The 57671-nt window shown below is 65.0% G+C and carries 46 protein-coding genes and 1 tRNA gene (1 of these 47 running past the window's edge); 25 read left to right on the top strand and 22 right to left on the bottom strand.

All coding sequences use genetic code 11. The annotated features are described in order from the left end of the window. A protein-coding gene (locus QW868_RS17360; RefSeq protein WP_316231031.1) for a TMEM143 family protein crosses the window boundary here: on the bottom strand, positions 1–916 show its 5' portion. 356 nt of this gene lie to the left of the window's left edge; the window shows 916 of its 1272 coding nt (coding positions 1–916); its start codon is at positions 914–916; the stop codon falls past the left edge of the window. Between the two features lie 161 nt (positions 917–1077). Here QW868_RS17360 and QW868_RS17355 point away from each other — a divergent pair, with 161 nt between their 5' ends. Beyond that, on the top strand, positions 1078–1488 hold the full coding sequence (locus tag QW868_RS17355; RefSeq protein ID WP_316231030.1) for a VOC family protein: 411 nt from the start codon (positions 1078–1080) through the stop codon (positions 1486–1488). 15 nt (positions 1489–1503) lie between these two features. On the opposite strand, the gene QW868_RS17350 is transcribed toward QW868_RS17355, so the two are convergent. From QW868_RS17350 to QW868_RS17340, 3 genes are all read right to left on the bottom strand, one after another. Next, positions 1504–3042: a SpoVR family protein gene (locus tag QW868_RS17350; RefSeq protein ID WP_315738648.1), complete on the bottom strand. Its 1539-nt coding sequence runs from the start codon at positions 3040–3042 to the stop codon at positions 1504–1506. After that, the gene (locus QW868_RS17345; protein WP_315782020.1) at positions 3039–4316 is read right to left on the bottom strand and encodes a YeaH/YhbH family protein; all 1278 of its coding nucleotides are present in this window, start codon (positions 4314–4316) and stop codon (positions 3039–3041) included. Before QW868_RS17345 ends, QW868_RS17350 begins: the two co-directional genes overlap by 4 nt. A 224-nt stretch (positions 4317–4540) precedes the next feature. Then, positions 4541–6484: a PrkA family serine protein kinase gene (locus tag QW868_RS17340; protein ID WP_315738651.1), complete on the bottom strand. Its 1944-nt coding sequence runs from the start codon at positions 6482–6484 to the stop codon at positions 4541–4543. Positions 6485–7619: 1135 nt separating this feature from the next. Here QW868_RS17340 and QW868_RS17335 point away from each other — a divergent pair. The 6 genes from QW868_RS17335 to QW868_RS17310 are packed head-to-tail and all read left to right on the top strand — an operon-like array spanning position 7620 to position 15151. Further along, a complete protein-coding gene (locus QW868_RS17335) occupies positions 7620–10466 on the top strand; it encodes a bifunctional transaldolase/phosoglucose isomerase (RefSeq protein ID WP_316231029.1) in 2847 nt (948 codons plus the stop codon). 14 nt (positions 10467–10480) lie between these two features. Then, a complete protein-coding gene (gnd, locus tag QW868_RS17330; protein ID WP_316231028.1) occupies positions 10481–11518 on the top strand; it encodes a phosphogluconate dehydrogenase (NAD(+)-dependent, decarboxylating) in 1038 nt (345 codons plus the stop codon). Beyond that, positions 11515–13038, top strand: a complete 1524-nt coding sequence (gene zwf, locus QW868_RS17325; protein WP_316231027.1) for a glucose-6-phosphate dehydrogenase — start codon at positions 11515–11517, stop codon at positions 13036–13038. Before gnd ends, zwf begins: the two co-directional genes overlap by 4 nt. Before the next feature lie 2 nt (positions 13039–13040). Further along, a complete protein-coding gene (pgl, locus tag QW868_RS17320) occupies positions 13041–13790 on the top strand; it encodes a 6-phosphogluconolactonase (RefSeq protein WP_316231026.1) in 750 nt (249 codons plus the stop codon). Further along, a complete protein-coding gene (locus tag QW868_RS17315) occupies positions 13777–14307 on the top strand; it encodes a gluconokinase (protein ID WP_316231025.1) in 531 nt (176 codons plus the stop codon). The genes pgl and QW868_RS17315 overlap by 14 nt, the downstream gene beginning before the upstream one ends. 19 nt (positions 14308–14326) lie before the next feature. Beyond that, positions 14327–15151, top strand: coding sequence for an HAD family hydrolase (locus QW868_RS17310; protein WP_315738656.1), 825 nt, complete (start codon positions 14327–14329; stop codon positions 15149–15151). Positions 15152–15162: 11 nt separating this feature from the next. Here QW868_RS17310 and QW868_RS17305 read toward each other — a convergent pair whose 3' ends face one another. Then, positions 15163–16974: a glycoside hydrolase family 15 protein gene (locus QW868_RS17305; RefSeq protein ID WP_316231024.1), complete on the bottom strand. Its 1812-nt coding sequence runs from the start codon at positions 16972–16974 to the stop codon at positions 15163–15165. Between the two features lie 40 nt (positions 16975–17014). Beyond that, a complete protein-coding gene (malQ, locus tag QW868_RS17300) occupies positions 17015–18967 on the bottom strand; it encodes a 4-alpha-glucanotransferase (protein WP_316231023.1) in 1953 nt (650 codons plus the stop codon). 352 nt (positions 18968–19319) lie between these two features. Here malQ and treS point away from each other — a divergent pair, with 352 nt between their 5' ends. From treS to treY, 5 genes are read left to right on the top strand one after another with little or no spacing between them, the layout of a single operon-like run. After that, positions 19320–22625: a maltose alpha-D-glucosyltransferase gene (gene treS / locus QW868_RS17295; protein WP_315811640.1), complete on the top strand. Its 3306-nt coding sequence runs from the start codon at positions 19320–19322 to the stop codon at positions 22623–22625. After that, positions 22622–24760, top strand: a complete 2139-nt coding sequence (gene glgB, locus QW868_RS17290) for a 1,4-alpha-glucan branching protein GlgB (protein ID WP_316231022.1) — start codon at positions 22622–22624, stop codon at positions 24758–24760. The genes treS and glgB overlap by 4 nt, the downstream gene beginning before the upstream one ends. A gap of 4 nt (positions 24761–24764) precedes the next feature. Continuing rightward, the gene (gene glgX / locus QW868_RS17285; protein WP_316231021.1) at positions 24765–26840 is read left to right on the top strand and encodes a glycogen debranching protein GlgX; all 2076 of its coding nucleotides are present in this window, start codon (positions 24765–24767) and stop codon (positions 26838–26840) included. Next, a complete protein-coding gene (treZ, locus tag QW868_RS17280; RefSeq protein WP_316231020.1) occupies positions 26837–28603 on the top strand; it encodes a malto-oligosyltrehalose trehalohydrolase in 1767 nt (588 codons plus the stop codon). Before glgX ends, treZ begins: the two co-directional genes overlap by 4 nt. A gap of 1 nt (position 28604) precedes the next feature. After that, positions 28605–31406, top strand: a complete 2802-nt coding sequence (gene treY, locus QW868_RS17275) for a malto-oligosyltrehalose synthase (protein ID WP_316231019.1) — start codon at positions 28605–28607, stop codon at positions 31404–31406. Here treY and QW868_RS17270 read toward each other — a convergent pair whose 3' ends face one another. Continuing rightward, positions 31407–31718 carry a polyhydroxyalkanoic acid system family protein gene (locus QW868_RS17270; protein ID WP_315738666.1) on the bottom strand — a complete coding sequence of 104 codons (312 nt, stop codon included), beginning with the start codon at positions 31716–31718 and terminating at the stop codon, positions 31407–31409. 170 nt (positions 31719–31888) lie between these two features. Here QW868_RS17270 and QW868_RS17265 point away from each other — a divergent pair, with 170 nt between their 5' ends. Continuing rightward, positions 31889–32053 (top strand): DUF3309 family protein, encoded by a 165-nt coding sequence (locus QW868_RS17265; protein WP_006614022.1) that lies wholly within the window; start codon positions 31889–31891, stop codon positions 32051–32053. Between the two features lie 94 nt (positions 32054–32147). Here the strand turns inward: QW868_RS17265 and ligD are convergent, their stop codons facing one another. Next, positions 32148–34826: a DNA ligase D gene (gene ligD, locus QW868_RS17260; RefSeq protein ID WP_316231018.1), complete on the bottom strand. Its 2679-nt coding sequence runs from the start codon at positions 34824–34826 to the stop codon at positions 32148–32150. Positions 34827–35466: 640 nt separating this feature from the next. Between ligD and QW868_RS17255 the strand changes: the two genes are divergently transcribed. Continuing rightward, the gene (locus QW868_RS17255; protein WP_315796644.1) at positions 35467–36348 is read left to right on the top strand and encodes a Ku protein; all 882 of its coding nucleotides are present in this window, start codon (positions 35467–35469) and stop codon (positions 36346–36348) included. 45 nt (positions 36349–36393) lie between these two features. Here QW868_RS17255 and QW868_RS17250 read toward each other — a convergent pair whose 3' ends face one another. After that, a complete protein-coding gene (locus QW868_RS17250) occupies positions 36394–36687 on the bottom strand; it encodes a DUF6496 domain-containing protein (RefSeq protein ID WP_316231017.1) in 294 nt (97 codons plus the stop codon). A gap of 183 nt (positions 36688–36870) precedes the next feature. After that, entirely contained in the window at positions 36871–37050 is a 180-nt protein-coding gene (locus QW868_RS17245) for a hypothetical protein (protein ID WP_315738670.1), read from the bottom strand. On the opposite strand from QW868_RS17245, the gene QW868_RS17240 reads away from it, so the two are divergent. Then, positions 37049–37273: a hypothetical protein gene (locus QW868_RS17240; RefSeq protein WP_316231016.1), complete on the top strand. Its 225-nt coding sequence runs from the start codon at positions 37049–37051 to the stop codon at positions 37271–37273. The genes QW868_RS17245 and QW868_RS17240 overlap by 2 nt on opposite strands. Positions 37274–37485: 212 nt before the next feature. Here QW868_RS17240 and QW868_RS17235 read toward each other — a convergent pair whose 3' ends face one another. The 7 genes from QW868_RS17235 to QW868_RS17205 all read right to left on the bottom strand — a co-directional run bounded on the left by QW868_RS17235 (position 37486) and on the right by QW868_RS17205 (position 45834). Beyond that, positions 37486–38175 (bottom strand): response regulator transcription factor, encoded by a 690-nt coding sequence (locus QW868_RS17235; protein WP_315775903.1) that lies wholly within the window; start codon positions 38173–38175, stop codon positions 37486–37488. Further along, positions 38172–40889, bottom strand: coding sequence for a sensor histidine kinase KdpD (locus QW868_RS17230; protein WP_316231015.1), 2718 nt, complete (start codon positions 40887–40889; stop codon positions 38172–38174). The genes QW868_RS17235 and QW868_RS17230 overlap by 4 nt, the downstream gene beginning before the upstream one ends. A gap of 96 nt (positions 40890–40985) precedes the next feature. Next, the gene (locus QW868_RS17225) at positions 40986–41591 is read right to left on the bottom strand and encodes a K(+)-transporting ATPase subunit C (RefSeq protein ID WP_316177178.1); all 606 of its coding nucleotides are present in this window, start codon (positions 41589–41591) and stop codon (positions 40986–40988) included. 113 nt (positions 41592–41704) lie between these two features. Continuing rightward, a complete protein-coding gene (gene kdpB / locus QW868_RS17220; RefSeq protein WP_316160268.1) occupies positions 41705–43822 on the bottom strand; it encodes a potassium-transporting ATPase subunit KdpB in 2118 nt (705 codons plus the stop codon). A gap of 16 nt (positions 43823–43838) precedes the next feature. After that, complete coding sequence (gene kdpA, locus QW868_RS17215) at positions 43839–45542, bottom strand: potassium-transporting ATPase subunit KdpA (RefSeq protein ID WP_316231014.1); 1704 nt, start codon at positions 45540–45542, stop codon at positions 43839–43841. 33 nt (positions 45543–45575) lie between these two features. Beyond that, positions 45576–45665 (bottom strand): K(+)-transporting ATPase subunit F, encoded by a 90-nt coding sequence (locus tag QW868_RS17210; protein WP_018454042.1) that lies wholly within the window; start codon positions 45663–45665, stop codon positions 45576–45578. A 10-nt stretch (positions 45666–45675) separates the two neighbouring features. Then, positions 45676–45834, bottom strand: a complete 159-nt coding sequence (locus QW868_RS17205; protein ID WP_315771963.1) for a hypothetical protein — start codon at positions 45832–45834, stop codon at positions 45676–45678. A gap of 301 nt (positions 45835–46135) precedes the next feature. Here QW868_RS17205 and QW868_RS17200 point away from each other — a divergent pair, with 301 nt between their 5' ends. The 4 genes from QW868_RS17200 to dapA all read left to right on the top strand — a co-directional run bounded on the left by QW868_RS17200 (position 46136) and on the right by dapA (position 48246). Then, complete coding sequence (locus QW868_RS17200) at positions 46136–46588, top strand: hypothetical protein (RefSeq protein WP_316231013.1); 453 nt, start codon at positions 46136–46138, stop codon at positions 46586–46588. Positions 46589–46606: 18 nt separating this feature from the next. Beyond that, positions 46607–46891 carry a hypothetical protein gene (locus QW868_RS17195; RefSeq protein ID WP_316231012.1) on the top strand — a complete coding sequence of 95 codons (285 nt, stop codon included), beginning with the start codon at positions 46607–46609 and terminating at the stop codon, positions 46889–46891. A gap of 132 nt (positions 46892–47023) precedes the next feature. After that, positions 47024–47299: a hypothetical protein gene (locus QW868_RS17190; RefSeq protein ID WP_316231011.1), complete on the top strand. Its 276-nt coding sequence runs from the start codon at positions 47024–47026 to the stop codon at positions 47297–47299. Further along, positions 47296–48246: a 4-hydroxy-tetrahydrodipicolinate synthase gene (gene dapA / locus QW868_RS17185; protein WP_316231010.1), complete on the top strand. Its 951-nt coding sequence runs from the start codon at positions 47296–47298 to the stop codon at positions 48244–48246. Before QW868_RS17190 ends, dapA begins: the two co-directional genes overlap by 4 nt. Positions 48247–48301: 55 nt before the next feature. On the opposite strand, the gene QW868_RS17180 is transcribed toward dapA, so the two are convergent. The 4 genes from QW868_RS17180 to mobB form a co-directional block, all read right to left on the bottom strand. After that, positions 48302–48541 carry a hypothetical protein gene (locus tag QW868_RS17180; protein ID WP_316231009.1) on the bottom strand — a complete coding sequence of 80 codons (240 nt, stop codon included), beginning with the start codon at positions 48539–48541 and terminating at the stop codon, positions 48302–48304. 221 nt (positions 48542–48762) lie between these two features. Then, entirely contained in the window at positions 48763–50418 is a 1656-nt protein-coding gene (locus QW868_RS17175; RefSeq protein ID WP_315771955.1) for an OFA family MFS transporter, read from the bottom strand. Positions 50419–51150: 732 nt separating this feature from the next. Then, positions 51151–51390: a sulfurtransferase TusA family protein gene (locus QW868_RS17170; RefSeq protein ID WP_315738740.1), complete on the bottom strand. Its 240-nt coding sequence runs from the start codon at positions 51388–51390 to the stop codon at positions 51151–51153. A gap of 120 nt (positions 51391–51510) precedes the next feature. Then, complete coding sequence (gene mobB, locus QW868_RS17165; RefSeq protein WP_315738683.1) at positions 51511–52044, bottom strand: molybdopterin-guanine dinucleotide biosynthesis protein B; 534 nt, start codon at positions 52042–52044, stop codon at positions 51511–51513. Between the two features lie 242 nt (positions 52045–52286). On the opposite strand from mobB, the gene mobA reads away from it, so the two are divergent. The 3 genes from mobA to QW868_RS17150 all read left to right on the top strand — a co-directional run bounded on the left by mobA (position 52287) and on the right by QW868_RS17150 (position 54914). Further along, complete coding sequence (gene mobA / locus QW868_RS17160) at positions 52287–52916, top strand: molybdenum cofactor guanylyltransferase MobA (RefSeq protein ID WP_315813773.1); 630 nt, start codon at positions 52287–52289, stop codon at positions 52914–52916. Between the two features lie 9 nt (positions 52917–52925). Next, complete coding sequence (locus QW868_RS17155; protein ID WP_315775891.1) at positions 52926–53516, top strand: cation transporter; 591 nt, start codon at positions 52926–52928, stop codon at positions 53514–53516. Between the two features lie 186 nt (positions 53517–53702). Continuing rightward, entirely contained in the window at positions 53703–54914 is a 1212-nt protein-coding gene (locus QW868_RS17150; protein ID WP_316231008.1) for an ABC transporter substrate-binding protein, read from the top strand. Positions 54915–54977: 63 nt separating this feature from the next. On the opposite strand, the gene QW868_RS17145 is transcribed toward QW868_RS17150, so the two are convergent. Beyond that, the gene (locus QW868_RS17145; RefSeq protein ID WP_315738687.1) at positions 54978–55943 is read right to left on the bottom strand and encodes a TAXI family TRAP transporter solute-binding subunit; all 966 of its coding nucleotides are present in this window, start codon (positions 55941–55943) and stop codon (positions 54978–54980) included. A 107-nt stretch (positions 55944–56050) separates the two neighbouring features. On the opposite strand from QW868_RS17145, the gene QW868_RS17140 reads away from it, so the two are divergent. The 3 genes from QW868_RS17140 to QW868_RS17130 all read left to right on the top strand — a co-directional run. Next, positions 56051–57016 carry a tripartite tricarboxylate transporter substrate binding protein gene (locus QW868_RS17140; protein WP_315738688.1) on the top strand — a complete coding sequence of 322 codons (966 nt, stop codon included), beginning with the start codon at positions 56051–56053 and terminating at the stop codon, positions 57014–57016. 176 nt (positions 57017–57192) lie between these two features. Further along, a tRNA-Ile gene (locus QW868_RS17135) sits at positions 57193–57268 on the top strand. A gap of 290 nt (positions 57269–57558) precedes the next feature. Next, on the top strand, positions 57559–57671 hold a 113-nt coding region (locus QW868_RS17130; RefSeq protein WP_315758316.1), incomplete at its 3' end, for a transposase.

Raw genomic sequence — 57671 nt, 5'->3', positions numbered from 1 at the left:
TCAGCGACTGGCGGTGGAAGTTGCCCCACTGCCGCAGGATGAAGGCGCCGAGCGCAAACAGGCCCGACAGCGCCGCCAGCGCCTGCTCCGTATCGTTGTCGTGCACGGTGCCGCTGAGGCCGAGATAAAAGCCGGCGACGATGAACAGCACGGTGAGCGTCGAGGCCAGCTTGAGCAGGATCGGTACGCCGCCGACCAGCGCCGGCACGCCCAGCGTCAGTTGCTCGCGCAGGCCCATGACGACGCGGACGTTCGGCAGCAGCGCCTCGAGGTCGAAGCGCGCGATGTGGCGGAAATATTTGAACAGCACCGCGCCGCCGCGGATCTTGTTGCGGCCGCGCCAGGCGGCGGCCTTGCTCTTCTTCTTGACCGGCTCGTCGGGCTTGGTCGCGACCATCAGCACGATGTCGTCATAGACCTCGATCTCATGCTTGCGCCGTCGCAGCCCATACAGCATGGGGACCTCGATCGTCTCCTGATGCTGGCCACGCCGGAACATCCGTACAGCACGATAGTCGGAGATCGGCGCCTTCAGCTTGACCCGCACCAGCGCATGCTCGGCAAAGGCGCGCTCGATCTCGTCATGGCCGATCTCGATGAAATTGGCCTCGCCGAGTACCCGCACGACTTCGTCGGCGAGGCTGCGATAGGCCGCGTCGAGATCCTCCGGCGATCGACGGCGGCCGACCGGCACCTCGGGATCGAAGTCGAAATAGGCGTCGCGGAACCGATCGAGCTCGTCGAAATATTGATGGTGCAGAATCGCGCCGAGCATACGCGCCAGCTGCCGCAGCTCGCTGGCCTGAGCGTCATCGACATGGCCGTTCGAGATCAGGCCATCAAGAATGTCCGACTTGCGCAACGGAATGAACCGGTCCCGCCGCTCCGCCGCCGCCGTCTTCCCTGGTCCGACCACGCCACTCACGCCCGAGCTTCGATCTGCGCCATTAACAGCCGATCCGGCTGCACGGGCCGGCGCGTCCGGCCAACCCGCATACCATAGCGCCCCGATCCCGTTCACGCCACTCGCCGCAACACGTAAGCTGCAGGTCCCGCCTGCAGAGCGAGAGACTGATCATGACCCACGCCGGACAGCAGACATCCCCGTTCCGGGCCATCCGGGCCATCGACTACACCGTCATCCTGGTGCGCGACTGGTCCGCGATGCGCCGCTTCTATGAGGAGGTGCTTGGCTTTCCCCTGCTGCGCGAGCTGTCACAAGGCTGGATCGAGTACCAGGCCGGTAGCAACACGCTGGCGCTCGCCCGGCCGCAACGGCTGGCCTCGGACCAGCCGACGCCGCCAGGGAGCGCATCGCTTCAGCTCGCCTTCAAGGTGACCCGCGACGATATCGACCGCTGCGCGGCCGAGCTGACCGGCAAGGGCATTGCCCTCATGGAGCCGCCGACGGACCAGCCCTTCGGCCACCGCACGCTGTTCTTCAGGGATCCCGACGGCAATCTGCTCGAGGTGTTTGCGGACATCTAAGGCTTGGCGGCCGCGCTAGGCGGCCGCCGGTTGTATCCGGGGATTGAGCACGTACTCCTTCAGCACCTTGTCGGTGGCGGCATCGACTTCCACCAGCGACACGTCGTAGCTCCAGAGATCGGCGAGATGCTGCAGCACGCGCTTGGTGTCGGTCTCGCTGAGCTGGGCCCCCTTCACCACGGTATGCCGCAGCATCAGGCGGCGGTCGCCGGCGAGATCGACATCGACCACCTCGATGTTCGGATCGATGCAACCGACGTCGTACTGCTTGGACAGCTCGCGGCGGACGCGGCGATAGCCGCGCTCGTCATGAATGGCGTCGACGAGGATGCCGGCGCGCTCGGCCGGATCGTCATGCAGATGGAAAAGTCTGAGCTGTCGGATCAGGTTGGGGCTGAGGAACTGGCTGATGAAGCTCTCGTCGCGATAATTGGCCCAGACGTCGCGCAGCACCGCCATCTCGTCGCCGGTGCCGGCGATGTCCGGAAACCACTCGCGGTCCTCGTCGGTCGGGTCCTTCACGATGCGCTCGATGTCCTGCATGATCGCAAAGCCGAGCGCGTAAGGGTTGAATCCGGAGAAGCGCGGATCGTCGAACTCCGGCTGGAAGACGACGTTGGTGTGCGACTGCAGGAACTCCAGGAAGTTGCCGTCGGTGAGGCGGCCATCCTGGTGCAGCCGGTTCATGATGCGATAATGCACATAGGTCGCGGTGCCCTCGTTCATGACCTTGGTCTGGCCCTGCGGATAGAAGTATTGCGCGATGTGGCGGACGATGCGCAGCAATTCGCGCTGCCACATCGCCAGCCGCGGCGCGGTCTTCTCCAGGAAATAAAGCAGGTTCTCCTGCGGGAGGCCGAGCAGCGCGCGGCGCCGCTCGACGTTCAGCATCGCATTGGTCTTGACCGGGCCGGTCGGCACCGTACGCCAGAGATCGTTGAACTGGCCTTCCTCGTAGAGCCTGCGCTTGCCGGCGCGCTTCTCCTCCTCGCGGAAGTCGAGCTTCTTCTTGCCGGGATAGCGGTCGACGCCGTGCGACATCAGCGCATGCGCTGCGTCCAGCGTATGCTCGACGGCGAGCCGGCCGTAGCGCTCCTCGCATTGCGCGATGTAGCCGCGGGCGAAATCGAGATAGTCGAGGATGCCGTCGGCGTCGGTCCACTGCTTGAACAGATAGTTGTTCTTGAAGAAATGGTTGTGGCCGAACGCGGCGTGCGCGATCACCAGCGTCTGCATCGTCGCCGTGTTCTCCTCCATCAGATAGGAGATGCAGGGCGAGGAGTTGATCACGATCTCATAGGCGAGGCCCATCAGGCCCTTGCGGTACGAGGCCTCGTGGTAGGCGAAGTGCTTTCCGAACGACCAGTGCTTGTAGAACAGGGGCATGCCGACCGAGGAATAGGCGTCGAGCATCTGCTCGGCCGTGATCACCTCGATCTGGTTGGGATAGGTGTCGAGCCCAAGCTCCTTCTCGGCGACGGCTTCGCAGGCATCGTGGATGCGCTGCAGGGTGAGGAAATTCCAATCCGCGCCCTCGAACAGCAACCCGCTCATGACGCCGCCCTCTCCTGCGTGGTGCCGCGACGCTGAAACAGGTCGTGGAACACCGGGAAGATCTCGCTGCGGTCACGCACCTTGCGCATCGACAGCGGCTCGCCATCGGCGCGCAGCCGCTCATACAGCGACCACAGCGCGGAGTCCGGCATCTCGAACGAATAGGTGCCGGATTCGCCGACCTCGAGATAGGCGAAGAACTGCGACACCGGCAGGATGTTGTCGGTCAAGAGACGGGCGACGTTCTCGGAGTCCGAAGTGGCGTTGTCGCCGTCGGAGGCCTGCGCCGCGTAGATGTTCCAGTCCGAGGGGCGGAAGCGCGAGCGGACGATGTCGTGCATGCATTGCAGGGCGCTCGACACCAAGGTGCCGCCGGATGCCGGCCCATAGAAGAAGGTCTGCTCGTCGACCTCCTCGGCGCGATCGGTATGACGGATGAAGACGATCTCGACATGACGGTAGCGCCGGGTCAGGAACACGTAGAGCAGCATGTAGAACCGCTTGGCGAGGTCCTTCATGTGCTCCGACATCGAGCCGGACACGTCCATCAGGCAGAACATCACGGCCTGCGCGATCGGCTTGGGCACGGCCTCGAAGCGGCGGTAGCGGATGTCGATCGGATCGATGAAGGGGATGCGCTTGGCCTTGGCCTTCAGGGCTTCGAGCTCGGCCAGCAGCGCGGCACGCTTGTCGTCGTCGGTCTCCTGCTCCAGCTGGGCCTCGAGCTCGGCAATCGCTTCCGGCCGCGGACGGCGCAGCGCGACGCGGCGGGCCAAGGCGCGGGTGACGGTGCGGCTGATCGAGATGTTGGCCGGTGAGCCCGACGTCGAGTAGCCGGCACGCACCAGCCCCTCGCTCTCGGCCTCGGCGAATTTGCGCTTGGCGAGATCAGGCAGCTCGAGATCGTCGAGGAAGAGATTGACGAACTCCTCCTTGCTCAGCACGAAGCGGAACGCGTCCTCGCTGTCGCCCTGCCCCGGTGCCGACTTGCGGCCGCTGCCGTCGCCGGAGCGCGGCAGGATGTCGCCTTCGACGAACTTCTTGTTGCCGGGCAGCACCATGTCGCGGGTGCCGCCCTCGCGGCGGAAGCGCGGCTCGTCCATGCCGTCGAGCGGGATCGAGACTTCGCCGCCCTCCAGCACGTCCTTGATGTCGCGGTCCTGCGAGGTCTTCTTGACCGCTCCCTGAACCAGGGCCTTGGCGCGGCGCAAAAATCGCTGGCGATTTTCGAGACTTTTGCCGCCCGGATTCAGGCGCCGATCAATGATGTGCATGACCACGTTCCATACGCCTCCTGCTGCAGCGGCTTCGACTCCTGCTCTCCCCCGCCGCGATGCCGCGGTGCAGTATCGGACCCGACACTGCAACGGCACCCTCTGCCTGTCCGACGCCTCCCAGCGAAGCTCAGCGTCGAACGTTCATCTCGTTCGTAACCCTGGCGCCGACGTCAGACCGATGGCCTGCCGCACCTGCAGTGAACATCGGCGCCGGACCACGATCAACCCGCCTGCTTCACGCGCATGTACCACTCGACCAGCCGACGGACCTGCCGCTCGGTGTAGCCGCGTTCGACCATGCGCGCGACGAAGTCGTCGTGCTTCTTCTCGGTCTCGCCGTCCTTCTTGGTACCGAACGAGATGACCGGAAGCAGATCCTCGACCTGCGAGAATATCCTCTTTTCGATGACTTCGCGGATCTTTTCGTAGGAGGTCCAGGACGGATTTTTGCCTCCATTCTGGGCTCGGGAGCGCAGCGAGAACTTGACAACCTCGTTGCGGAAGTCCTTCGGGTTGGCGATCCCGGCCGGCTTCTCGATCTTGGTCAGCTCCTGGTTCAACAGCTCGCGATTGAGCAGCTGTCCCGTATCGGGATCCTTGAAGTCTTGATCCTCGATCCAGGCGTCGGCGTAGTCGACGTAGCGATCGAACAGGTTCTGGCCGTAATCGGAGTAGGATTCGAGATAGGCCTTCTGGATCTCGTGGCCGATGAACTCGGCGTAGCGCGGCGCGAGATCCGCCTTGATGAATTCGAGGTATCGTTTCTCGAGCTCCTCGGGCAGTTGCTCGCGCTTGATCGACTGCTCCAGCACGTACATCAGATGCACGGCGTCGGCCGATACTTCCGCCGTATCGTGATTGTAGGTCGCAGCCAGCACCTTGAAGGCAAAGCGGGTGGAGATGCCGTCCATGCCCTCGTCGACGCCGGCAGCATCGCGATATTCCTGCACGCTGCGCGCCTTCGGATCGGACTCCTTGAGGCTCTCGCCGTCATAGACCCGCATCTTGGCATACAGCGTCGAGTTCTCGTGCTTGCGCAGGCGCGACATCACCGAGAAGCGGGCGAGCGTGTCCAAGGTCGCCGGCGCGCAGGGCGCGGTGGAGAGCTCGGAGCCCTGGATCAGCTTCTCGTAGATCTTGCGCTCCTCGGTGACGCGCAGGCAGTACGGCACCTTGATGACGCAGATGCGGTCGATGAAGGCCTCGTTGTTCTTGTTGGTCTTGAAGCTCTGCCACTCCGACTCGTTGGAGTGGGCGAGGATCACGCCGTTGTAGGGAATGGCGCCGATGTTCTCGGTGCCGATATAGTTGCCTTCCTGCGTCGCCGTCAGCAGCGGATGCAGCATCTTGATCGGCGCCTTGAACATCTCGACGAACTCGAGAATGCCCTGGTTGGCGCGGTTGAGACCGCCCGAATAGCTGTAGGCGTCGGGATCGTTTTGCGCGTAGGTCTCGAGCTTGCGGATATCGACCTTGCCGACCAGCGAGGAGATGTCCTGGTTGTTCTCGTCGCCGGGCTCGGTCTTGGCGATGCCGATCTGGCGCAGCCGCGACGGCTGGATCTTGGCGACGCGGAACTGTGAGATGTCGCCGCCGAAGGCTTCGAGCCGCTTGTAGCACCACGGGCTCATCAGGCCGGACAAACGGCGGCGCGGAATGCCGTATTTCTCCTCGAGCATCGGGCCCAGCGTGTCGGGATCGAACAGGCCGAGCGGCGACTCGAACACCGGGCTCAGCTCATCTCCGGCCTTGAGCACGTAGATCGGATGGGTTTCCATCAACTGCTTCAGCCGTTCGGCCAGCGACGACTTGCCGCCGCCGACCGGTCCGAGCAGATAGAGGATCTGCTTGCGCTCTTCGAGACCCTGCGCGGCGTGACGGAAGAAGCCGACGATGCGCTCGATCGTGTCCTCCATGCCGTAGAAGCCGGCGAATGCAGGATACAGGCGAACCGTCCGGTTCAAAAAAATACGGCCAAGGCGTGGGTCCTTGGCCGTGTCTATCATCTGAGGCTCGCCGATCGCAGCTAGTAGTCGTTCAGCGGCGTTCGCGTATCGCATCGGGTCGGTTCGACACGATTCTAGATATTCCTGCATCGACATGTCGGTCTGGCTGCGTGCCTCGAACGACCTTGCGAACGCGTTGAACAACGAATCGTTGTACATGATCCCTCTCCACGTAGGTTCCGCCGCACTGCTGCAACGGGCCGAGATCCAAGTACGTTCCTGCTGATCCCGAACCGACTCAGAGTGAAGCGCGCTAGCCCCCATTGGGCACCGTCTTCGTCCTTTTCCGCAACGCAAAGTGCATGCAGCATATGCCCTATCAACATGCACTTCGCTCAATAGTTCGGCAAAAGCCGGCCGACTCTCCCCATTTGTACCTCATTGTCTCTGCTTCGCAACATCCGCAATACCCCGGCACCGTAGTCTCCCTGCGCCGCACAAGGTGTTGTGAAGCCACGTGAACTGGTGGCGTGACAGCTCCAAAATCAGTCTCTCTTCCCGAAGTGAACCGCGAGTGAACGCAGCTCTTCTCGCGAGCGCTCCAGGCAGGGAACGTCTCACTCGCTGCGCGACCTGATGCGCGCCGGCCACGGCGGCCGACCAAACATGGGCCTGCGACCGCATCTGCCGCCGCTCATACAACGTCCTCGAGCGAGCGATGACCGCGCGCATCTCATAGGGCCGCGCGCACGCATGTTCGCCGCCAGATCCGAACGTCGTGAAATAACGCGCGGCCGAAGCCGGACGGATCACTCGATGCCGATCATTGCCATGATCACACGGCTGTTCGCCGCCGAGCGTCTGCAGCCGGAAAGCATCATGGGTTATACGCCGACACTCGTGAGGCGCTGCCGAGGCGACAACCGCGAGACGTTCGCCATGATCCGTTGCGTAGGGCACCATTCCCCAGAACACATGTGGCACCTTTCCAGCATTGCAAGCCGGAGAAGCTTTCGATCGACGGCATTTGCTTGCCTCCCGGGAGCCTCTCCGGCGCACGAGCGCTGCTGAGGTTGACGCAGGCCGAACGCCGACCGCGCTCTGGCGGCTCTGCCGCGCGCTTTGGCCGGAACGATCAGCGGCGGGCTTCGCGTCGCCTGCCGATCTCCCTCCGGACGCGCCCCGCCGGCACGTCACCCCGGCTCGAAGCTCTTGGGATTCCAGAGGGATCAATCCATTATGAATGGCGTTCTCCTGAGGGCTGGCGCATAGTTGTTCATGTGAGGTCCCTATCGACCTGGCAGCGGCCAGGCGGGAACCTAAAAAAGCAAGCCGACGCACATAGATAGGCATCATGAATCCGGTCAAAGCTCTCGAAGAACACGGCCAGGCGGTCTGGCTCGATTTCCTCGCACGCGGCTTCGTCGCCAAAGGCGACCTCAAGCGGCTGATCGATGAGGATGGCGTCAAGGGCGTCACCTCGAATCCCGCGATTTTCGAGAAGGCGATCGGCAGCTCCGACGAATATGACACACCGATCGCCACGGCGCTGAAGAACGGCGATCGATCGCCGACGCAGCTGTTCGAGGCCGTTGCCGTCGAGGACATCCAGAATGCCGCCGACGTGCTGCGGCCGGTCTACGACCGCTTCGATGGCAATGACGGCTTCGTCAGCCTCGAAGTCTCGCCCTATCTGGCGATGGACAGCAAGGGCACGATCGCCGAGGCCGAGCAGCTCTGGACGGCGGTCGACCGCAGGAATCTGATGATCAAGGTGCCGGCGACCGACGCCTGCCTGCCGGCCATCCAGCACCTGATCTCCAAGGGCATCAGCGTCAACATCACCTTGCTGTTTTCGCAAGATGTCTACCGGCAGGTTGCCGAAGCCTATATTGCCGGCCTCGAAGCCTACGTCGGCGCCGGCGGCGATCCGTCGCATGTCGCCAGCGTGGCCTCGTTCTTCGTCAGCCGCATCGACAGCGTGGTCGACAAGCAGCTGGACGAGAAGATCGCCCAGGCCAATGATCCGACCGAGAAGGAGCGGCTGGCCGCGCTCAAGGGCAGGATCGCCATCGCCAATGCAAAGATGGCGTATCAGGACTACAAGCAGCTGTTCGCCGGCGCGCGCTGGGAGCGGCTGGCCAAGCAAGGGGCCAAGCCGCAGCGGCTGCTCTGGGCCTCCACCGGCACCAAGAACAAGGACTACAGCGACGTCCTCTATGTCGAGGAGCTAATCGGGCCGAACACCGTCAACACCGTGCCGCCGGCCACGCTGGACGCCTTCCGTGATCACGGCAAGGTGCGCGACAGTCTGGAGGAAGACGTCGATGCCGCCCAGGCCGCCCTTGAGGATCTGGCGAAGACCGGCATCTCGCTCGACGACATCACCGCAGATCTCGTGATCGACGGCGTCAAGCAGTTCGCGGACGCCGCCGACAAGCTCTATGGCGCGGTTGCGCACAAGCGCGCCGTCGTGCTCGGGACCGGGCTTGGGCAGCAGTCGATCACGGTTGCTGCTGATCTGCAGAAGAAGGTCGCCTCCGCCACCGAGGACTGGCGCAAGGACGCCAGGATCCGCCGGCTCTGGCACAAGGACGCGACGGTCTGGACCGGCCGTGACGAGCACAAATGGCTGGGCTGGCTGACCAGCGCGGAGAAGGCCGACATCGCCGATTACGAGGACTACGCGCAGCGGGTGAAGGGACAGAAATTCTCCGACGCCGTGGTCCTCGGCATGGGCGGCTCCAGCCTCGGGCCGGAAGTGCTGGCCGAAACGTTCCCGCGCAGGGCCGGCTTCCCCAAGCTGCATGTGCTCGACTCCACCGATCCGGCGCAGGTGCGCGCGATGGAGAAGGCGATCGACATCGCCAGGACGGTGTTCATCGTCTCCTCCAAGTCGGGCGGCACCACCGAGCCGAACGCGATGAAGGACTATTTCTTTGCGCGCGTCTCCGATGCGATCGGGCCCAAGAAGGCCGGACATCGCTTCATTGCCGTGACCGATCCCGGCTCGTCGCTGGAGAAGGCGGCCCGCGCGCAAGGCTTCGCCCGCATCTTCCACGGCGAGCCGAGCATCGGCGGCCGCTATTCGGTGCTGTCGCCGTTCGGCCTGGTGCCGGCCGCCACCGCCGGCATCGACGTGCGCAGGCTGATCACGCAGGCGCTGTCCATGGTGCGCTCCTGCGGGCCCGACGTGCCGCCGCTACAGAACCCGGGTGTGCAGCTCGGTCTGGCGATGGGCCTTGCCGGCCTCGAAGGCCGCGACAAGGTGACGATCTTCGCCTCGCCCAAGATCGCCGATTTCGGCGCCTGGGCCGAGCAGTTGATCGCGGAGTCCACGGGCAAGGAAGGCAAGGGCCTGATCCCGATCGATGGCGAACCAGTCACCTCGCCCGAGGTCTACGGTCATGATCGCTTCTTCATCGACATCAAGATCGACGGCGACGAGGTGGCGGGCCATGAAGCGAAGCTCGCCGCGATCGAGGACGCCGGTCATCCCGTCGTGCGCATCGTCATGAAGTCGATCGACCAGATCGGGCAGGAATTCTTCCGCTTCGAGATGGCGACCGCCGTCGCCGGCGCCGTGCTCGGCATCAACCCGTTCGACCAGCCGGACGTCGAATCGGCCAAGATCAAGACCCGCGAACTGACCGCGGCGTTCGAGCAAAGCGGCGCACTGCCGGCGGAGGAGCCCGTCGTATCGATCAAGGGCTGCGAGCTCTACACCGATGCGCAGAACGTCGAGAGCCTGCGCGGGCATGGCGCCGACGGCACGCTCGCGTCCTGGCTGAAGGCGCATCTCGGCCGCGCCGGCGACGGCGACTACATCGCCCTGCTCGGCTATATCGACCGCAATGCAGGCAATATCGACACGCTGCAGCGGATCCGGCTGAGGCTGCGCGATGCCAAGCACCTCGCCACCTGCGCCGAATTCGGTCCGCGCTTCCTGCACTCGACCGGCCAGGCCTACAAGGGCGGTCCGGACAGCGGCGTGTTTCTCCAGATCACCGCCGACGATGCCGAGGATCTGCCGATCCCCGGGCAGAAGGCGAGCTTCGGCGTGATCAAGGCGGCGCAGGCGCGCGGCGATTTCGACGTGCTCACCGAGCGCGGGCGCCGGGCTCTTCGGGTCCATCTCAAGGGCAATCTGAAATCGGGCCTGAAGATGCTCGACAGCGCGATCAGCGAAGCGCTGAGCTAGGAAGGGCCTCGTCGATGCAGCTTGGAATGATCGGTCTCGGGCGGATGGGCGGCAACATCGTGCGCCGCCTGATGCGCGCGGGGCACTCCTGCGTGGTCTATGATCGCGACGCAAAGGCCGTGGCCGCGCTGGTCTCCGAAGGCGCCACCGGCGCCGCGAGCCTCGAGGAGTTCGTCGGCAAGCTCGCCCCCCCGCGGCACGCATGGATCATGCTGCCGGCCGGCAAGATCACGGAAGCCACCGTCGAGCAGCTCACCGGGCTGATGACCCGAGACGATGTCATCATCGACGGCGGCAACAGTTTTTGGCAGGACGACGTCCGCCGCGGCAAGGCGCTGAAGGAGCGCGGTCTGCACTACGTCGACGTCGGCACCTCCGGCGGGGTCTGGGGCCTCGATCGCGGCTACTGCATGATGATTGGCGGCGACAAGCCGGTCGTCGACCGGCTCGATCCGATCTTCGCCGCGCTCGCGCCTGGGATCGGCGACATCCCACGCACACCGGGCCGTGATGGCCGCGACCTGCGCGTCGAGCAGGGCTATCTGCATGCCGGTCCGGTGGGCGCCGGGCACTTCGTCAAGATGATCCACAACGGCATCGAATATGGCCTGATGCAGGCCTATGCCGAGGGCTTCGACATCCTCAGGAATGCGAACAGCGCGGCGCTGCCGCAGGCGCACCGCTTCGACTTCGATCTCGCAGATATCGCCGAGGTGTGGCGCCGCGGCAGCGTCATTCCGTCCTGGCTGCTCGACCTCACCGCGAGCGCGCTGGCGCGGCAGCCCGGTCTGGAGAAATATTCCGGCTATGTCGAGGATTCCGGCGAGGGCCGCTGGACCGTGAATGCGGCGATCGACGAGGCGGTGCCGGCCGAGGTGTTGACCGCCGCCTTGTTCGCCCGTTTCCGCTCGCGCCAGGAGCACACCTTCGCGGAGAAGATTCTCTCGGCAATGCGCGAAGGCTTCGGCGGACACAAGGAGCCCGAACAGCACCCAGACCCGGCGCGCCAGAGCGCGCCCGAGATCGTCAAGCCGAAGGCGGACCGCGCGTGACCGCCCACCGTTCGCATCAGCCGCAACACCAGAAGCCTGACGCCTGCGCCTTCGTCCTCTTCGGCGTGACCGGCGACCTGACGCATCGGCTGGTCCTGCCATCGCTTTACAATCTGGCCGCCAATCATCTGCTGCCCGACAGGCTCTGCATCGTCGGCATTGCCCGCAAGGGCATGTCGAGCGAGCAACTGCGCGACAATCTGATGGAGGGCCTGCGCAAATACGCGACGCGCCCGATCGAGGACGAGATCGCCCAGCGACTGCTGCAATGCGTGACCGCGATCGAGGCCGATCCGAAGGAGCCGGAAAGCTTCGATCAGTTGAAGGCGAAGCTGGAAAAGCTGGAAGCCGCGCGGGAGACCCACGGCAATCGGCTGTTCTATCTCGCGACGCCGCCGAGCGCCTTTGCGCCGATCGCGCAACAGCTCGGGCGCGTCGGGTTGCTGCGGGAGGACGGCAAGGCTTGGCGCCGCCTCGTGGTGGAAAAGCCGTTCGGCACCGACCTCGCCTCGGCCAAGAAGCTGAACGACGAGCTGCTGCAGCTCGTGACGGAGCACCAGATCTACCGGATCGATCATTACCTCGGCAAGGAGACGGTGCAGAACATCCTGGTGCTGCGTTTCGCCAATGGCATGTTCGAACCGATCTGGAACAGGCATCACATCGACCATGTCCAGATCACCGTCGAGGAGAAGCTCGGCGTCGGCACGCGTGGCAGCTTCTACGACGCGACCGGCGCGCTGCGCGACATGGTCCCCAACCATCTATTCCAATTGCTGTCGCTGGTGGCGATGGAGCCGCCGGCGCGGTTCGATGCGCATACCGTCCGCTCCGAGAAGGCGGAGGTGCTGTCGGCGATCCAGCCGTTGAGCGAACGGGAGGCGCTGCTCAACTCGGTGCGCGGCCAGTACACGGCCGGCATGATCGGCGACGCCGAGCTGCCCGACTATGTCAGGAGCAAGGACGTCCACCCCGACAGCACCACCGAGACCTATGCCGCCTTCAAGCTCACGATCGACAATTGGCGCTGGGCCGGCGTTCCGTTCTATCTGCGCACCGGCAAGGCGCTCGGCGCCAAGCGCACCGAGGTCGCGATCAAGTTCCGCCAGGCGCCGTTCGCGATGTTCAGTTGCACGCCGATCGAAACCCTGGCCGAAAACTATCTGGTCATCGGCATCGAGCCGACCCAGAGCATCACGCTGCAGTTCAACACCAAGGTACCCGGCCCCACCATCCGCACCGACGGCGTGCAGATGAAGTTCAACTACAAGGACTATTTCCAGGCTGAGCCGGCCACCGGCTACGAGACGCTGATCTATGACTGCATGATCGGCGACAACATCCTGTTCCAGCGCGCCGACAGCGTCGAAGCCGGCTGGAAGGCCGTCGAGCCGTTCATCGGGGCGTGGAAGAAGGCTGGCCGCGATGGCCTGCATTCCTACGCGGCCGGCAGCGAGGGACCTGAGGCGGCGGCCAATCTCCTGGCCCGCGACGGCCGCAGCTGGCGCAAGCTGGTTTAGCCGTGGCCGGGCCGCAGGACCGCAAGCTCGTGCGCGTCGCCGACCGGGCGACGATGGCGAGGGTCGCGGCCGAACATCTCCTGGCTCGGACTGATACCAATCCGGGACGCGTGGCCATCTGTCTCACCGGGGGATCGAGCCCGAGGCAGCTCTATGAGCTGCTGGCGACGGACGCTTATCGTGAACGGATTCCATGGCCGCGCGTCCACTGGTTCATCGGTGACGAGCGATATGTTCCGCCCGGCGATTCCCTGCACAACATGACCACGGCACGTCACGTGTTCCTCGATGCCTGCGCGCCGGCCGCGAACATCCACCCGATCGCGACCGATGGGTCGGACCCGGAGGCCATTGCCCGCGACTATCAGCGCACGCTGGAAGCGTTCTACGGCGCCGCGCGGCTCGACTCCGGGCGGCCACTGTTCGACCTCGTGCTGCTCGGCATCGGTCCCGACGGCCATGTCGCGTCGCTATTTCCCGGCTTTCCCGCAATCGACGTCACCGATCGCTGGGTTGTCGGCGTCGACAAGGCCCACGTCGCACCCTTCGTGCCGCGGATCAGCCTGACCTTGCCTGCGCTCGCCTCCTGCCGAACCATGCTGTTCGAGGTCGCCGGTGCCGACAAGCGCGCGGTCATGGCGCGGGTACTGGCCGGTGAGGACCTGCCCGCCAATCGCGCCCGCTCGATTCAGGAGACGATCCTGCTCATCGACAGCGAGGCCTGGCCGGAGGGGCAAAGTGGCGAGATCTGACCTGCCCCATGCGCTCGTCATTATGGGCGTGTCCGGCTCCGGCAAGAGCACGATCGGGCAAGCATTGGGCCAGCGCCTCGGCTGGCGCTTCGAGGATGGCGACAGCTTTCACCCGCCCGCGAACGTCGTCAAGATGAGCGCCGGCCACCCGCTCACGGACGAGGATCGCTGGCCCTGGCTGCAGGCCATTGCGGCGGAGATCGCGCGTTGCCGTACTGCGGGCCAGCACATCATCATCGCCTGCTCTGCGCTCAAGAAGGCCTATCGCGACATCCTCGTCGGCGGCCGCAACGATGTCCGCATGGTCTATCTCCAAGGCAGTCAGGAGCTGATCGGCGAGCGGATGAGCCATCGCGAGGGGCACTTCATGCCGCCGGGCCTGCTCGCCAGCCAGTTCGCCACCCTGGAACCACCTGGGGCCGCCGAGCATCCCATCACCGTCTCGGTCGACGCGCCGGTCGCGGCGATCGTGGACGACATCATGCAACAGCTTCACGCCGGTCGGCGCTGCTCCTGACCGCGAACAGGAAGGGCTCATGACCCGCATCGCTCTCGTCGTATCCGACGTCGACGGCACGCTGCTGACCAAGGACAAGGTTCTGACCGAGCGGGCCGCGAAGGTGGCGCGACGGCTGCACGAATGCGGCGTCGCCTTCACGCTCACCTCGAGCCGCCCGGCGATCGGCATGCGCTTTCTGATCGAGCCGCTGCAGATCAGCCTTCCGGTCGGCCCGTTCAACGGCAGCTCGATCATCGGCGCCGACATGCGCCCGCTCGAGCAGAGCCTGATCCCGCCCGCGGCCGCCGCGCGCTGCGTCGATCTTCTCCATCAATCCGGCGTCGACATCTGGGTCTTCACCAATGATGCCTGGCTGACGCGCAATCCGGACGGCGAGTACGTCCCGAACGAGCGGCGCGCCATTCGCGCGGAGCCGACGATCGTCGACGATTTCTCCCCCTATCTGTCGAACGCCTGCAAGATCGTCGGCGCCAGCAGCGATTTCGAGCTGCTGGCGCGCTGTGAGAGCCAGATGCAGCAGGCATTGGGGGCGGAAGCGACCGCTGTCCGCTCGCAGAGCTACTATCTCGACATCACGCCGCCAGGCCGCAACAAGGGCACCTTCGTCAAAGCGATGGCCCAGCGGCTCGGTATCCCGCTCGACCAGGTCGCGACCATCGGCGACATGCATAATGACGTCGCGATGTTCGAGGTGAGCGGCTTGTCGATCGCCATGGGCAACGCCAGTGACGAGGTGAAGAGCAAAGCCAAGCGCATCACCACGTCCAATCAGGACGAAGGCTTTGCCAATGCGATGGAGATGATCCTGGCAGAGAACGCGCAAGGCTCATCCGCAAGCTGACACGCGGCAGCTCAGGCTTCCGACCGCTGCCTTGCGGGTTTGTCGCTGGCCTTCTTGGCACTGCTCAGATTCTGCGCCGTGTTGATGAGCGCGATATGCGTCAGCGCCTGGGGAAAGTTGCCGGTCTGCCGCCGTGCCTCGGTGTCGTACTCCTCGGCCAGCAGTCCGACGTCGTTGGCGATGTTCACAACGCGGCGGAACAGCGTCTCGGCTTTTTCGGTGGCGCCCGCCAGAACATGCGCGTCGGCCAGCCACAGCGTGCAGGCCAGGAACGCGCCTTCGATCGGTTGCTGCTCGTCCGGAGAGACGTCGCGCGGATCGTGCCGGAGCACGAAGCCATCCCGCAGCAGATGCTGCTCGATCGCCTCGACCGTGCCGCGAATGCGCGAATCGGAGCACGGCAGGAACCCGACCGCCGGCAACAGCAGCAGGCTGGCATCGAGCAGCCGCGAGCCATAGGACTCGACGAAGCTGCCGAGGCCTTCGTCGTAGCCCTTGTCGCAGACGTCGCGATGAATGGCCTCACGCAGCCGCCGCCAGCGCTCCAGCGGCGCCTTGAACCCGAACTTCTCCGCGCTCTTGATCGCGCGATCGAACGCGACCCAGGTCATCACCTTGGAAAACACGTAATGACGGCCATCGCCGCGGCGTTCCCAGATGCCGTGGTCGGGCTGGTCCCAGACGTCGGTGAGATGGTCGAGCACCGCGCATTCCAGGTCCCAGGTGCCGTCGTCCAGCTTGAGCTTGGTCATGCGGGCTTGGTGGAAGGCATCCATCAGTTCGCCGTAGACATCGAGCTGGAGCTGCGCATGCGCGGCATTGCCGATCCGCACCGGCTGGGCACCCTCGTAGCCCGGCAGCCACTCGGCCTCCCACTCCATCAGCCGCCGCTGGCCCATGATGCCATACATGATCTGCATGTAGGCGGGAGCGCCGGCCGCGGCGCGCAGCAGCCAGTTGTGCCAGGCCAGCGCTTCCTCCGTGTAGCCCGAGTTCATCAGCGCCAGCAGCGTGAATGTCGCGTCACGCAGCCAGCAGAACCGGTAGTCCCAGTTGCGCCGGCCGCCGAGCTTCTCCGGCAGCGAGGTGGTCGGCGCCGCGACGATGCCGCCGGTCGGCGCGTAGGTGAGCGCCTTCAAGGTGATCAGCGAGCGCATCACGAGCGCGCGATGCTCGTCCTGATGGGTGCAGCGCCGCGACCAGTCGGCCCAGAACGTTTCGGTGTCATCAAGCGCCCGATCCGGATCGATCGCCTTGGGCACCGGCAGATGCGACGGACCGTAGGTGAGCACGAAGGGCACGGTGTTGCCGGCAGCGACCTCGAACTCCGCCACCGTGGTCATGTCCTCGCCGCGGGTGGCGACCGGCGTGTGCAACACCGCCATGTCCTGGCCGCAGATGGCGAGCAGCGCGGAGCGATCCTCGGAACGCTTGACCCAGGGAATCTCGATGCCGAACCCGAAGCGGATGATCAGCTCCATCCGCATGGCGACCCGGCCTGAGACGCCGCGGACCAGCCGCACGACATCTGAGGCGCTGCCCCGTGGCGGCATGAAATCGATCACCTCGACGGTGCCGGTCGCAGTTTCGTATCGCGTCTCGAGGATGAGGCTATCGCCGCGATAACGGCGAGACGTCGATCGGACGTCGCCGCGCGGCTCGATCAGCCAGCGGCCATGGCTGCGATCTCCCAGCAAGGCTGCGAAACAGGCATCCGAATCGAACGCCGGCCAACACAGCCAGTCGATCGACCCGCTCCGGCTCACCAGGGCAGCCGTCTCACAATCACCAATCAGCGCGTAGTCTTCGATCCTGCAGGACATTTGGCATCCGCGTGCAACTGCCCCCCGCAATCCCCCCGTTCTAAACGCCGGCCGGGCTGATCCGTTCGGCGGTCGCCGCCTTCAACGCCGCGACGCTGGTCGCACCGGCGATGTCCTCGAGCTTGATCGGCATCTTGCGGCGCCAGTTCGGATGCTCGTCGATCGTGCCGGGAATATTGGGCTGATCGACCACTTCCAGCAGATCCTCCAGGGAAATCACCAGCAGCCGGGACCGCGTCCGCGACAGGAAGGCGATCGCTGAGTGGACGTCGTTGGCTCGAATGCCGTTTTGGCGGAGCACCTCGTCCCAGAGCCCCAACGCATCCCAGCGATCCTGGTCGCTTTCACCGGGATCGATGCCCAGCCCGCGTTTGGTCTTGAGATCGCCGAACGAGCGCCAGCCGGCATAGGTCGAGAGATCGTGGGTATTCAGCGTCACCAGCGCATTCGGCGGATAGAAGTCGACATCGCGGAAGCACCCGTTGTCGTCGCGTTCGAAGATCATCACCTTGTAGGACCACAATCCCCAATCGGCCATCTGCTCGCGAAAGCCCTCCGGCACGGTGCCGAGATCCTCGCCGATGACGATGCATTCGTTGGCGACGCTCTCGATGACGGTTGCGGCGAGCAGCGCCTCGAACGGCATCTGCACGTAAGCGCCCTGCTTGGCCGGAAATCCGTGCGGCACCAGATAGAGCCGCTTCAAACCGAGCACATGGTCGAGCCGGATCGCGCCGGCATGCCGCATCGACGCCCGGACCATTTCCCGGAACGGCTCGAAATTCTTCAGCGCCAGTCCAGGCGCGTTGAAGCCGGCGAGCCCCCAGTTCTGCCCGACCGTGTTCAAGGGATCGGGCGGCGCCCCGACCGACAGCGTGCGCGAAATGGCGCCCTGCTCGTTCCAGGCATCGAAACCGTCGGATTGAACGCCGACCGCGACGTCGAGATACAGACCGACCTTCATTCCCAGCCGCTGCGCGAGATCCCTGCAATGGCTCAATTGTCGTTCGGCGAGCCACTGCACATAGGCGACGAAATCGGCCTCCCTCCGATCGGGGCCGCTGAGCAGCGCCGCGCAGCGCCCAGCATCGGGCTGCCGCCACTCCTCGGGCCAGTCCCACCACGGCTTCTGGAAGCGATGCCGCAACACCTCGAAGCAGGTGAAGCGCGCCAGCAGATCGCCGCGCTCGGCGCGGTAGGCCTTGAACTCCGCCGCCGCGGCGGCGTCGGGCGCAGCCATGAAGGCGTCGAAGGCTGCGCGCAAGGCCGGCCATTTCAACGCCGCCACTCCCTTGTAGTCCACCAGCTCGGCCCGCCGCAGCGGCTCGAGCACCTTGCTGTCCGGCCCGTTCGCGAAGCCGGGCGCCTGCTCCACATCGACATAGAGCGCATTCAGGAACAGCCGGCTATTCGGTGCATAGGGGCTGAAATCGCCCGGCCGGTCGTCGAACAGCGCGTGCAGCGGATTGAGGCCGACGCCATCGGCGCCGAGCTTGGCGCAAAGCGTGATGAGATCGGCAAGATCGGTGAAATCACCCATGCCCCAGTTGCGACCGGATCGAATGCCGTAGAGCTGGACCGCCAGCAGCCAGACGCGATCGAAATCACCGCCGAAGGCCTTCGCCGGCGCGACCAGCAGCGGCAGCTCCTCGCGGTACGACGACGCATCCACCAGCTCGAGGCGATAGCTGCCGACCGGCAGATCACCCGGCCACTCGACCAGGGCCTCAGCGGCCTGCCCGGAGACTGTCTCAGCGTCGCCACGCCTGATGGTCCACCTGACTGGCAGCTTGGCCGCCTCGTTGAGGCGGCTGCGCGCCGGCTGCCCGGACCGAATCACGACCGCGCCGCTCAGCAGCCGATGAGGCGTGGGCCTGGGAAAAGCCTCAACGATGATCTTGAGCGCCGCTTCGTCGGTGACACGACGCTGCCCCTGACCATCGTAGAATTCTGTCAGGATTCCGAGACTATGGGCTTCGCTGTAGAGATCCATTCGGCACGCGATCTGGACGTAACGGGAGACGTACGTCGTAAATTGTTGTGGGACGGCAAGAAGATAAGCCCCTAACGCCGCGGCATGGCCGTCGTTCCCGGGGGAACAAAACGAGCCTTGCAGCTTTGTAAGGGGGTCGTCTCGGCTTCTAGCGAACCGGGACGCCGTTTTCTTGTCAATGGCATCACCGTGAACAAATTTGCGCACACGTTCGAGAGCGTCACCCCCAAGGACGCTTTCTCCCCTATTCTGCCCTCTTTTGAGGAGAGCCGCATCTGCCGAGACCGAGACATCTTTCGAGACGCCTCCGATCGCAGCTGCATCATCATCCTCTCTCCTAGGTGAGGGCCTCGTGAACCTGATGTCATCCCTGGATTCGCCGAGTCTGCAGACCGAGACCGACGGCGACGGTCTCTGGTACAAGGACGCGATCATCTACCAGCTGCACGTCAAGGCGTTCGCCGACAGCAACAATGACGGCGTCGGCGACTTCGCCGGCCTGACCGACAAGCTGGATTATCTGCAGGACCTCGGCGTCACCACGCTGTGGCTGCTGCCGTTCTACCCCTCGCCCGGCCGCGACGACGGCTACGACATCGCCGATTACGGCAGCATCAATCCCGATTTCGGGACGATGAAGGAGTTCAAGCGCTTCATCCAGGAGGCCAAGCGGCGCGGCCTGCGGGTGATCACCGAGCTCGTGGTCAATCACACCTCCGACCAGCATCACTGGTTCAAGCGCGCCCGGCGCAGCCCGCCCGGCTCCAGCGCCCGCAACTGGTACGTCTGGAGCGACACCGACCAGAAATATCTCGGCACCCGAATCATCTTCACCGATACCGAGAAGTCCAACTGGACCTGGGATCCGGAGGCCGGCCAGTTCTACTGGCACCGCTTCTTCTCGCACCAGCCGGACCTCAATTTCGACAATCCGCGCGTGGTCAACGCGATCATCCAGGTGATGAAACGCTGGCTCGATGCCGGCGTCGACGGCTTCCGGCTTGACGCCATCCCCTACCTCTGCGAGCGCGACGGCACCAACAACGAAAACCTCCCCGAGACGCATGCGATCATCAAGCGCCTGCGTGTCGAGCTCGACAATTACGCCAAGGACAAGCTGCTGCTTGCGGAAGCCAATCAGTGGCCGGAGGACGTTCAGGAATATTTCGGCCAGGGCGACGAATGCCATATGGCCTATCACTTCCCGCTAATGCCGCGCATCTACATGGCAATCGCCCAGGAGGACCGCTTCCCGATCACCGACATCCTTCGCCAGACGCCCGACATCCCCGCGACCTGCCAATGGGCGCTGTTCCTGCGCAACCATGACGAGCTGACGTTGGAGATGGTGACCGACGTCGAGCGCGACTATCTGTGGTCGACCTACGCCAACGATCCGCGCGCACGCATCAATGTCGGCATCCGCCGCCGCCTCGCGCCGCTGATGGACAACGACCGGCGCAAGATCGAGCTGATGAACTCGCTGCTGATGTCCTTTCCGGGCACGCCGATCATCTACTACGGCGACGAGATCGGCATGGGCGACAACATCTATCTCGGCGACCGCAACGGCGTGCGGACGCCTATGCAGTGGACGCCCGACCGCAATGGCGGCTTCTCGCGCGCCGACCCGGCGCGGCTCTACGCGCCGATGATCATGGACCCTGTGTACGGCTACGAGGCGGTCAATGTCGAGGCGCAGTCGCGCAGCTTGTCGTCGCTGTTGAACGCCACCAAGAAGCTGATCTCGGTGCGCAAGTCGACGCTGGCCTTCGGCAGGGGCACCATGACCTTCATCCGCCCGGCCAACCGGTCGGTGCTGGCCTATGTCCGCCAGTACAAGGACGAGGTCATCCTCTGCGTCGCCAACCTGTCGCGCTCGGCGCAGGCGACCGAGCTCGATCTCTCGCCGTTCAAGGATCGCGTCCCGATCGAGATGCTCGGCCGCTCGCGCTTTCCCGCGATCGGCGAGCTGCCTTACATGATCACGCTCGCGCCGTACGGATTCTACTGGTTCCAGCTCAAGGAGCGCGAGAAGTCGGAGCCCATCATCCAGCGCGCGGTGCCGGAGTTCGAGACGCTGGTCGTGCCGCTCGGCTCGACCTGGGTATCGCTGGCTCGCACTCGCAGCGTGTTCGAACGCGACGTTCTGCCCGGTCATCTGGCGCGCGCGCGATGGTACCCCGAGCGCTCGGCGGACGCGATCCATCCGACGCTGACCTCGGCGATCCCATTCTGCGACATCGGCGACAACCGGCCCTGGCTGATCTTCTTCAAGGCCGCTGAGCGCGACGACAAGCTGCGCTATCTGCTGCCGATGCAGATCGAATGGGTCCGCTTCGATCGCGATCGCTACAATCCGCAAGCCTTTGCCGCCGTGCGCCAGGGCGCCCGCGAGGGAACGCTGCTCGATGCAGCGACCAGCCCGATCTTTCTTGCGCTGCTCCTGCACAATCTGAAGCAATCGCTGACGGTCGAGGAAAACGGGGTGCGCCTCGAATTCCGGCCGACGTCGCGGTTTCCGGACAAGCCAATCCGCGAATCCGAGCAGGTGCGCGTGGTCGAAACCGACCGCTGCAGCAGCAAGGCGGTCGTCAACAACGAGTTCTTCATCAAGATCCGCCGCGAGCTGGAGGCCGGCCCGCATCCGGAGATCGAGATCGGCCGATTCCTCACGGAGGCGGTGGGCTTCGCCAATGTCCCGCCGCTGCTCGGCAGCATCGAAGTGATCCAGGAGGGCGAGCGGCAGACCGTCGGCTGCGTCCATGGTTTCATCGAGAACCAGGGCGACGGCTGGACCGTCAGCGCCGCCTATCTCGATCGCTACGTCGACGACCAGCGCGTGTTCGCCGCGAGCGGCGACGTGCGGCAGAGCGAGGAGCTGTCGCCCTATCTGCGCTACATGGCGCAGGCAGGCCGTCGCGTCGGCGAACTGCATGCGGCGCTCGCCTCGCGCAGCGACGTCGCCGATTTCGCGCCCGAACCCACGACCGCAGATCATCTCGATCACTGGATCGACCGGCTGCGCGCCCAGGCCGGACGGGTCCTGACGGACCTGAGCGAGCGCCGCGATCACCTCAAGGATCCCGAACGAGGGCTGGTCGACCAGGTGCTCGCCAGGCGCGGCGAGTTGTCGGAGCGCCTCAGCAGCCTGATCCCGCACCATGTCGGCGGCTGCGACATCCGGCTGCATGGCGATTTCCATCTCGGCCAGATCCTCATCGTCAAGGATGATATCTTCATCATCGATTTCGACGGCGACGAGGAGCAGCCGCTCGCCGAGCGCCTGCGCAAGGCGCCGCCGGCCCGCGACATCGCGGGCTTCCTGCGCTCGATCGATTGCTCGGTCCGCGTCGCGCTCGAGCGTGCTCTGAGGGCAGGCCCGGACGATCACGGCCGGATCCCCGCCGCGCTGTCGGAATGGCGCGACCAGGCTGTTGCGGCCTTTTTGACGGGCTATCGGGAGATCAAGGCCAACCAGCGCCTCTGGCCGGACGATCCGCACACCGCGGAGGCGCTCCTTAACTTTTTCATGCTGGAAAAAGCCCTCGGAGCGCTCGAATATGATCTGGCTCACCGGCCGGACTGGTTGCGCGTCGCATTGGGCAACCTGCTTCGCGTCCTGTCCGAGCCAGCATCAGCCAGCGAGTCCTCATGACCCATCTTTCTCCCGAGGCGTTTGCGATCATCGAAGGTCGGCATGCCGACCCGTTTCGCTATCTCGGTCAGCACAATGTCGACGGGCGGACCGTCGTGCGTGCCTTCCTGCCCGAGGCCTCGCGGGTCGAGGTGGTCGGCGAGCACGGCGAAGTCTCGCCGCTGACGCGCATCCATGATGCCGGCCTGTTCACCGGGACCATGCCGTCGCTGCAGCGCTATCGGCTTCGGGCGACATTCGGCGACCACGTCACCGACCTCGAGGATCCCTATCGTTTCCTGCCGATCCTGAGTGATTTCGACCTGCATCTGCTCGGCGAAGGCAACCATGAGCGGCTTTACGACAAGCTTGGCGCGCATCCGATGGTGCTCGACGGCGTCGATGGCGTCGGATTCGTCGTACTCGCGCCCAATGCACGTCGCGTCAGCGTGGTCGGCGATTTCAACTTCTGGAATGCGCGGCGCCACCCGATGCGCGTCCGCGGCAACGGCTATTGGGAGCTGTTCATTCCCCGTGCCAGGGCCGGCGACCACTACAAGTTCGACATCATCGGCCCGCAGGGCGAGCACCTGCCGCTGAAATCGGACCCGATGGCCTTCGCGGCCGAGATGCGTCCCAAGACCGCATCGATCGTGGTCGACGAAACCAGCCTGCCGCGGCCGCGGCCGGCGCCACATGACATCAACAAACTGAATCGACCGGTCTCGATCTACGAGGTGCATCTCGGCTCCTGGCGGCGCAAGGACAACAACCAGTGGCTGACCTATCGCGAGCTCGCCGAGCAGTTGCCGGCCTATGCACGCGACATGGGCTTCACGCACATCGAATTCCTGCCCGTCAGCGAGCATCCGTTCGACGGCTCCTGGGGCTATCAGCCGACCGGCCTGTTCGCGCCGACCAGCCGCTTTGGCAGTCCTGAGGATTTCTGTGCGCTGGTCGATGCCTGCCACCGCGAAGGCCTTGCGGTGTGGCTCGACTGGGTGCCGGGCCATTTCCCGGATGATCCGCACGGCCTCGGCCATTTTGACGGGACAGCGCTTTACGAGCACGCCAACCCGATGCAGGGCCGGCATCTCGATTGGGGCACGCTGATCTACAATTACGGCCGCACCGAAGTCGCCAACTTCCTGCGCTCGAACGCGCTGTTCTGGCTGGAGCGCTACGGCATCGACGGCCTGCGCGTCGATGCCGTCGCCTCGATGCTCTATCTCGACTACAGCCGTCCCTCCGGCGGCTGGATCCCGAACAAATATGGCGGGCGCGAGAATCTCGAGGCGATCGAGTTTCTGCGTCGGACCAATATCGACGTGTTCGGTCATTTCCCGCAGGCGACCACGGCTGCCGAGGAATCCACGGCGTGGCCGCAGGTGTCGCGCCCGGTCGACACGGGCGGGCTCGGCTTCGGCTACAAGTGGAACATGGGCTGGATGCACGACACCTTGCGCTACATCAGCAAGGATCCGATCCACCGCAAATATCACCACGGCGAGATCCTGTTCGGCCTGCACTACGCCTTTTCGGAAAACTTCATCCTGCCGCTGTCGCATGACGAGGTCGTGCACGGCAAGCGCTCCATCCTCGGCCGGATGCCCGGCGACGACTGGCAGCGCTTTGCGAATCTGCGCGCCTATTACAGCTTCATGTTCGGGCATCCCGGCAAGAAGCTCCTGTTCATGGGCTGCGAGCTCGCCCAGGAGCGCGAGTGGAATCACGACACCTCGCTCGACTGGCATCTGCTCGGCGATGCCAAATATGCCGGCATCCAGGCCCTGATCCGAGACCTCAACCATCTCTACCGCAACGTGCCGGCGCTGCATGAGCGGGACTGCGAGCCGGACGGATTCGAGTGGCTGATCGCCGATGACGCGGACCGCAACGTGTTCGCCTGGGTGCGAAAGGGCTTCGATGAGCACGCGCGCTGCGTCGTGGTCGTGAACTTTTCGCCCAACGTGTATTACAATTACCGGGTCCGCGTGCCGTTCGGCGGCAAATGGAGGGAAGCTTTCAATTCCGACTCCCTGCATTATGGCGGCAGCAATGTCGGCAATGTCGGCCAGGTCCATGCCTCTGAAGAACACCAGCTCAACCTCATCCTCCCGCCCATGGCAGCGGTATTTCTCGTCCCGGAAGCCTGACGCAATGCGTCTGGCCGCAGGAAGCCACGCCCGTCTCGGAGCAACCTGGGACGGACGGGGGACCAATTTTGCCTTGTTCTCCGCCAATGCCGAGAAGGTCGAGCTCTGCCTGTTCGACAGCCAGGGCCGGCGAGAGATCGAGCGGATCGAATTGCCGGAGCGGACGGAAGATGTCTGGCACGGCTATCTCAACGACGTCTCGCCGGGGCAGCTCTACGGCTACCGCGTCTACGGGCCCTACGAGCCGGAGCGCGGCCACCGCTTCAATGCCAACAAGCTGCTGCTCGACCCCTATGCCAAGCGGCTCGCTGGCCGGCTGGTCTGGAGCGATGCCCATTTCGCCTACCGCGCCGGCTCGCCGCGCGAGGATCTCTCGTTCGACCGGCGCGACAATGCCCGCGGCATGCCCAAGGCTGTCGTCATCGACGAGACCTTCAACTGGGGCCGGCGCGAGATGCGGCCGCAGATCCCGTGGGAGGACACGATCATCTACGAGGCCCACGTCAAGGGCCTGACCAACAAGCGCGACGACGTGCCGCCCAATCTGCGCGGCACCTATGGCGGACTCTCCTCGCCCGCGATGATCAAGCATCTGAAGCGGCTCGGCGTCACGACGATCGAGCTGCTTCCGATCCACGCCTTCATCGACGACCGCATGCTGGTCGAGAAGAAGCTCGTCAACTACTGGGGCTACAACACCATTTCCTTCTTCGCGCCGGAGCTGCGCTACGCGCAGGACAATCCGCTCGATGCCTTCCGAACGACGGTGGCGCGGCTGCACGATGCCGGCATCGAGGTGATGCTGGACGTGGTCTACAACCACACCGCCGAGGGCAACCATCTCGGGCCGACCCTGTGCTATCGTGGCATCGACAACGCCTCCTACTACTGGCTCCAGCCCGACAATCCGCGCTTCTACGACGACTTCACTGGCTGCGGCTCGTCGGTGAATCTCACCCATCCGCGCGTGCTGCAGATGGTGATGGACTCGCTGCGTTACTGGGTCGAGGTCTGTCACGTCGACGGCTTCCGCTTCGATCTCGCGACAACGTTGGCGCGCGAGAAGCACGGCTTCGACCGGCGCAGCGGGTTTCTCACTGCGATCCGCCAGGACCCCGTGCTCGCCGGCGTGAAGCTCGTGGCAGAGCCGTGGGACGTCGGCCTCGGCGGCTACCAGGTCGGTGCCTTCCCGTCGCAATGGTCGGAGTGGAACGACCGCTATCGCAGCGCCATGCGCCGCTACTGGAGCGGCGAAGGCAGCCTGATCGGCGAGGTCTCCAGCCGCATGACCGGCTCGTCCGACATCTTCAATCACGACGGCCGTAGCCAACGCGCCAGCGTCAATCACGTCACCGTCCATGACGGCTTCACGCTGGCGGACCTGTTCAGCTACAACAGCAAGCACAACGAGGCGAACGGCGAGGACAATCGCGACGGCTCCAACGACAATCACAGCAACAATTGCGGCCATGAAGGCCCGACCGACGACGTCGCGATCAATGCGATGCGCCGACAGCTGCGCAAGAACCAGCTCGCCTGTCTGTTCCTCGCGCAGGGTCTGCCGATCCTGCTCGCAGGCGACGAGGTTGGCAACTCGCAGCACGGCAACAACAACGCCTATTGCCAGGACAACGAGGTCGGCTGGGTGGACTGGAGCGGCATGGGCCGCGAGGGCGACGACCTCATCGACTTCATCGCGCACATGACCGAGCTGCGCCGTCGCTTCGGCCAGATTCGCGCGCGCCGCTGGCTGGACGGCCGCCGCTCGGACGGCAGCTTCGGCGTGCTGTGGCTGACGCCTTCGGCGGAGGAGATGACGCAAACCGACTGGACCTTTCCCGACGGACGATTTCTCGCCTACGTGCTCGCCCCGTTGGAACAGGAGCAGGCTCCGATCTTTATCGTTCTGAATGCAGCGCCCGAAGAGATTGGATTCAAATTGCCCGAGCTCGCCGAATACAAGACGTGGCAGCAGGTCCTCGACACCACCGAAGCCCAGCAGAAGCAGGTCGATTTCACCGCCGGGGCCGACCTCAAGGCTCCGCCCCGCTCCGTGCTGGCGTATGCGGGCCTGCCATGAGCCCCCGTCAGTTCGGACCTCGCATCACCGGGAAAGACACGACGTTCCGGTTGTGGGCTCCCGCCGCCAAGCGCGTCGATCTGGTGCTCGACGGCAAGCACGAGATGCAGCGCCTCGACGGCGGCTGGTATGCGCTTGAGGTCGCCGGCGTCGGCGCCGGCACGCAGTATAAGTTCCGCATCGACGACGAGCTCGACGTTCCGGATCCCGGCTCGGATTTCCAGCCAGAGGACGTCTCCGGTCCGAGCGAAGTCATCGATCACCGCGCCTACACCTGGCGCTCGGAAAACTGGCGCGGCCGCCCGTGGCAGGATGCCGTGTTCCTGGAAAGTCATGTCGGCACCTTCACGTCGGAAGGCACCTACCGCGCGATGATCGACAAGCTCGATCACCTCGTCGAGACCGGCATCACGGCACTCGAGCTGATGCCACTGGCGGATTTCGCCGGCCGGCGCAATTGGGGCTATGACGGCGTGCTGCTCTACGCACCCGACAGCGTCTACGGCCGGCCCGACGACCTGCGGGCGTTGATCGACGAGGCCCATTTGCGTGGGGTGATGGTGTTTCTCGACGTCGTCTACAATCACTTCGGCCCGGAGGGAAACTACATCGGCCTGTATGCACCGACCTTCTTCACCGATGCGCATACGCCATGGGGCAGCGCGATCGACTACCGGCGCGCGGAAGTGTGCGCCTTCGCGATCGAGAACGCGCTGCATTGGCTGACGAATTATCGCTTCGACGGCCTGCGCTTCGATGCGGTCAATCACATCCTGTCCAACGAGGGTGAGATCCCGATGCTGCACGATCTGAGCGCGGCGGTTGGCAAGCTTGTCGAAGCAACCGGGCGGCACATCCATCTGGTGCTCGAAAACGGCGACAACCGCGCCAGCATGCTGGATTCCGCGGAGGAGCCGCCGCGCGGCAAATTCCGCGCGCAGTGGAACGACGATTATCATCATGCCTGGCACGTCATGCTGACGGGCGAGAGTGGCGGCTATTACGGCGACTACCAGCAGGCGCCGCGCCGCGATCTCGCTCGCGCGCTCGCCTCCGGCTTCGTCTATCAGGGCGAACCGGCGGCATTCTGGGGCGGCGATCCGCGGGGTGAGCCGAGCGGTCATCTGGCCCCCGGAGCGTTCGTCAACTTCCTGCAGAACCATGACCAGATCGGCAATCGCGTGTTCGGCGACCGGCTCGAGGCGCTGGCGCCGCCGCAAGGGATCGCGGCGGCGCTCGCGGTGACGCTGCTGGCGCCGACCGTGCCGATGCTGTTCATGGGCGAGGAATGGGGCTCGAAGCAGCCGTTCCCATTCTTCTGCGACTTCCAGGGCGACCTTGCGCATGCCGTGCGCAAGGGACGCCGCAAGGAGTATGAGTGGGCATACGCCAAACATGGCGACGAGGTCCCCGATCCGCTCGACATCGAAACCTTCAAGTCCGCGATCATCGACTGGGACTTCCGCAATTTATCGCCGGGGCGCGAGCGTCTGGCGCTGGTGCGCGCGCTCCTCGCCGTGCGTCACAAGGAGGTTGCGCCGCGGCTTCCGGGCGCAAAATTCGGCGACGCTGATGTGACCGATGACGGTCGCCTGACCGCGCATTGGGAGATGGGCGATGGCCGCAGGCTGACTCTGCTTGCCAACGTCTCGGACAAGGAGCTCGCGGCTTCGCCGAACGGCGTCCCGGGCACTCCGATCTGGGGCGGCACGCCTGGAGACCGCCTGCCGCCGTGGTCCGTGTTCTGGAGCATCGGAGGATAGCATGCCTCCGGCCGTTCCCCTCGCGACCTATCGCCTGCAGCTCACGGGTGATTTCAACTTCGAAGGGGCCGCGCGCGTCGTGCCGTATCTGAAGGCGCTCGGCATCAGCCACGTCTACGCCTCGCCGTTCATGACGGCGCGGAGGGGCTCGACGCATGGCTACGACATCACCGATCATTCCAGGCTCAATCCCGAGCTCGGCGGCGAGGACGGCTTTGCCAAACTGAGCGCGGCGCTCAAGCAGCACGATCTCGGCCTCATCCTCGACTTCGTGCCGAACCATGTCGGCGTGCATTTCGACGACAATCCATGGTGGCTCGACGTCCTCGAATGGGGCCAGGCTTCGCCGCACGCCGCCTCGTTCGACATCGACTGGGACCAGTTGCCGTATCGCGCACGCGGCGGCGTGCTGCTGCCGATCGTCGGCACCTCCTACGGGCATGCACTCGAACATGGCGACATCGAGCTGCGCTATGATCCAGGCGAAGGCTCGTTCTCCTGCTGGTACTTCGAGCATCGGCTGCCGATCGCGCCCGAGCGCTACGGCGAAGTGCTGCGCATCATCGTCAAGGAGGCAGGCGCAGAAAGCAGTGAGACCGGCAGGGCGATCCTGGAGCTCGCCTCGCGTTATCAGGGCCTGCGCCATCCGAACCGCAAGGAAGCGCCGGCATTCAAGGCGGCCCTCAAGGCCATTCCGGACGCCGCCGACGTCATTGCCCGCGGGATCGCGGCCTACAAGGCCGGGCCCGAGCGTCCGGCACAGACGCTCGCCCTGCATCATCTGCTGGAGAGGCAGCACTACAAGCTCGGCCACTGGCGGCTCGCCTCCAGCGACATCAACTACCGCCGCTTCTTCGACGTCAACACGCTGGCGGGCCTGCGCGTCGAGGATGCCGGCACGTTCGAAGCGATCCACCGGCTGGTCAAGACGCTGATCTCCGGCGGCCAGTTGCAGGGATTGCGGCTCGACCATATCGATGGCCTGCGCGATCCCGCACAATATTTTCAGCGCCTGCGCCGGCTGATCCGCGACGCCCGCGGGCCCGCGGCGGGGCCGTTCTACGTCGTGATCGAGAAGATCCTCTGCGAGCAGGAGAAGCTGCCGCGCTTCGCAGGCGTGCACGGCACCACCGGCTACGAATGGATGAACGTCATCATCCAGCTGCTCATCGACGGAAACGGCCTGGAGCCGCTCGACGAGATATGGCGCCAGATCAGCAACAAGCCGCCCAAGCTGGCGCCGGTGATAAAGGAAGCCAAGCGCCGCGTGCTGGAGACGCTGCTGACCAGCGAGTTCACCGTGCTGACGCGCCTGCTGGCGCGCATCGCCAACGGCCACTACTCCACGCGCGACTATTCGGAAGACATCCTGCGCCAGGCGCTCGAACTGTATGTTCTTCACTTCCCGGTCTATCGCACTTATCTCACCACAGCCGGTCCGACCGAGACCGACCGCAAGCTGATCGACCACGCCATCGCCGGCGCCCGCGCCGAATGGTTCGCCTCCGACGGCTCGATCTTCGAGTTCCTGCGCGACGCGCTGACCATGGATCTCATCAAGCGCGACCGCAGCACCAACCACAGCGTCCCGCGTGTGCGCCGCTTCGCCCTCAAGGTGCAGCAGCTCACCGGGCCCATGATGGCGAAGTCGCTGGAGGACACCGCCTTCTACCGCTTCCACCGGCTGCTCGCGCTCAACGAGGTCGGCGGCGATCCGGCGGCGCATGCTCTGGCCATCGCCGACTTCCACAAGCTGATGCAGGACCGCGCCAGGCATTGGCCGCACGGCATGACCGCCACCGCCACGCACGACACCAAGCGCGGCGAGGATGCGCGCACGCGGCTGGCCGCCATCACCGAGCTGCCCAACGACTGGACGTCGTCGGTCGCGCGCTGGAAGACCTTGAACGCGCCGCACGTCATCACGGATGGCAAGATGCGCGCGCCCTCGGCGGCGTTCGAATACATGCTGTACCAGACGCTCGTCGGCATCTGGCCGGCAAGCGGCACCGATGACACCCTGCCCGATCGGCTGCAGGCCTATGCGCTGAAGGCCGCGCGCGAGGGCAAGGAAGAGACCAGCTGGCTCAATCCGAACGAGACCTATGAGAACGGCCTGCGCGCCTTCATCGGACGCATCCTGGACCGCGACCGTTCGCCCGAGTTCCTGCCGTCGCTGGAGACGCTTGCCAAGCGGCTGGCGCTGCTCGGCGCGCTGAACTCCCTGACGCAACTGACGCTGAAGGCGACGATGCCGGGTGTGCCCGACTTCTACCAGGGCACCGAATTCTGGGACCTCTCGATGGTCGATCCCGACAATCGCCGCCCGGTCGATTTCGCCGCACGCGAACAGGCGCTGCGTGCGTGCGAGAGTCCCGACTGGGCGCACCTCGCGGACCATTGGCCGGATGGCCGCATCAAGCTGGCCTGGACGCGGCGGCTGCTCAGGCTGCGTAACGAGATGTCCTCGGTCTTCACGGACGGCGCCTATGAGCCGCTCGAGGTGAGCGGACGTCATGCCGATCACATCGTTGCCTTCGCACGGCGGCGCGGGCGCGACGCCGTCATTGTCATCACTGCGCGCAACTTTGCGCCGTTTACCGACGCTGGCCGGGTGTGGCCCCACGCGGATGATTTCGAAGCCGAGGTTCATGCCCGCGGTTACACATCTGCGGACATGCAGAACGGCATGGTCGCGGTGTCCTCCATCTTCACGCACGTGCCTGCAGCAGTGATCCCGGCGCGAACTGATGCGGCAGCCCACCCGGCTGGTCGACGCCAGACAGCGGCAGCGCCGACCTGATCAGCTCTTCTTCGTCAGCAGCAACTGGCCGCGGTTACGGATCGCGGCCTGCGCCGCCTCGGCAAAGCGCTGCAGCAGCCAGGGTAGCACGACCTCGACACGCACGTGATCGTCGGCGACGTCGACATGGCCCGACGCCGCCTGACCGAGCGCGCGAACGCGAAAGATCATCTTGTCGCCCTCCCAGCGCTCTTCGTCGACCTTCAGGACCGGAACGCTGGTCGCGGCGCGGCTGAGACCGGCCTGGAGCCGGCGCACAGCCTCGTCCTTGCCGAGGCGATGCGGAATGGAAACGACAAGCGGACTTGACATCGCGATCTCCTGACTAACAACCGCCTTCATGTAGTCATCGGTGGATGCGACCGCAAAGACACACCCTGCATTTTACTTGTTCCCATGCGGAACTTTCGAAGTTCCAACCAGTTTCCTCGGCGAAGGCAGAGCACGTTGTCGCCCCGCTGCCGGGCACTGGAGGGAAGCACATGTCCATCGGAACTATCATCCTCATCATTCTCATCATCGCCCTGCTCGGCGGCTTTTCCGGCATCGGCGGCGGTCCGTTCTACGGCACCGGCTACTACGGCGGCGGCGGCCTTGGCCTGATCATCGTCATCGTGCTGATTCTCGTCCTGCTCGGACGCATCTGATCCGATCGATCTCATAGCCATCCAACTGATCAGCTCGGGCTGACGTGGCCGCGCCACGTCGGCCTGGGCTTGATTGCGCCCCGCATCGCATCCGTTACGCTTCCACTTCGTTCGCGAGCTTCCTCATCGCCGACTTGATCGCTCCGGCCGCGTCGTCATAGCCCTCCCACGCCTTGGTCTTGGGCAACAGCGCCGGCACGGTTCGGACCGTGTACCGCTTGGGTTCGAGCCCGTTCTTCACCTGCGCCCACGTCAGCGGCATCGACACGGTGGCGCCTTCGCGGGCGCGCGGCGACAGCACGGCGACGGCCGTCGACATCCGGTCGTTGCGCAGATAGTCGAGGAAGATCTTTCCCCTGCGCAGCTTCTTCGACATGTTGAGCAGATATTGCTCCGGGCTGTCGTTCGCCATCCATTGGCACACGCCCTGGGCAAACGCCTTCGCCTCGGGCCAGCTCACCTTGTCGCGCGCGCCGTGCAGCAACGGCGTCACCACATGCAGACCCTTGCCGCCCGTGGTCTTGCAGAAGCTCTCGAGTCCGAGGCTCTTCAAGCGCTGGCGCATGTCCTTGGCTGCCGCGATCACCTCCTCGAACGCGACGTTCGGCGCCGGATCGAGATCGAACACCAGCCGGCCCGGAACGTCATAGGCGTCCGGCGCGCAATTCCATGGATGCAGCTCGACGGCGGCGACCTGAGCCACCGCGATCAATCCCTCGACGCGATCGATCTGCAGATACGGCTTGCGATCGCCCGAGACCTTGACCAGCTCGAGCAGGTCCGACATGCCCTGCATGCCGTGCCGCTGGAAGAATTTTTCGCCACCGATGCCGTCAGGCGCACGCACGATCGAGCATGGCCGGCCCTTAAGATGACCGATCATCCAGTCTCCGACGGCTTCCAGATAGTTCGCGAGATCGAGCTTGGTGACGGGCTCGCCGTCGCCGGCGTCCGGCCACAGCGCCTTGTCGGGCTTGGAGATCGCAACGCCCATCACGGTGGCCGAGCCCTTCGTCCGAGACGGCGTCTTGTGGACCGTGGTGCCGACGGTCGCGACGCTCGCCACCGGCTTCGCAACCTTCGTCGTCACCACCGGCTCCTCGGCAACGACCTCGCGCGCCGGCTTGTCCTCGCGCAGGGCCTTGAACGAGGCCTGCCTGACATTGCCGTCGCCGGTGAAGCCTGCAAACTCGATCTCGGCGACCAGCTCGGGCTTGAGCCAATGCACCTCACGCGTCTTGCGCGGCGCGTTCTTGCCGCTGAACGGGCTCTTGTCGGAGGCAGCCGCCTTCAGCGCCGGCATGATCTCCTTCACCGTGTCCTGGCCGAAGCCGGTGCCGACGATCCCGACATAAGCGAGATGATCGTCCTTGTTGACGCCGACCATCAACGATCGGAATTTGCCGTTGGTGGTCTTCCAGCCACCGATGACGACCTCGTGGCCGGGCCTGGTCTTGGCTTTGGTCCAGCTCTCCGTCCGTCCCGAATGATAGGCCGAGTCCAGCTTCTTGGAGACGATGCCCTCCAGCGACAGCTTGCGCGCGGACTCCAGCACCGCCTCGCCGTCGCTCTCGAAGTGCTCGACATAGCGGATGCGCGGCGCCTTGCCCTTGATATGCGCCTTCAGCAGCTTCGCGAGCCGCGCCTTGCGCTCGCGCAAAGGCTGGCGGCGCAGGTCGAACTCTTCGGCGAACATCAGGTCGAAGGCAAAGAAGATCAGCTCGTCGGTTTCGCCCGCTGAGATCGCCGCCTGCAGCGCCGAGAAATTCGGATTGCCGTCCTTGTCGAGCGCGACGATCTCGCCGTCGATAATCGCATCCGGCAGCTTCGCGGCCTCCTGCGCGATCGCACTGAACTTGGCCGTCCAGTCCAGGCCCTTTCGCGTCATCAGGGTTGCCTTGCCGTCTTCGACCCTGATCTGCACGCGGTAGCCGTCGAACTTGATCTCATGCCCCCACCCCTCACCGCTCGGCGGCTTCGCGACCGAGGTACAAAGCTCAGGGGCGACGAAGTCCGGCAACGATGACACCATGCGCGGCGCCGCTGTCTTCGACTTCGGGCTCGCTTTCGTCGTCTTTGCCGACGGCGCCGTCTTCGTCGAAGTGGCCTTGCCGTCGCTGCGGTTCGAATGCCACACCGCATCGGCATTCATGCGCTGTGTCTTGGCGAGCATGAACGGCTTCGGCGCTTTGCCTTTGCCGGCCGCGATCTGCTCCATCGTGCGCCCCGACGCCACTGATTTGTCGGCGTCGAGAATGTCGTTGGCCTCGCCCTCCTTGGCAAATTCGTCGCGATGCTTGATCAGGAGCCAATTGGTGCGCTTGCCGCCGGTGCGATCGTGGCGCATGCGCACCAGCACCCAACTGCCATGCAGCTTCTCGCCATCCAGCGTGAACTTCAGATCACCCTTCTTGAAGCCGCTCTCGGGATCCTCGCTCTCCCAATAGCCACGGTCCCACAGCATGACGGTGCCGCCGCCATACTCGCCTTCCGGGATCGTGCCCTCGAAATCGCCGTAGTCGAGCGGGTGGTCCTCGACCTCGACCGCGAGCCGCTTGTCGTGCGGATCGAGCGACGGGCCCTTGGTCACCGCCCACGACTTGAAGACGCCGCCAAATTCGAGCCTGAGATCGTAGTGCAGCCGCGTCGCGTCGTGCTTCTGGATGACGAAACGCGGCCGCGGCGCACGCGCAACCTTGGCGTCGCCGGACGGCTCCGCCGTCTTGTCAAAATCGCGCTTCTTGCGATAGGTGGAGAGCTTCCTGAGCGCCACGGTGATCCCTCGCGTTGAGTGGTAGCGTAGCAAAGCCGGTGAACTCGTGGAACCGGCCGCATCACCATGATGATAACATCGGGCAAAGTTCCGCGTTCCCGCGGCTCAGGGAGCCCAGGCTGCGCTGGCGTCCGCCCTCTGCCAATCGAGAGGGCGCAGGGAAGGCCGGGAGCTCGCCGCCCCCATGGCCCGCCTGCGAAAAAAATGCAGGCGGCAGGTACCACAGGTGCAGCCGAGACATCCCGGCCCTCCCTGCGCGACGGCTTTAACGGCTGCTTCGCGTTCTCCTCGGCGCGCCGGGCTTGTTGGCCACCGTGTCGCGACAATGCGCTTGCGCGCATCGCGCTGGATACCAGCATCGGGGTATCAGGACCGCGCGACTTGACCGTGCATGCCGGATTGTTCGTCGGCGCGACTGAATCACGCTGCAATCCGACACACCCATCGCATTCCGCTGCCGACGTCCGTGACGACCGCGATACGTCCCCTCCGACGCAACGGAACGGGTCGGACCATAGTGCTGATTTTACGAAGTCGTCAAGCGAATTATTTTTTCCCGAAGCGACCTTCGCCGGGCCCATGGAACCCACACCGATGCTTGCCCGTTGCAGCCTCGTCCGGATTTTCCAAGGAGACCACGATGGCCCCCCGCGCCTATTGGAAAGGCTCGCTCAAACTCTCGCTCGTCAGTTGCCCTGTCGTCCTCTATCCGGCGTCGACCTCGGTGGAGAAGACGCGCTTCCATCTGATCAACCGCGAGACCGGCAACCGGCTCAAGCAGCAGATGGTCGACTCCGAGACCGGCGACATCGTCGAAGGCGACCAGAAGGGCCGCGGCTACGAGCTGTCCAAGGGACAGTACGTCGAGATCGAGCCCGAGGAGCTGGAGGCGGTCCAGATCAAGAGCAACCATACGATCGACATCGACAGCTTCGTGCCGCGCGACGAGATCGACCAGCGCTATCTCAACGATCCCTATTACATCGCCCCCGACGGCAAGGCGGCAATCGACGCCTTCGCGGTGATCCGCGATGCGATGAAGGATCAGGACCGCGTCGCGCTGGCGCGCATCGTGCTGACCAACCGTGAGCATATCATCGCCATCGAGCCGATGGGCAAGGGCATGCTCGGCACCACCCTGCGCTTTCCCTATGAGCTGCGCGACGAAGCTGAGTTCTTCGACGACATCAAGGCGCCGAAGATCGCCAAGGACATGGTCGAGCTCGCCGGCCACATCCTGCAGACCAAGGCGGCGCATTTCGATCCCTCGGAGTTCAAGGACCAATACGAGACCGCGCTGAAGGCGCTGGTAAAACGCAAGGCGTCGGGCAAGCCGATCAAGCTACCGGAGCCGGAGGAACGGCCCGACAACGTCGTCAGCCTGATGGATGCGCTGAAGCAGAGCCTGAACGGCAAGAGCGGAAAAAAGACGGCGCGTGCGGCGCCAAGGCGGACGAGCACGCATCGACGCCCGGCGAAGAAGGCGCATCGGTCGGCGGCGCGGCAGAGGAAGGCGGGCTGAGTACGCCGTAGCCCGGATGAGCGCAAGGCGGCACAATCCCGAGCCTCAGCTTTTCTTCGATGATTTCTTTGCTGTCTTCCGGCTGGTCTTCTTCGTGGTCTTCTTGCTCGATGCCTTCTTGGTTGTCTTTTTCGATGACTTATTCGCCGATGTCCGCGCGCTCTTCTTCGGCGGCACCTTCTTGCCCTCGCGGCGCGCCTCCGACAGGCCGATCGCGATGGCCTGCTTGCGGCTCTTGACCTTGCGACCGGAACCGCCGCTGCGCAGCGTGCCGGCCTTGCGCTTCTTCATCGCCCGGCCGACCTTGGCCGATGCCTTGCGCGAGTATTGTCGTGCCATGAACATCCTCCCGATTGCGACACGTAAACCGCGTCGGCGAGACGAAAGTTCCAAAGCGCAAGCTGATGCCGCGTACCTCCACACATGCTTTCACGATCGCGGGAATCGAAGCCCGTCGATACATCGAGATTCCAATGCAGCTTCGCGCTCGTCGCTTCGATGACGGATAGACCGAGAAGCCGATCAGACGTTCTGATCCGCCGCATGAGGCGCAACTGGACAAGGCGACGTTCCGAATGATGCGTCCCTGGCCTCTTCCTCAGTCAGCAATTTCAGGAGCACCGTCCGCTTGGACTCATCGTTGAATTCAGCGAGACGTTTCCTGAACAGGATGAGGTTCTGCAGATGAATGTATTCTTCCATGACCGACCTCACTGATGGGAGCCAAGAACAACGCGTCGGGCTGACCTTGATTGAGATGAATTTCGGGCATGATGCTCTTCCCGGTATCGCCGATGACAATCTCTGCGCCGCAGTCGGCAGCCTCGCCCCCCAAAATTCAGATCGCGTTCTGACAAGCCGAGACATGGCACGTCCCGTGTTTACACCATCGTGCATGCAAACGCACGATCAGCTGCGCCGATGAGGTGGCACGACCGCAGTCTCGATCATCCGTTGATCCAGAGAACGGGCGCCTGCGGACGTACTGTGCCGCAGCGCGAGATGACCGGTTGGTCAAAATTGCTCGTAAATTTAACGAAACGAGCTGATGCCGCCCGCGGGACACGCAAGCTCGCCATCGAATGGCGATGCCAACGCCCCTGACACATAGGACCAGTCGGCCGATACGACCAAAGCTCAGTCCGGCGCGCGCAGCCGATAGCCGATGCCGGTCTCGGTCAATACGAATTGGGGGCGCTCGGGATCGGCCTCGATCTTCTGCCTGAGCTGACGCACATAGACGCGCAGATATTGCGCGTCGGTCAATTCGTCCCACAGCTCCTTGAGCAGGAAGCGGTGCGTCAGCACCTTGCCGGCGTGCTGCACCAGGACGCGGAGCAGATCGTACTCCTTGGGCGACAGCTTGATCTCGCGCTCGCCGACCTTGACGATGCGGCGGACGAGATCGACGGAGAGATCGCCGGAGCGGAACACCGGACGCTCGCCCTGCACCTGCAACTGATGCCGCAACGCCGCGCGCAGCCGCGCCAGCAATTCATCCATGCCGAACGGCTTGGTGATGTAGTCGTCGGCGCCGAGATCGAGCGCCTGGACCTTGCCCGCCTCGTCGCCGCGGCTGGACAGCACCACGACCGGCACAGCCTCGTTGCGGCCACGGATGGTACGCAGCAGCTCGAGCCCGTCGATGTCGGGCAGGCCAAGGTCGAGAATGATCAGCGCCGGCTCCTGGCCCAACAGATCCAGCGCAATCCTGCCGTTCGAGGCTTCGAGAATCTCGTAGCCCTGCGTGGTCAGGCCCATCCGCAGCAGCTTGCGGATCGGCGGCTCGTCGTCAATCACGAGCACCTTGATCGGAGCGCCGGTCATGCGGCCGTATCCAGCGGTCTGGCCTGCGCCGGCACCGGCAGGCGGATGGTGAGGACCGCGCCGCGCCGATCGGTGCGGTTGCCGGCGAAGATGCGGCCATGCATCGCCTCGATGAAGCCGCGCGAGATCGCGAGCCCCAGCCCCGTGCCGGGCCGCACCTGGTCGCCCTTCTGCACGCGATAGAACTTGTCGAACACGTGCTCGACCTCCGCGGCGGGAATGCCGTCGCCTTCGTCACGGATCTCGAGCACGACCCAGTTGTTGTCGCGGGCCGCACGGATCGCGATCGAGGTCTCGGGAGGCGCATATTTGGCGGCGTTGTCGAGCAGATTGAACAGCACCTGCTCGAACAGCACCGCGTCGACCTCGACCATCGGCAGATCGGGCGCCAGCTCCAGCGAGACATGATGACCGGCGAGGATCTTGCCCGCGCGCCGCAGCGCGCTGCCGACGATCTCGCCGACGTCGTGCAGCGCGGCGTTCGGCACGATCGCGCCCGATTCCAGCTTGGTCATGTCCAGGAGATTGGCGATGAAGCGGTTGAGCCGCTCGGATTCGTCGATGACGGTGGCGAGCAGGTCGAGCTTCTCCTTGTCGGACAGCCTGGCGGCCAGATCGCGCATCGTCGAAGCCGCGCCGAGCACGGAGGCAAGCGGCGTCTTCAGATCGTGCGAGATCGAGGTGAGCAGCGCCGAACGCAGCCGGTCCTGCTCCATGGTGCGCTTGACCTTGTCCATGTCCTCGACCAGCAGCACGCGCTCGATCGCGAGCGCGCCCTGATCGACCAGGGCATCGAGCAGCCGGCGCTGGTCTGGCGTCAGCAGCGGCCCGGTACGATCGTCGTCGATGCCAATGACACCGATCGAGCCGCGCCCGGTGCGCATCGGCAGGAACAGGCGCTTCGCGCCGGGCAGCGTGTCGGAGCCGCGGCCCGCTGCGCGGTCGTTGCTCCAGGCCCAGCTCGCAGCGGCGAGGTCGGCGTCGTCGAGCTGATCCTCCGGCGGGTAGCCCGTCATGACCGTGAGCTTGCCGTCCTGCGGCAGCAGCAGCACGACCCGCACCTTCAGCATCAACGCCGCCTGATAGGCCGTCGCCCACAGCACGTCGTCGAGGGTCGCGGTGCCCGCGAGCTTGCGGCTGAAGGCGTAGAGCTGCTCGGTGGTCCGGATGCGCTGGGTGGCGGCGTCAGCCTGAACGCGCACGCGCGCGGCGACGTTGGACACCAGGATGGCGATCAGCATGAAGAAGAAGAACGCGCCGATGTTGGTCGGATCGGTGATCGTGAACGTATACAGCGGCGGCAGGAAGAAGAAGTTGTAGCAGAGCGAGGCGGCGAGGCTCGCCAGCAGCGACGGCCCAAGACCGTAACGCGCGGCGACGCCGACCACGGCGGTCAGGAACACCAGATCGACGTTCTCGATACCGAAGAAGGGCTGGATGAGCTCGGCGAGGCCGAGGCCGACAGCCGTGATCAGCAGCGCCATCAGATAGGGCTTTGGCCGCAGCGGCTCGCTGCGCGGGCGCGTCTGCACCGACGGGCTCGGCGTGTCCAGCGCCTCCTCGCCGGCGATCACGTGGATGCTGATGTTGCCGGCGCGCCTGACGAGGTCATGCACCACCGAGCCCCTGATGATCTCGAACAGGCGCGAGCGGCTCGACTTGCCGATGATGATCTGGGTAACGTTGTTGGCCTGCGCGAAGCTGATGAGGTCATCCGCGATGCGCCGGCCGACGCCCGGAATCGTCAGCGCCTCGCCGCCGAGGGTCTCGGCCAGCCGCAGCGTATCTGCGAGCCGGTCGCGCTGCTTGTCGGTGAGCTGCAGGTTGCGCCGGGTCTCGATGGTAACGGCGGTCCACGGCGCGTGGACACGGTCGGCGAGCCGCTTGGTGTAGCGCACCAGCCCTGTCGTCCGCGGATCCTCCGACACGCAGACGAGGATCCGCTCGCCGGCCGCCCAGGGCCCGGCGATGGCATTGGCCTGCATGTGGGTGAGCAGTTGCTCGTCGACGCGCTCGGCCGTCCGGCGCAGCGCGAGCTCGCGCAGCGCGGTCAGATTGCCAGGCGAGAAATAATGCTCCAGCGCGCGCTCGGCCTGTTTGGGGACATAGACCTTGCCCTCCTTCAGCCGCTGGATCAGATCGTCGGGCGTGAGGTCGATCAGCTCGATGGCGTCGGCGCGGTCGAGGATCGAGTCCGGGACGGTCTCGCGTACGCGCACATGAGTGATCTGGGCGACGACGTCGTTGAGGCTCTCGATGTGCTGGACGTTGACCGCCGTGTAGACGTCGATGCCGTGCGACAGTAGCTCCTCGACGTCGAGATAGCGCTTGGGGTGGCGGCTGCCGGCGGCATTGGTGTGCGCAAGCTCGTCGACGATCGCGAGCTTGGGACGGCGCGCGATCACGGCATCCAGATCCATCTCCTCGACGATCTGGTCCTTGTAGGAAATATGTTTGCGCGGGACGACCTCCAGGCCGCGCACCAGCGCCTCGGTCTCCGCGCGGCCATGGGTCTCGACGAAGCCGATCACGACGTCGACGCCGGCCCTCAGCTTGGCATGCGCGCTCGACAGCATCTCATAGGTCTTGCCGACGCCGGGGGCGGCGCCGACGAAGATCTTGAGCTTGCCGGCAGGACTGTCCTCCCGCCGGGCCGCTTCGAGCAGGGCCTCCGGCGAGGGACGTTGGTCAGGATCGCGGCGTTGACTGGCCATGCGGCATTATAGACGGAGGGACCTCGGCGCCAAGGCCAGGACCGTTAAGGCCAGGACCTTTAAGGCCAAGACCCTCAAGGCGCAGCCAGCGAGGCTTCATTGCGGTTTGGCAGCATCGAGCGCCAGATTGAGCGCCAGCACGTTAACGCGGGGTTCGCCGAGCAGCCCGAGCAGACGGCCCTGGGTCTGCTGAGCGATCAGGCTGCGGACGCTGGCCTCCGGCAAGCCGCGTGCCTTGGCCACCCGCGGCACCTGGAACAGCGCCGCCTCCGGCGAGATGTCCGGATCGAGCCCGCTCGCCGAGGTCGTCACCAGATCGACCGGCACGGCCTGGGCGGGATTCTCCGCCTTCAGCTTGTCGACGTCCTCCTTGACGCGGTCGGCCAGCGCCTTGCTGGTCGGGCCCAGATTGGAGCCGGACGAGTTGGCGGCGTTGTAGGGTGCCGGCACGGTCTTGGTCGCATCGTTCGGATCGGCGGCCGAGGTCGCCGACGGACGGCCGTGGAAATATTTGTCGTCCTTGAACTCCTGGCCGATCAGCGCCGAGCCGATCACCTGGCCGTTGCGCGTGATCAGGCTGCCTTCGGCCTGCGCCGGAAAGATGGTGCCGGCGACGACGGTCATGGCGAGCGGGTAGATCAAGCCCGTGATGAGCGTGAGGGCGAGCAGGACAAAGATGGCGGGACGGATTTCTTTGAGCATCGGTGTCTCCTATTTTTCTCCGTCATTGCGAGGAGCGAAGCGACGAAGCAATCCAGGGCTGCGCGCGGGACTCTGGATTGCTTCGCTTCGCTCGCAATGACGCCGGTAAGTGGTCAAGCCAAATGCAAGGCGGTCACGATCAGGTCGATCGCCTTGATGCCGATGAAGGGGATGATGATGCCGCCTAAGCCGTAGATCATCAGGTTGCGGCCGAGCAACGCGCCGGCGCCGATGGCGCGGTAGGCGACGCCCTTCAGCGCCAGCGGGATCAGCGCGATGATGACGAGCGCGTTGAAGATGATCGCCGACAGGATCGCGCTCTGCGGGCTCGCGAGGTTCATGACGTTCAGCACGTTGAGCTGCGGGTAGAACGCCAGGAACATTGCCGGGATGATGGCGAAATACTTGGCGACGTCGTTGGCGATCGAGAATGTCGTCAGCGCGCCGCGCGTCATCAATAGCTGCTTGCCGATCTCCACCACCTCGATCAGCTTGGTCGGGTTGGAGTCGAGGTCGACCATATTGCCGGCCTCGCGCGCGGCCTGCGTGCCAGTGTTCATGGCGACGCCGACATCGGCCTGCGCCAGCGCCGGCGCGTCATTGGTGCCGTCGCCGCACATCGCCACCAGCTTGCCCTTGGCCTGCTCGTCGCGGATCAGCCTGAGCTTGTCCTCGGGCGTGGCCTGCGCCAGGAAATCATCGACGCCGGCTTCGGCGGCGATCGCCGCCGCGGTCATCGGGTTGTCGCCGGTGATCATGATGGTGCGGATGCCCATCCGGCGCAGCTCGGCGAAGCGTTCGCGGATGCCGCCCTTGACGATGTCCTTGAGCTGGACGACGCCGAGCAGGCGCCCGTCCCTGGCGACCGCGAGCGGCGTGCCGCCGGATTTGGCGATGTCGTCGGAGATTGCACGGATCTCGCGGACAAGCTCGCTCTCGACCGGCTGGACCGCACGCACCGTGTTGCCGGAGACGGGCTGGGTCGGGCCACCGCCGATGGAGTTGAGGATGGCGTCGACCGCCCCCTTGCGCACCGAGGAGCCGCCGGCATCGACGCCGCTCATGCGGGTCTGCGCCGTGAACGGCACGAAGGTGGCGCCGAGCTCGGCCATGTCGCGGCCGCGGATGCCGTACTTCTCCTTCGCGAGCACCACGATCGAGCGGCCCTCCGGTGTCTCGTCGGCGAGCGAGGCGAGCTGCGCCGCGTCGGCGAGCTCCTGCTCGCTCACGCCCCTGACGGGACGGAACGCAGTCGCCTGGCGATTGCCGAGCGTGATGGTGCCGGTCTTGTCGAGCAGGAGCGTATCGACGTCGCCGGCGGCCTCGACAGCACGGCCGGACATCGCCAGCACGTTGAAGCGCACCAGGCGGTCCATGCCGGCGATGCCGATCGCCGACAGCAGCGCGCCGATCGTGGTCGGGATCAGGGTCACGAACAGCGCCACCAGCACCACCACCGAGATCGAGCCGCCGGCATAGGCCGCGTAGCTCGGGATGGTCACGGTGGCGAACACGAAGATGATGGTGAGACCCGCAAGCAGGATGTTGAGCGCGATCTCGTTCGGCGTCTTCTGCCGCTCGGCGCCTTCGACCAGCTTGATCATGCGGTCGATGAAGGTCGAGCCTTGCGCGGCCGTGATCTTGACGCGGATCCAGTCCGACAGCACCTGCGTGCCGCCGGTCACCGCCGAGCGGTCGCCGCCGGATTCGCGGATGACGGGGGCGGACTCGCCGGTGATGGCGGCCTCGTTGACGGAGGCGACGCCTTCGATCACCTCGCCATCGGAGGGGATCGTGTCGCCTGCCTCGACCAGCACGATGTCGCCGACCTTCAGGCTGGTGCCCGACACGAGCTTGTAGGTGCGGTCCGTCGGGCTTGAGCCCGTCAGCAGCTTGGCCTGGCTCTCGGTGCGGGTCTTGCGCAGCGAATCCGCCTGCGCCTTGCCGCGACCTTCGGCGACTGCCTCGGCGAAGTTGGCGAACAGCACGGTGAACCACAGCCAGAGAATGATCTGGAAGGTGAAGCCGAGGTTCGCTCCGCCGGTGACGACGTCGCGCAGGAAGATCACCGTGGTGAGCGCGGCGACGACCTCGACCACGAACATCACGGGGTTCCTGATCATCAGCCGCGGATCGAGCTTGACGACGGCGGCCTTGATGGCCGGCAGCACGATCTTCGGGTCGAGCATCGTCGACATCGACGAGCGCTTCTGCAGTTTCATAGTTTCCATGGAGGTTGCTCCGGGATCAGAACACGGTGCCGGCGGTCATCGCGAGATGCTCGACGATTGGACCAAGGGCGAGAGCGGGGAAGAAGGTGAGGCCGCCGATGATCAGGATGACGCCGACGACGAGACCGACGAACAGCCCGCCGGTGGTCGGCAACGTGCCCGCCGAGGGCGGGATCGACTTCTTCGCGGCGAGCGAGCCGGCGATCGCCATCGCCGGGACGATCATGAAGAAGCGGCCGACGAACATCGAGCAGGCGAGCGTCAGGTTGTAGAAGAAGGTGTTGCCGGTGAGGCCGCCGAAGGCCGAGCCGTTATTGGCGGTCGCGGAGGTGTAGGCATAGAGCACCTCGGTGAAGCCGTGCGGACCGGCATTGGCCATCGAGGCGACGGCCGAGGGCAGCACCACGGCGACCGCGGTCCAGCCGAGATACATCAGCGGCAGCACCAAGATTGCCAGCATCGCCATCTTGACCTCGCGGGCCTCGATCTTCTTGCCGACATATTCCGGCGTGCGCCCGACCATCAGGCCGGCGACGAAGATCGCGAGCACGACGAACAGCAGCATGCCGTAGAGGCCGGCGCCGACGCCACCGACGATGATCTCGCCGAGCTGCATGTTGATGAGCGGGATCATGCCGCCGAGCGCGGTGAAGCTATCATGCATGGCGTTGACGGCGCCGCAGGACGCCGCCGTGGTGATCACGGCGAACAGCGACGAGGCGACGATGCCGAAGCGGACCTCCTTGCCCTCCATGTTGCCGCCGGTCAGGCCGAGCGCGTTGAGCACATTGCTGCCGCTGGCCTCGGCCCAGTAGGTGACGGCGACGCCGGCGATGAACAGGACGCCCATCACGGCGAGGATCGCCCAGCCCTGGCGCTGATTGCCGACCATGCGGCCGAACACGTTGGTGAGCGCGGCGCCGAGCGCGAAGATCGAGAGCATCTGGATGAAGTTCGACAGCGCGTTCGGGTTCTCGAACGGATGCGCGGCGTTGGCATTGAAGAAGCCGCCGCCATTGGTGCCGAGCATCTTGATCGCGACCTGCGAGGCCACCGGGCCGACCGCGATGGTCTGCTTCGCCCCTTCCAGCGTGGTCGCCTCGACATAGGGCCCGAGCGTCTGCGGGATGCCCTGCCAGACCAGGAACAGCGTGTAGACGATGCAGAGCGGCAGCAGCACATAGAGCGTGCATCTGACGACATCGACCCAGAAATTGCCGACGGTCCGCGCCGAGGCGCGTGAAAATCCGCGGATCAGCGCCATCGCGAGCACGATGCCGGTGGCGGCCGACAGGAAGTTCTGGTGCGTCAGGCCGAGCATCTGCACGAGATAGGAGACCGTGCTCTCACCGCCGTAGTTCTGCCAATTGGTATTGGTGAGGAAGCTGATCGCGGTGTTGAACGACAGATCTTCGGCTACCGCCGACTGCCCGGCCGGATTGAACGGCAGCACGGCCTGCAAGCGCATCACGCCGTAGATGATCAGGAAGCCGCCGACGTGGAACAGCAGCATCGCGACCGTGTAGGTCAGCCAATGCTGCTCGCGCCGCTCATCGACGCCGCCGATCCAATAGATCGCGGATTCGACCGGCCGCAGCACCGGCGAGAGGAAGGTGCGCTCGCCATTGAAGACGCGCGTCATGTACCAGCCGAGCGGCTTGGCGAGCGCGACGATGACGGCGCAAAAGAGCAGGATCTGGATCCAGCCGATCACAGTCATGGGATATGTCCTTGAAGGCGCGACAGCCGGCGGTCAGAACCGCTCGGGCCGCAGCAGCGCATAGGTGAGATAGAACAGAAGGCCGAGCGACACGGCGCCGGCGAGCGAATAGTCGAAGATCATGGCCCGTCTCCTAGAGTCGCTCGCAGGCATAGGTGTAGCCGATCGCCAAGGCGAAGAAGCCGGCGGCCAGCGCCAGCATCAGGATGTCAAGCATGGTGTGCTCCTCATGCGCGCGAGAGACGCGCAAAGCGTAAGGACAGCCGGAGGCGCGCGACTTGTGATAGATCAAGCATCCCGTCGCCGTGCCCCACGATCCGCTCCATCGCGACAGATGGCATCCGGAACCATAGGTTTTCGAGACAGCGCTGCCGGGAAAGTTATAGGAATTTCATAAAGACCACGGCATTCCCGCAGTGGCTTTCGCCTGGTCGCCGCGGCGATCGCATATGGAGGCAGCCACAGCACCGAGGCATCTTTATGCGCCGCTTATTTCTCTCAGCCCCCGCCCCTCTCGCATTCCTACGGCGCCGTCGGCCACATTGCCGATCAGGGCCCATCGGGCCAACGCTCACTGACGACGGGAGGCCAGCATGGCTGCCTTGACAACACGACCGGATGTCCTGGAGCCGGCACAGCTCGCGCAGACCACCACGGCGATGCTGACGGCTTTGCTTGACGACGACGAGGGAGTCTCACCCTTGTCGGCGCGCGGGCGGCGCCGGCTGCGGATCGCAAAATTGCTGGAGACCGAGGCGCGCGTCGATGCCGCGCTCGAACTGGTCGCGTTGCAGCTGCCGCGATGGCAGCTTCGCCGCATTGCCTATGACGACGGCGAATGGCACTGCGCATTGTCGCAACAGCGCGAATTGCCGGACTGGCTCGATCGTTGCGCTGAAGCCCGCCATAGCGATCTCGCCCTCGCCATTCTCCACGCCGCGGCCGAAGCCCGCCGTCTCGAGCCAAGCGTCTCGCAGCCTGACGCAAGGCGCGGCATCACGACGGAGGCGGCGGTCGCCGACCTGCTCTGCTGCGACAATTTCTGAGCCGCCGTCATTGCCGCGATGTTCCTTTCCACTGACAAGCCCGCGGAGCTTCCGGCCGCCAGAGTGCTGGTTCGATTTCTGCTGCGAACGGCGATCCTCATCCTGTTCGCGACCTTCGGCAGCATCGGCTTCGGTCGCAGCCTCGCCGCCCTGCTCTGGATGACCACAATCCTGTGTGCCGTGCTCGCGATGCTGCGCCGGGAGCGCGTGTTCGCTGCGAGCCTGAACCATTGGGACGAGATGATCGGCTACACCGCGCTCTATTGCGCGGTGACGGCACTGATCCAGCCGTCCGGAAACTAAGCGCCCCTACGCCACTCTTATGCGATCGCACGCGGCGCCATCTCGAATTCCTACCCCTCGCCTTCGATATTGCCGACCATGAGCGCCGATCGTTCCGATCGGCCTGCTCTCACCACAGCAAGGATCACTCCCGTGAAAAGTCTCGAACCCCCATCGTGCAACATGCCGGCCCCCGCGCTCGTCTTCATCGGCAAGAACGGCCGCGGCCAGTGGGTCGCCCAGGAGCAGAATGGGCTCTATGGCGGCCTGTTCGTGAGCCGTGCCGAGGCGATGAAATATGCGCTGTTCGAGAACGGCCACCATCCGGAAACCATCGTCGAGCTCGCGCGCACGATCGAGCTCGATACCGATGGCCGGCTTGCTTCGATCGGCCTGCTGTTCGCGAGCGGAAGGCGGCCGGTCGCATGAGCGATGCGCTCAGGATGCAGCCTGGATCGGCCGCACGCTGGCTCGCCGGCACCATCGCGGACATTCCAACCCCGTTCGATGCCAATGGTGCGCTCGACCGCCCGGCGCTCGCCAGACTGTGCGAGCGGCAGATCGAAGCGGGCGCCAGCGCGATCCTGGTCTGCGAGACCGCAGGCGAAGCATCTACGCTCACCGCGGCAGAGCGCGGACAGGTCATTCGCACGGCAGTGACGGCGGCCGCCAATAGGGTCCACGTCATCGCCGGAGCAGGATCCAACGCGACGCTCCAGGCCGTGCAGAACACCCGCCAGGCGGCAGCCGCCGGCGCGGACGCGATCATGTCGGTGGTCCCTTACTACAACCGACCTACGGCAGAGGGAATCTACGCGCATTTCCGCGCCGTCGGCGACGCGACGGCGCTGCCGGTCATTCTGCACGATTGCCCGTCGCGCACGGGACGCGCACTGCCCGACGATACACTGGTGCGCCTTGCGCGGTGGGCGCAATTCGTCGGCCTGCGTGACGGCACCGGCGATATCGCACGGACCGTACATCTGCGATCGCGGCTTCCGGTCGGCTTCCGCCTGCTGTCAGGCGACGATGCGACGGCGGTGCCGTTCGCAGCCGCCGGAGGCGACGGCAACATCTCGCTGGTGGCCAACGTCGCACCGCAGCTCTGCGGCGCGCTTTTCGCCTATTGTCAGCGCGCCCGCTGGCGCGCTGCGCGACGGCTGCATCATCAGTTGCTGCCGCTGATCGAGGCATTCAGCCGCGATACGCCGGCCGCAGTCAAATACGCGCTCAGTCTCCAGGGGCTCATCGCCGCCGGCGTTCGTCTGCCATTGACAGCTTTGGACTCTCCCACGATGGCAGCCGTCATGCAGGCCATGACGCTGCTCAGCGCTCACACCGCAGCCGCGTCACGGAGGCAAGAGGTCCGGTGTTGAGAGGGCCCACCGCGCGGTGCCGCGAGGACCGATCGTTCAGAAGCTCCCTTTGTCGTCAACAATCTGCGGCGACCGCGGCCGGACTCTCCGCATCACCCGGCAGCGACGGAGACGCCACGGAACTGCGCCGACAGAGCAGCTCGTTGCGCAAGCGCCGCAGCTTGGCCGCGGCGATCGCGGCATGAATGGTCCTGAAGATGCCGCGCAGCGTCTTGATTGGATGCGGCCGCCGGATGGCTCTCAGGCCGATAGCGCCGCGGGCTTCGCGAAACAGGTCAACCGCGCTCATGTCCATTCTCCGTCGGGCCGGCGCCAGATCCGGCCGGCAAGGCGGAAGATGGAGCCCAGCAGCGTAGGAATGCGAGAGAGGCCGAATTCGTCTCGTATAGGAAATCAATAAGTGCAAGGAGGTTCGGCGCTTTCGCGGTAAGCGAGCTTCCACCTAGCGGCCGCGCAGCACCGCGCAAAAAAAAGGGCGGCCGATCCGGCCGCCCCTTTTGTATCATCGTCGATCGGTCAGAAGATCTTGACCGCGCTTTCCAACGTCTTCCAGACGCCCCAGGCCAGCGGCACGCCGACGAAGGCCCAGAACAGGGCGGCCTTGACGTCGAGGCCGCCCTTGCCGATGCCGAACGACCCGTGCTGGATCGCCGACTCGTTCTTGGCGAGCTCCGCCTGGTACTTCGCGACTTCGTCCGCGCTCATGTTCCACTTGTCATCGACGGGCTTGATCAGGAAGTTGCAGATCAGGCCGGCGAGCAGCATGGCGCAGAGGATATACATCGTCGTGTTGTACAGCTGGTCGCGCGGCACGCCGGCGGCGAGCTGGAACTCGCGGATGTAGTTGACGACCACCGGACCGATGATGCCGGCCGTCGCCCACGCGGTCAGCAGCCGGCCGTGGATGGCACCGACGAACTGGGTGCCGAACAGGTCGGCCAGATAGGCAGGTACGGTCGCGAAGCCGCCGCCATACATCGAGAGGATGATGGCGAAGGCCCCCACGAAGAGCAGCTTGGACCCCATCGCTGCGAAGGTCGGCGCCAGCGCATAGAGCACGATGCCGATCAGGAAGAAGCAGTAATAGGTGTTCTTGCGGCCGATGTGATCCGAAAGCGACGCCCAGAAGAAGCGGCCGCCGATGTTGAACAACGACAACAGGCCGGCAAAGCCTGCCGCGATGCCCGCGATCGCGGCCTTCTGGCCGGCGTCGAGCTGGTTGAAGCTGACGTCGGGCAGACCGATCAGCTTGCCGGCGAAGATCTCCTGCAGCATCGGCGAGGCCATGCCGATCACGCCGATGCCTGCCGACACGTTCAAGCAGAGCACCCACCAGACCAGCCAGAACTGCGGAGTCTTGTGCGCGTTGTCGAGATGCACATGGTGCTCCGAGATCATTGCCTTCTTGACCGCAGGCGGCGTCCAGCCTTCGGGCTGCCAGCCGACCGGAGCGACGCGATAGGCAAAGGCACCGATCATCATGAAGACGAAGTAGATCACGCCCATCGTGACGAAAGTCTCCCAGACACCCACCGAGGTCGGGGTCTTGAAGTAGTTCATCAGCAGGTTGGCGAGCGGAGCACCGATCATCGCGCCGCCGCCGAAGCCCATGATGGCCATGCCGGTCGCCATGCCGCGCCGGTCCGGGAACCATTTCACCAGGGTCGACACCGGCGAGATGTAGCCGAGGCCGAGGCCGATGCCGCCGATGACGCCGGCGCCGACCCACATCATCCAGAGCTGGTGCACATAGATGCCAAGCGCTGCGATCAGCAGGCCGCCACCCCAGCAGCAGGCCGCGACGGCACCCGCCTTGCGCGGTCCGGCCCGCTCGAGCCAGCCACCCCAGACCGCCGCGGAGCCACCCAGCAGTACGAAGAACAGGGTGTACATCCAGCCAAGGCTTGCGACCTTCCAGTCGCAGGTCGTCGTGAACAGCTCCTGCACCAGGGTCATGTCCGGGCAGGCCTGAGTCTTGGTCACGCCGATCGCGCGCGACAGCGGCAGCCAGAACACCGAGAAGCCATACGCCATGCCGATGCACAGATGGATGCACAGCGCAGCCGGAGGAACCAGCCAGCGGTTGAACCCCGCCTTGGCGACCGTGTGCTCACGATCGAAGATCCCCGCTTGCGAGCCCGGGAGCGTGCCCGCGCTTTCAATGGTAGCCATGCATTCCTCCCCTACGGACTCCCGTCCAACGCAACAACGTCATGTTCTGTCCCCTTGATCAGAATCAATACGCCCACTCACCCCGCCCGCTATCGCGTACCAGAGCAGTCCCGCAACGCACAAACGTTCATCATTGGCTCGATGCGCATAACACCCCACCCGAGACGTTATGCCCTCACCATCTTTGTGCCGCTGTTCTGCCTGGCCCGCTCCCCAGCGGGCATGACTCGTCTCCCGCAACCTCCGCGGAAGCGTCTCAATTGGTGCAGAACTGAGGCAAATTGTCGATAGTAAAATGGTAATAATCGGTCGATCTTCGTGGATTGATCGCACTGCAGCGGGAATGTGTTGCTAACAAACACACAAATTCACGTGCAACCAACGCGACCGCCACTCACGGCTGTAGCCACATTGCTCTCGATTACTTTCCGGACGCGTCACGACCATTCCTGATGGAATCAACTAATGAGATGTCCGGGCGATCAGCGACGGGACACGGCTTAAGGCCGCATGCGCGCGCTCGCGGAAACGTGAAGACGAAGCAACTTGTCCTTGCCTGGCAACAGCGTCGCAAGCCTGGACTGAGAACGCGGCATTGTTGTGAGCTCGGGTTGACGCCGCTGCGACGATAGGAAGCAGCACGATCCCTTGACACATCGATGCGTCGAGATCGCACCCGCGAACTACGTAGTTCGAGCAACCTGCAGCAGAGGATGTTCACCGCCGCACGGGTCATCCGGCCGGTCCCGCCGCCTTCTCGATCCGAAACAGAATGCCGCGCTCGGTGCGATCGACGCTCTCCACCCGATCTCCGGTCTCCCGTACCAGATTCGGGATGTCGATCACCGCAAGCGGGTCGGTACAGCACACTTCGAGCCGCTCTCCCGCCTTGAGCGTCCGTAACGCCTTCCGGGTCTTCAGCACCGGCAGTGGGCACTTCAGGCCCGTCAGATCCAGCCTCGTCATCATCATGTGCGCGACCATGGCCAAGCGGTTCCGGCACGTCAACCGGGCCGCACCATCACGGGAACCCTGAACTGGGTTCCTGGGATGCCAGAGGAACACTGGCGTTGCGAACTCGCGCGAGTTCCATCACGGAACACCAAGTTTGTCGCACAACGCCAGAACGTCCGCCAGCGGCATCGCGAGATGGTGGACGAGCGCCGCGATCGCCGGGATATCGTCGAGATGAACGCGCGGCAGCGCGGTCTCGACATCACCGTCGCTGGCGAGCCCGACGATGCCTGGATCATCGGGAAACAGCAGCGGCTTGCCGTTGGCTGTGCGATGCACCTCGATGCGGCGATGCGGCCCGGCCTTGTAGCCTTCGATGACGACCAGATCGACGGGAGACAACTTCGCCAGAAGCTCCGCGAGTGCCGGCTCCCTTGCGCCGCGCAGCTCGTGCATCAACGCCCAGCGCGTGCCCGACGCGACGAGGACCTCCTCGGCGCCGGCCTCGCGATGCCGCCACGAATCCTTGCCGGGAACGTCGACGTCGAACTTGTGATGGGCATGCTTGATCACCGAGACGCGCAGTCCCTGCCCCTTGAGATGAGGAATCAGCCGCGTCAGCAGCGTGGTCTTGCCGGCGCCGCTCCAGCCGGCGAGGCCGATGACTTTCATCGCGGTCTCCAGAAAAGCCCCGGCGCTTTCGCACAGCCAGGAGCGCGGAATCGATCGATGGCCCGAAGGCCGGGTGGAACGCCATGTCCACGCTTCGCGCTGTCATGCCAGCAGCCCCGCGGACCAGGCAAGGCCCGTAAGCGAGGGGCATGCCGGTGCGTGCGGCCGCCCCGCAGACCCAAATGGTGGATCGTGCGCGCCAACGCTGACGCCCTGGCAGCAGTCGTGGTAACGAACCCGCGATGACAGCCATGACCTCGACTTCGATCCCCGGCGTGCTGCTCGCCGGCGGTCGCGCGCAGCGGATGGGCGGCGGCGACAAGCCGTTGCGCATGGTCGACGGCCGCACCATCCTGGAGCGCGTGATCGCGCGGCTGGCGCCGCAGTGCAGCCGGCTGATCCTCAATGCCAATGGCGACCCCGCGCGCTTCGCAGGCAACGGCCTGACAGTCGTGCCGGATGGTGTCGTCGGCTTTCCGGGCCCGCTCGCCGGCATTCTCGCCGGCCTCGACTGGGTTGCGGCGCACATGCCGGAGGCACGGTGGATGCTGAGCGCCGCCGGCGACTGTCCATTCCTGCCGCGTGATCTGGTCGCACGGCTGGCGACAGCGCGGGCGGCGGAGCAGGCCGAACTGGCGTTGGCGGCGTCCGGCGGACAGATCCACCCAGTGATCGGGCTGTGGCCGGTCGGGCTGCGCGAGGACCTTCGCCACGCCCTGGTCGCGGAGGACATCCGGAAGGTCACCCGCTTCACGGCGCGCTACAAGGTCGCAACCGTGAGCTGGCCGTCGGTTCCGCTGGATCCGTTCTTCAATGCCAATACCGCGCTCGACCTCGCCGAGGCGGAGCGGCTCGCAGCTCTCGAGGATTGAGGACGCCTGATGGACGCGACAACCATGGTCCGCCGCGCCGTGCTCGCCGTTGCCGTGCTCAATCTCGGATATTTCGGCATCGAGTTCGCCGTGGCGTTGGCGATCGGCTCGGTGTCGCTGTTCGCCGACAGCGTCGACTTTCTGGAAGATGCCTCGGTCAACATCCTGATTGCGCTGGCGCTGCGCTGGAGCCCGCCGCGGCGGGCGCTGCTCGGCAAGGTGCTGGCGCTGATCCTGCTGGCGCCGGCGATCGCCGGACTGTGGACCGCCGGGGAGAAGTTCTTCACGCCGATCGTGCCCGCGCCGCTGCCGCTCACCGTGACCGGCCTCGGCGCGCTGATCGTCAATCTCGGCTGCGCGCTGATCCTGGCGCGGGTCAGGGACCACCGGGGCAGCCTGACCCGCGCCGCCTTCCTGTCCGCACGCAACGACGCCTTCGCCAACATCGCGATCATCGCGGTCGGTCTCGTGACCGCCTTTGTGTGGCCCTCGATCTGGCCCGACCTGATCGTGGGCGTCGGCATCGCGCTGATGAACGCCGACGCCGCACGCGAGGTGTGGGAGGCTGCGCACGAGGAGCAAAAGACCGCCAAGGCCTGAACGGCCGAGGAGCCTGCGCGCGTGAGCGACGACCTCGCTGCTTGCGGCATTGCAGCGCACAGGATCGCTCCACCGCTCCGCCGTCCGGCATGATTGACGGCCGCCCTGGATTGATTGCAGATAGGCGGACCGGCCGGCAGAGCCGGAACAAACAACGGCATCATGCCGGTATCGGTGGAGGACTGATTGCAACTCAGCTGCTTGAAGCGGGCGGCGTGGGCCGCAGCCGCGCTGCTGGTCACGACCGCCGCGCAGGCCGAGATCTCCGACAACGTCGTCAAGATCGGCGTGCTCAGCGACATGAACGGCCCGGCCTCGACGCCGACCGGACAAGGGTCCGTCACCGCGGCGCAGATGGCGGTCGATGATTTCGGCGGCAAGGTGCTGGACAAGCCGATCAGCGTCGTCGTCGGCGATCATCAGCTCAAGCCCGACATCGGCGCGGCGATCGCGCGCCGCTGGTACGACACCGAGCAGGTCGATCTCATCGTCGACGTGCCGGTCTCCGCGGTGGGCCTCGCGGTGCAGACCATCGCCACCGAGAAGAAGAAGCTGTTCATCACCCAGTCGACCGGTTCCGCCGATTTCCACGGCAAGTTCTGCTCGCCCTACGCGATGCAATGGGTGTTCGACACCCGCGCACTCGCCACCGGCACGGCGAAGGAGGTCGTCAAGCGCGGCGGCGACAGCTGGTTCTTCATCACCGACGACTACGCCTTCGGCCATTCGCTGGAGCGCGACGCGTCGAGCGTCGTCACCGCCAATGGCGGCAAGGTCGTGGGCGCGGTGCGGCCGCCATTCGCGACGCCGGATCTGTCGTCCTTCATCCTGCAGGCGCAGGCTTCCAAGGCCAAGATCATCGGCATCGCCGCCGGCCCGCCCAACAACATGAACGAGATCAAGACCGCATCCGAGTTCGGCCTGCTCAAGGGCGGACAGCAGATGGCGGCTTTGCTCGCGCTGGTCACCGACATCCATTCGCTCGGCCTGCCGGCGGCGCAGGGGCTCTTGCTCACCACCTCGTTCTACTGGGACATGGACGACAAGACGCGGGAATGGTCGAAGCGCTATTTCGCCAAGATGAACCGGATGCCGACGATGTGGCAGGCCGGCGTCTATTCCGCAGTCATGCACTATCTCAACGCCATCAAGGCGGCGGGCAGCGACGATCCGCTCGCGGTCGCCGCGAAGATGCGGGACACGCCGGTCGAGGACTTCTTCGCCCGCAACGGCAAGCTGCGCGCCGACAATCTCATGGTGCACGATCTCGTGCTGGCGCAGGTGAAATCGCCGGAGGAGAGCAAATATCCGTGGGACTACTACAAAATCCTCGCGACCATCAAAGGCGATGACGCGTTCGGCCCGCCAGATCCAGCGTGCCCCTTGATCAAGAAGTGAGGGCGCCGCAACGATGAAGGCATCGTCCCGTCGAACGTCGGCGTTCGACGGGACGACAGCGGTTCACTTGGCAACGCCAATCTCTTTCAAATATCGCATCACGCCTGGATGGATCAGTGCGAGATCGGGCGCTGCCGCAACGGTGTTGGCGGCCGTGGTCTCGCAGGCCTGCGCCAGCGTCCTGCACAGCGCGGCTTCCGCGCCATGCAGCGTCTTCGCCAGCCGGTAGGCAACGTCGTCGGGCAAGGTCTCGCGCACCAGCACGAAGCTCCATGACCCGATCGAATCGATCGCCGCGTCCTGCCCGGCATAGCTGCCGGCAGGCACCGTCAGGGCCTTGAGGAAACCGTGCTTCGCCCTGACCTGCGCGATCTCCTCGGCGGACGGCGCGATGAAGCGGGCACCGCCCGGCGCCTTGGCCATCGCCGCGAAGCCGGGCCAGCCGATGCCGGCGCCCCACAGCGCCGCGGCGCGCCCGTCCTGCACCATGGCCGGGCCGTCGCCAGCACGGTCGAGATAGATCGCCTTGAAGTCCTGGTCCTGCTGCAGGCCGAGCCCGTCGAGCATGTAGCGCGACATGATCGGCAGGCCCGAGCCCTTGGCGCCGAACACCACCGTCTGGCCGACGAGATCGCGGATGCTGCGATAAGGACTGTCGGCGCGCACCACGAACAGGCCCGGGCTGGAAAAGATCGCGGTCAGGATCTTGAGCCGCGTCTTGGGGCGGTCGATGCCCATGAAGGCCTGGTAGGCCGGCTCGCCGGCGACGAGGCCGAGATCGAGCTCACCCTGCTCCAGCAGCGGAATGTTCTCGTTGCTGCCCTTGGTGTTGCGCGTGACGATCGCAAGCCCGGCATCGGCGTCATTCAGGGCCTTGGCGAAGGCATCGCCATAGAGCGGAAAGCCGCCGCCTGGCGTCGCGGTCCCGAGACTGATCGTGAGCTTGCTGATGGCGTTCCCTCCCTGCTGCGCTGCGGCGGCGCTGGACACCAGCGCAACGGCAAGGCCGAGCATTCGCAACGACGTCATGAGCCTGCCTTTCCCTGCCTGCGCGTCCGACACAAGCTTGTATGCAAGCGTGCAGATCTATGGAAGCATGTCGCCAAAGACGACGACAAGAACTTCGGGAGGACGAGATGAAGTGGGCGCGCACGTTCCTGGCCGGCCTGGTGGTCACGGCATGCCTGGCGATACAACCGGCCGCGGCGGCCTACCCCGACCGTCCGATCCGCTGGCTGATCGGCTTTGCACCGGGCGGGCCGGTCGACATCGTCGCCCGTATCATGGCGCAGTGGCTGTCCGACCGACTGGGCCAGCAGGTCGTGGTCGAGAACCGCACCGGCTCGGGCGGCAACATCGCCGCAGCCGCCGCGATCAACGCGCCGCCGGATGGCTACACGCTGCTGTTCGTCGCGCCCAACAACGCGATCAGCACCTCGCTCTACAAGAAGCTGCCTTACGACTTCATCCGCGACACCGTGCCGGTCGCCAGCATCATGCAGCTCACCAACATGCTGGTGGTGAGCAACGACGTGCCGGCCAAGACCGTCAAGGAGTTCATCGACTATTGCAAGGCCAACCCCGGCAAGATCGCCTTCGCCTCCTCGGGCAATGGCACCTCGGTGCACATGGCGGCCGAGCTGTTCAAGGCGATGACCAAATGCGACATGCTGCACGTGCCCTATCGCGGCTCGGCGCTGGCGTTCCCGGACATCATCTCCAACAAGGTGCAGTTGATCTTCGACAATCTGCCGACGGCGCTGGAGCAGGCGCGCGGCGGCAGCGTGCGCGCGCTCGGCGTCACCTCGCCGCAGCGCTGGCCGACGGTGCCGGACGTCCCGGCGATCGCCGAGACCGTGCCGGGCTACGAATCGGTCGGCTTCTACGGCATCTCGGCGCCCAAGGGAACGCCGCCTGAGATCGTCGAGATTCTCAACAAGGCGGTCGGCGAGGCGCTGAAGGACCCCAAGCTGGTGGCACGGCTCACCGAGACCGGCGGCATCCCGCGCGCGATGACGCCGGCGGAGTTCGGCAAGCTGGTCGTCGACGAGACCGAGAAATGGCGCAAGGTGGTGGAATTCGCCGGGGTTTCGGTGGACTAGCGTCGCGGCGGGCCGAGACCGGGCCGGCGGCGACGGCGGCGCGCCAAAACGATCCGGTAGCGGCATTGCCGGATGGCTGGCCAGGCTGTAAACGGAGCCCGAACCGTCGTTGGGGTTCCCACGCCGCGCCGGACAGGCCCGCTCCTGCCCGCCGCCGGCAAGACCTCCGCGCCGCGGGGCCTGTAGCTCAATGGTTAGAGCCGACCGCTCATAACGGTCTGGTTGCAGGTTCGAGTCCTGCCGGGCCCACCAATGAGATCAAGTACTTGACGATAGAGCCATTTCTGCTGCGGACCGTTTCGCGGACCGGCTGCCATTTCCTCTGCCATTTCGGCACTAGCAACCGTTCGTGCCGGTTTTCGGCGAGGCGCTATCGTAAGCAAAACTCTCTACTGAAGTGAGAACTGCGGCCTGCGCGATTCTTCGCTTATTGCCCTGTTTCGAGCGCTCGTCGTCCTGCATGAAGTTGTTGAAGTACCCTGACCTTGCCCCTGGGGCTTAATCCAGTTTGAAGTTCGTTCTGGCCCAACGAGGACCAGAGCATGAAGCGCAGCCGCTTTACGGAAGAGCAGATCATTGGGATTTTGAAGGAGCACGAGGCTGGCGTTCCGGTCGCCGATCTGTGCCGCAAGCATGGCGTGAGCGACGCCAGCAT

This window comes from Bradyrhizobium sp. SZCCHNR1051, from assembly GCF_032489615.1.
In the GTDB taxonomy this organism is placed as follows: Bacteria; Pseudomonadota; Alphaproteobacteria; order Rhizobiales; family Xanthobacteraceae; genus Bradyrhizobium.
This window is presented reverse-complemented; position numbering and strand designations above follow the sequence as displayed.

Bases quoted from the DNA above. Each gene is read 5' to 3' on its own strand.
- QW868_RS17355 (WP_316231030.1), top strand. From the start codon at position 1,078: ATGACCCACGCCGGACAGCAGACATCCCCGTTCCGGGCCATCCGGGCC.
- QW868_RS17350 (WP_315738648.1), bottom strand. From the start codon at position 3,042: ATGAGCGGGTTGCTGTTCGAGGGCGCGGATTGGAATTTCCTCACCCTG.
- QW868_RS17345 (WP_315782020.1), bottom strand. From the start codon at position 4,316: ATGCACATCATTGATCGGCGCCTGAATCCGGGCGGCAAAAGTCTCGAA.
- QW868_RS17340 (WP_315738651.1), bottom strand. From the start codon at position 6,484: ATGTACAACGATTCGTTGTTCAACGCGTTCGCAAGGTCGTTCGAGGCA.
- QW868_RS17335 (WP_316231029.1), top strand. From the start codon at position 7,620: ATGAATCCGGTCAAAGCTCTCGAAGAACACGGCCAGGCGGTCTGGCTC.
- gnd (WP_316231028.1), top strand. From the start codon at position 10,481: ATGCAGCTTGGAATGATCGGTCTCGGGCGGATGGGCGGCAACATCGTG.
- QW868_RS17310 (WP_315738656.1), top strand. From the start codon at position 14,327: ATGACCCGCATCGCTCTCGTCGTATCCGACGTCGACGGCACGCTGCTG.
- QW868_RS17305 (WP_316231024.1), bottom strand. From the start codon at position 16,974: ATGTCCTGCAGGATCGAAGACTACGCGCTGATTGGTGATTGTGAGACG.
- malQ (WP_316231023.1), bottom strand. From the start codon at position 18,967: ATGGATCTCTACAGCGAAGCCCATAGTCTCGGAATCCTGACAGAATTC.
- glgB (WP_316231022.1), top strand. From the start codon at position 22,622: ATGACCCATCTTTCTCCCGAGGCGTTTGCGATCATCGAAGGTCGGCAT.
- glgX (WP_316231021.1), top strand. From the start codon at position 24,765: ATGCGTCTGGCCGCAGGAAGCCACGCCCGTCTCGGAGCAACCTGGGAC.
- treZ (WP_316231020.1), top strand. From the start codon at position 26,837: ATGAGCCCCCGTCAGTTCGGACCTCGCATCACCGGGAAAGACACGACG.
- treY (WP_316231019.1), top strand. From the start codon at position 28,605: ATGCCTCCGGCCGTTCCCCTCGCGACCTATCGCCTGCAGCTCACGGGT.
- QW868_RS17270 (WP_315738666.1), bottom strand. From the start codon at position 31,718: ATGTCAAGTCCGCTTGTCGTTTCCATTCCGCATCGCCTCGGCAAGGAC.
- QW868_RS17265 (WP_006614022.1), top strand. From the start codon at position 31,889: ATGTCCATCGGAACTATCATCCTCATCATTCTCATCATCGCCCTGCTC.
- QW868_RS17255 (WP_315796644.1), top strand. From the start codon at position 35,467: ATGGCCCCCCGCGCCTATTGGAAAGGCTCGCTCAAACTCTCGCTCGTC.
- QW868_RS17250 (WP_316231017.1), bottom strand. From the start codon at position 36,687: ATGGCACGACAATACTCGCGCAAGGCATCGGCCAAGGTCGGCCGGGCG.
- QW868_RS17240 (WP_316231016.1), top strand. From the start codon at position 37,049: ATGACCGACCTCACTGATGGGAGCCAAGAACAACGCGTCGGGCTGACC.
- QW868_RS17245 (WP_315738670.1), bottom strand. From the start codon at position 37,050: ATGGAAGAATACATTCATCTGCAGAACCTCATCCTGTTCAGGAAACGT.
- QW868_RS17235 (WP_315775903.1), bottom strand. From the start codon at position 38,175: ATGACCGGCGCTCCGATCAAGGTGCTCGTGATTGACGACGAGCCGCCG.
- QW868_RS17230 (WP_316231015.1), bottom strand. From the start codon at position 40,889: ATGGCCAGTCAACGCCGCGATCCTGACCAACGTCCCTCGCCGGAGGCC.
- QW868_RS17225 (WP_316177178.1), bottom strand. From the start codon at position 41,591: ATGCTCAAAGAAATCCGTCCCGCCATCTTTGTCCTGCTCGCCCTCACG.
- kdpB (WP_316160268.1), bottom strand. From the start codon at position 43,822: ATGGAAACTATGAAACTGCAGAAGCGCTCGTCGATGTCGACGATGCTC.
- kdpA (WP_316231014.1), bottom strand. From the start codon at position 45,542: ATGACTGTGATCGGCTGGATCCAGATCCTGCTCTTTTGCGCCGTCATC.
- QW868_RS17210 (WP_018454042.1), bottom strand. From the start codon at position 45,665: ATGATCTTCGACTATTCGCTCGCCGGCGCCGTGTCGCTCGGCCTTCTG.
- QW868_RS17200 (WP_316231013.1), top strand. From the start codon at position 46,136: ATGGCTGCCTTGACAACACGACCGGATGTCCTGGAGCCGGCACAGCTC.
- QW868_RS17195 (WP_316231012.1), top strand. From the start codon at position 46,607: ATGTTCCTTTCCACTGACAAGCCCGCGGAGCTTCCGGCCGCCAGAGTG.
- dapA (WP_316231010.1), top strand. From the start codon at position 47,296: ATGAGCGATGCGCTCAGGATGCAGCCTGGATCGGCCGCACGCTGGCTC.
- QW868_RS17180 (WP_316231009.1), bottom strand. From the start codon at position 48,541: ATGGACATGAGCGCGGTTGACCTGTTTCGCGAAGCCCGCGGCGCTATC.
- QW868_RS17175 (WP_315771955.1), bottom strand. From the start codon at position 50,418: ATGGCTACCATTGAAAGCGCGGGCACGCTCCCGGGCTCGCAAGCGGGG.
- QW868_RS17170 (WP_315738740.1), bottom strand. From the start codon at position 51,390: ATGATGATGACGAGGCTGGATCTGACGGGCCTGAAGTGCCCACTGCCG.
- mobB (WP_315738683.1), bottom strand. From the start codon at position 52,044: ATGAAAGTCATCGGCCTCGCCGGCTGGAGCGGCGCCGGCAAGACCACG.
- mobA (WP_315813773.1), top strand. From the start codon at position 52,287: ATGACAGCCATGACCTCGACTTCGATCCCCGGCGTGCTGCTCGCCGGC.
- QW868_RS17155 (WP_315775891.1), top strand. From the start codon at position 52,926: ATGGACGCGACAACCATGGTCCGCCGCGCCGTGCTCGCCGTTGCCGTG.
- QW868_RS17145 (WP_315738687.1), bottom strand. From the start codon at position 55,943: ATGACGTCGTTGCGAATGCTCGGCCTTGCCGTTGCGCTGGTGTCCAGC.
- QW868_RS17140 (WP_315738688.1), top strand. From the start codon at position 56,051: ATGAAGTGGGCGCGCACGTTCCTGGCCGGCCTGGTGGTCACGGCATGC.